45 protein-coding genes, 6 tRNA genes and 1 pseudogene are annotated in these 56,514 nt (G+C 74.1%); 32 read left to right on the top strand and 20 right to left on the bottom strand.

The window, feature by feature from the left end:
* The first annotated feature begins 31 nt into the window (after window positions 1-31).
* Window positions 32-562, top strand: a complete 531-nt coding sequence (locus ACFYNO_RS21115) for a GNAT family N-acetyltransferase (RefSeq protein ID WP_388014678.1) — start codon at window positions 32-34, stop codon at window positions 560-562.
* On the opposite strand, the gene ACFYNO_RS21110 is transcribed toward ACFYNO_RS21115, so the two are convergent.
* The 3 genes from ACFYNO_RS21110 to ACFYNO_RS21100 all read right to left on the bottom strand — a co-directional run bounded on the left by ACFYNO_RS21110 (window position 556) and on the right by ACFYNO_RS21100 (window position 4,386).
* On the bottom strand, window positions 556-2,529 hold the full coding sequence (locus ACFYNO_RS21110) for a BTAD domain-containing putative transcriptional regulator (RefSeq protein WP_388014294.1): 1,974 nt from the start codon (window positions 2,527-2,529) through the stop codon (window positions 556-558). The genes ACFYNO_RS21115 and ACFYNO_RS21110 overlap by 7 nt on opposite strands.
* Before the next feature lie 110 nt (window positions 2,530-2,639).
* A complete protein-coding gene (locus ACFYNO_RS21105; RefSeq protein WP_388014291.1) occupies window positions 2,640-3,587 on the bottom strand; it encodes an AEC family transporter in 948 nt (315 codons plus the stop codon).
* Between the two features lie 142 nt (window positions 3,588-3,729).
* The gene (locus ACFYNO_RS21100; RefSeq protein ID WP_388014288.1) at window positions 3,730-4,386 is read right to left on the bottom strand and encodes an NAD(P)-dependent oxidoreductase; all 657 of its coding nucleotides are present in this window, start codon (window positions 4,384-4,386) and stop codon (window positions 3,730-3,732) included.
* 252 nt (window positions 4,387-4,638) lie between these two features.
* On the opposite strand from ACFYNO_RS21100, the gene ACFYNO_RS21095 reads away from it, so the two are divergent.
* Window positions 4,639-6,396, top strand: a complete 1,758-nt coding sequence (locus tag ACFYNO_RS21095; RefSeq protein WP_388014285.1) for a hypothetical protein — start codon at window positions 4,639-4,641, stop codon at window positions 6,394-6,396.
* A gap of 80 nt (window positions 6,397-6,476) precedes the next feature.
* Here ACFYNO_RS21095 and ACFYNO_RS21090 read toward each other — a convergent pair whose 3' ends face one another.
* Window positions 6,477-7,859: a S8 family serine peptidase gene (locus ACFYNO_RS21090; protein WP_388014282.1), complete on the bottom strand. Its 1,383-nt coding sequence runs from the start codon at window positions 7,857-7,859 to the stop codon at window positions 6,477-6,479.
* 458 nt (window positions 7,860-8,317) lie between these two features.
* Between ACFYNO_RS21090 and ACFYNO_RS21085 the strand changes: the two genes are divergently transcribed.
* A complete protein-coding gene (locus ACFYNO_RS21085) occupies window positions 8,318-10,336 on the top strand; it encodes a hypothetical protein (RefSeq protein ID WP_388014279.1) in 2,019 nt (672 codons plus the stop codon).
* Between the two features lie 56 nt (window positions 10,337-10,392).
* Here ACFYNO_RS21085 and fabG read toward each other — a convergent pair whose 3' ends face one another.
* Genes fabG through ACFYNO_RS21070 form a run of 3 tightly spaced genes read right to left on the bottom strand, consistent with a single transcriptional unit; the run spans window position 10,393 to window position 13,556 of the window.
* The gene (gene fabG, locus ACFYNO_RS21080; RefSeq protein ID WP_388014276.1) at window positions 10,393-11,151 is read right to left on the bottom strand and encodes a 3-oxoacyl-ACP reductase FabG; all 759 of its coding nucleotides are present in this window, start codon (window positions 11,149-11,151) and stop codon (window positions 10,393-10,395) included.
* Window positions 11,152-11,163: 12 nt separating this feature from the next.
* A complete protein-coding gene (locus ACFYNO_RS21075) occupies window positions 11,164-12,351 on the bottom strand; it encodes a thiolase family protein (RefSeq protein ID WP_388014273.1) in 1,188 nt (395 codons plus the stop codon).
* A 41-nt stretch (window positions 12,352-12,392) separates the two neighbouring features.
* Entirely contained in the window at window positions 12,393-13,556 is a 1,164-nt protein-coding gene (locus tag ACFYNO_RS21070) for an acyl-CoA dehydrogenase family protein (RefSeq protein WP_388014270.1), read from the bottom strand.
* Window positions 13,557-13,685: 129 nt separating this feature from the next.
* Between ACFYNO_RS21070 and ACFYNO_RS21065 the strand changes: the two genes are divergently transcribed.
* The 3 genes from ACFYNO_RS21065 (at window position 13,686) to ACFYNO_RS21055 (ending at window position 15,887) form a co-directional block, all read left to right on the top strand.
* The gene (locus ACFYNO_RS21065; protein ID WP_388014267.1) at window positions 13,686-14,315 is read left to right on the top strand and encodes a TetR/AcrR family transcriptional regulator; all 630 of its coding nucleotides are present in this window, start codon (window positions 13,686-13,688) and stop codon (window positions 14,313-14,315) included.
* Window positions 14,316-14,579: 264 nt separating this feature from the next.
* Complete coding sequence (locus ACFYNO_RS21060) at window positions 14,580-15,113, top strand: YrhB domain-containing protein (protein WP_388014264.1); 534 nt, start codon at window positions 14,580-14,582, stop codon at window positions 15,111-15,113.
* Window positions 15,114-15,446: 333 nt separating this feature from the next.
* Entirely contained in the window at window positions 15,447-15,887 is a 441-nt protein-coding gene (locus tag ACFYNO_RS21055; protein ID WP_388014261.1) for a VOC family protein, read from the top strand.
* A gap of 183 nt (window positions 15,888-16,070) precedes the next feature.
* Here ACFYNO_RS21055 and ACFYNO_RS21050 read toward each other — a convergent pair whose 3' ends face one another.
* The 3 genes from ACFYNO_RS21050 to ACFYNO_RS21040 all read right to left on the bottom strand — a co-directional run bounded on the left by ACFYNO_RS21050 (window position 16,071) and on the right by ACFYNO_RS21040 (window position 19,654).
* On the bottom strand, window positions 16,071-17,318 hold the full coding sequence (locus tag ACFYNO_RS21050; protein WP_388014258.1) for a nitric oxide synthase oxygenase: 1,248 nt from the start codon (window positions 17,316-17,318) through the stop codon (window positions 16,071-16,073).
* Window positions 17,319-17,441: 123 nt separating this feature from the next.
* Window positions 17,442-18,239: a TIGR03084 family metal-binding protein gene (locus tag ACFYNO_RS21045; RefSeq protein ID WP_388014255.1), complete on the bottom strand. Its 798-nt coding sequence runs from the start codon at window positions 18,237-18,239 to the stop codon at window positions 17,442-17,444.
* A 215-nt stretch (window positions 18,240-18,454) separates the two neighbouring features.
* Window positions 18,455-19,654, bottom strand: a complete 1,200-nt coding sequence (locus tag ACFYNO_RS21040) for a serine hydrolase domain-containing protein (RefSeq protein ID WP_388014252.1) — start codon at window positions 19,652-19,654, stop codon at window positions 18,455-18,457.
* 122 nt (window positions 19,655-19,776) lie between these two features.
* Between ACFYNO_RS21040 and ACFYNO_RS21035 the strand changes: the two genes are divergently transcribed.
* The 17 genes from ACFYNO_RS21035 to ACFYNO_RS20955 all read left to right on the top strand — a co-directional run bounded on the left by ACFYNO_RS21035 (window position 19,777) and on the right by ACFYNO_RS20955 (window position 41,273).
* Window positions 19,777-21,036, top strand: coding sequence for a methyltransferase (locus tag ACFYNO_RS21035; RefSeq protein ID WP_388014249.1), 1,260 nt, complete (start codon window positions 19,777-19,779; stop codon window positions 21,034-21,036).
* Between the two features lie 176 nt (window positions 21,037-21,212).
* Entirely contained in the window at window positions 21,213-22,241 is a 1,029-nt protein-coding gene (argC, locus tag ACFYNO_RS21030) for an N-acetyl-gamma-glutamyl-phosphate reductase (RefSeq protein WP_388014246.1), read from the top strand.
* A complete protein-coding gene (argJ, locus tag ACFYNO_RS21025) occupies window positions 22,238-23,404 on the top strand; it encodes a bifunctional glutamate N-acetyltransferase/amino-acid acetyltransferase ArgJ (RefSeq protein ID WP_388014243.1) in 1,167 nt (388 codons plus the stop codon). Before argC ends, argJ begins: the two co-directional genes overlap by 4 nt.
* Window positions 23,405-23,480: 76 nt before the next feature.
* Window positions 23,481-24,413: an acetylglutamate kinase gene (gene argB / locus ACFYNO_RS21020; RefSeq protein WP_388014240.1), complete on the top strand. Its 933-nt coding sequence runs from the start codon at window positions 23,481-23,483 to the stop codon at window positions 24,411-24,413.
* Complete coding sequence (locus tag ACFYNO_RS21015; protein ID WP_388014237.1) at window positions 24,410-25,636, top strand: acetylornithine transaminase; 1,227 nt, start codon at window positions 24,410-24,412, stop codon at window positions 25,634-25,636. The genes argB and ACFYNO_RS21015 overlap by 4 nt, the downstream gene beginning before the upstream one ends.
* A gap of 18 nt (window positions 25,637-25,654) precedes the next feature.
* Entirely contained in the window at window positions 25,655-26,206 is a 552-nt protein-coding gene (locus ACFYNO_RS21010) for an arginine repressor (RefSeq protein ID WP_388014234.1), read from the top strand.
* Window positions 26,207-26,339: 133 nt separating this feature from the next.
* Window positions 26,340-27,788: an argininosuccinate synthase gene (gene argG, locus ACFYNO_RS21005; protein WP_388014231.1), complete on the top strand. Its 1,449-nt coding sequence runs from the start codon at window positions 26,340-26,342 to the stop codon at window positions 27,786-27,788.
* Window positions 27,789-27,966: 178 nt separating this feature from the next.
* On the top strand, window positions 27,967-29,397 hold the full coding sequence (gene argH / locus ACFYNO_RS21000) for an argininosuccinate lyase (protein WP_388014228.1): 1,431 nt from the start codon (window positions 27,967-27,969) through the stop codon (window positions 29,395-29,397).
* A 255-nt stretch (window positions 29,398-29,652) separates the two neighbouring features.
* Window positions 29,653-30,153, top strand: coding sequence for a GNAT family N-acetyltransferase (locus ACFYNO_RS20995; RefSeq protein WP_388014225.1), 501 nt, complete (start codon window positions 29,653-29,655; stop codon window positions 30,151-30,153).
* A gap of 446 nt (window positions 30,154-30,599) precedes the next feature.
* The gene (locus ACFYNO_RS20990; protein WP_388014222.1) at window positions 30,600-31,628 is read left to right on the top strand and encodes a methionine ABC transporter ATP-binding protein; all 1,029 of its coding nucleotides are present in this window, start codon (window positions 30,600-30,602) and stop codon (window positions 31,626-31,628) included.
* Window positions 31,625-32,326 carry a methionine ABC transporter permease gene (locus ACFYNO_RS20985; RefSeq protein ID WP_388014219.1) on the top strand — a complete coding sequence of 234 codons (702 nt, stop codon included), beginning with the start codon at window positions 31,625-31,627 and terminating at the stop codon, window positions 32,324-32,326. The genes ACFYNO_RS20990 and ACFYNO_RS20985 overlap by 4 nt, the downstream gene beginning before the upstream one ends.
* Before the next feature lie 72 nt (window positions 32,327-32,398).
* Entirely contained in the window at window positions 32,399-33,223 is an 825-nt protein-coding gene (locus ACFYNO_RS20980; protein WP_388014216.1) for a MetQ/NlpA family ABC transporter substrate-binding protein, read from the top strand.
* Window positions 33,224-33,360: 137 nt separating this feature from the next.
* Complete coding sequence (locus tag ACFYNO_RS20975) at window positions 33,361-33,993, top strand: GNAT family N-acetyltransferase (RefSeq protein ID WP_388014213.1); 633 nt, start codon at window positions 33,361-33,363, stop codon at window positions 33,991-33,993.
* A gap of 157 nt (window positions 33,994-34,150) precedes the next feature.
* Window positions 34,151-35,374: a precorrin-6y C5,15-methyltransferase (decarboxylating) subunit CbiE gene (cbiE, locus tag ACFYNO_RS20970; protein ID WP_388014210.1), complete on the top strand. Its 1,224-nt coding sequence runs from the start codon at window positions 34,151-34,153 to the stop codon at window positions 35,372-35,374.
* Between the two features lie 482 nt (window positions 35,375-35,856).
* Window positions 35,857-39,105, top strand: coding sequence for a nicotinate-nucleotide--dimethylbenzimidazole phosphoribosyltransferase (cobT, locus tag ACFYNO_RS20965; RefSeq protein WP_388014207.1), 3,249 nt, complete (start codon window positions 35,857-35,859; stop codon window positions 39,103-39,105).
* Between the two features lie 98 nt (window positions 39,106-39,203).
* Window positions 39,204-40,445 carry a uroporphyrinogen-III C-methyltransferase gene (gene cobA / locus ACFYNO_RS20960; RefSeq protein WP_388014204.1) on the top strand — a complete coding sequence of 414 codons (1,242 nt, stop codon included), beginning with the start codon at window positions 39,204-39,206 and terminating at the stop codon, window positions 40,443-40,445.
* A 21-nt stretch (window positions 40,446-40,466) separates the two neighbouring features.
* Complete coding sequence (locus ACFYNO_RS20955; RefSeq protein WP_388014201.1) at window positions 40,467-41,273, top strand: TrmH family RNA methyltransferase; 807 nt, start codon at window positions 40,467-40,469, stop codon at window positions 41,271-41,273.
* A 4-nt stretch (window positions 41,274-41,277) separates the two neighbouring features.
* On the opposite strand, the gene ACFYNO_RS20950 is transcribed toward ACFYNO_RS20955, so the two are convergent.
* Window positions 41,278-42,147, bottom strand: a complete 870-nt coding sequence (locus ACFYNO_RS20950) for a sigma-70 family RNA polymerase sigma factor (protein ID WP_388014198.1) — start codon at window positions 42,145-42,147, stop codon at window positions 41,278-41,280.
* A gap of 223 nt (window positions 42,148-42,370) precedes the next feature.
* Between ACFYNO_RS20950 and ACFYNO_RS20945 the strand changes: the two genes are divergently transcribed.
* Entirely contained in the window at window positions 42,371-43,477 is a 1,107-nt protein-coding gene (locus tag ACFYNO_RS20945; protein WP_388014195.1) for an alkene reductase, read from the top strand.
* A gap of 628 nt (window positions 43,478-44,105) precedes the next feature.
* Here ACFYNO_RS20945 and ACFYNO_RS20940 read toward each other — a convergent pair.
* The 5 genes and pseudogenes from ACFYNO_RS20940 to ACFYNO_RS20920 form a co-directional block, all read right to left on the bottom strand.
* Window positions 44,106-45,389, bottom strand: a pseudogene (locus ACFYNO_RS20940) (serine/threonine-protein kinase); the annotation flags it as partial.
* Between the two features lie 572 nt (window positions 45,390-45,961).
* Window positions 45,962-46,036: transfer RNA gene (locus ACFYNO_RS20935), tRNA-Val, on the bottom strand.
* A gap of 51 nt (window positions 46,037-46,087) precedes the next feature.
* A tRNA-Val gene (locus ACFYNO_RS20930) sits at window positions 46,088-46,159 on the bottom strand.
* 30 nt (window positions 46,160-46,189) lie between these two features.
* Window positions 46,190-46,263 (bottom strand) — tRNA-Cys (locus tag ACFYNO_RS20925).
* 68 nt (window positions 46,264-46,331) lie between these two features.
* A tRNA-Gly gene (locus ACFYNO_RS20920) sits at window positions 46,332-46,404 on the bottom strand.
* Window positions 46,405-46,792: 388 nt separating this feature from the next.
* On the opposite strand from ACFYNO_RS20920, the gene ACFYNO_RS20915 reads away from it, so the two are divergent.
* The 3 genes from ACFYNO_RS20915 to ACFYNO_RS20905 are packed head-to-tail and all read left to right on the top strand — an operon-like array spanning window position 46,793 to window position 49,572.
* Window positions 46,793-47,821: a chorismate-binding protein gene (locus tag ACFYNO_RS20915; RefSeq protein ID WP_388014675.1), complete on the top strand. Its 1,029-nt coding sequence runs from the start codon at window positions 46,793-46,795 to the stop codon at window positions 47,819-47,821.
* Window positions 47,822-47,864: 43 nt separating this feature from the next.
* Window positions 47,865-48,689: an aminotransferase class IV gene (locus ACFYNO_RS20910; protein WP_388014192.1), complete on the top strand. Its 825-nt coding sequence runs from the start codon at window positions 47,865-47,867 to the stop codon at window positions 48,687-48,689.
* A 49-nt stretch (window positions 48,690-48,738) separates the two neighbouring features.
* On the top strand, window positions 48,739-49,572 hold the full coding sequence (locus tag ACFYNO_RS20905; protein ID WP_388014189.1) for a GNAT family N-acetyltransferase: 834 nt from the start codon (window positions 48,739-48,741) through the stop codon (window positions 49,570-49,572).
* On the opposite strand, the gene ACFYNO_RS20900 is transcribed toward ACFYNO_RS20905, so the two are convergent.
* Entirely contained in the window at window positions 49,569-50,057 is a 489-nt protein-coding gene (locus tag ACFYNO_RS20900; protein WP_388014186.1) for a DsbA family protein, read from the bottom strand. The two genes, ACFYNO_RS20905 and ACFYNO_RS20900, sit on opposite strands and share 4 nt — an antisense overlap.
* A 105-nt stretch (window positions 50,058-50,162) precedes the next feature.
* On the opposite strand from ACFYNO_RS20900, the gene ACFYNO_RS20895 reads away from it, so the two are divergent.
* The gene (locus tag ACFYNO_RS20895; RefSeq protein ID WP_388014183.1) at window positions 50,163-50,603 is read left to right on the top strand and encodes a hypothetical protein; all 441 of its coding nucleotides are present in this window, start codon (window positions 50,163-50,165) and stop codon (window positions 50,601-50,603) included.
* 12 nt (window positions 50,604-50,615) lie between these two features.
* Here the strand turns inward: ACFYNO_RS20895 and ACFYNO_RS20890 are convergent, their stop codons facing one another.
* Both ACFYNO_RS20890 and ACFYNO_RS20885 read right to left on the bottom strand, forming a co-directional pair.
* A complete protein-coding gene (locus ACFYNO_RS20890) occupies window positions 50,616-51,236 on the bottom strand; it encodes a CGNR zinc finger domain-containing protein (protein ID WP_388014180.1) in 621 nt (206 codons plus the stop codon).
* Window positions 51,237-51,581: 345 nt separating this feature from the next.
* A complete protein-coding gene (locus tag ACFYNO_RS20885) occupies window positions 51,582-51,995 on the bottom strand; it encodes an SsgA family sporulation/cell division regulator (RefSeq protein WP_030056266.1) in 414 nt (137 codons plus the stop codon).
* A 370-nt stretch (window positions 51,996-52,365) separates the two neighbouring features.
* On the opposite strand from ACFYNO_RS20885, the gene ACFYNO_RS20880 reads away from it, so the two are divergent.
* Together ACFYNO_RS20880 and ACFYNO_RS20875 are read left to right on the top strand one after the other, a co-directional pair.
* Window positions 52,366-52,437: transfer RNA gene (locus tag ACFYNO_RS20880), tRNA-Val, on the top strand.
* Window positions 52,438-52,649: 212 nt separating this feature from the next.
* Window positions 52,650-52,721 (top strand) — tRNA-Val (locus ACFYNO_RS20875).
* A gap of 82 nt (window positions 52,722-52,803) precedes the next feature.
* Here the strand turns inward: ACFYNO_RS20875 and ACFYNO_RS20870 are convergent.
* Window positions 52,804-53,523, bottom strand: coding sequence for an exonuclease domain-containing protein (locus tag ACFYNO_RS20870; RefSeq protein WP_388014177.1), 720 nt, complete (start codon window positions 53,521-53,523; stop codon window positions 52,804-52,806).
* Between the two features lie 279 nt (window positions 53,524-53,802).
* On the opposite strand from ACFYNO_RS20870, the gene thrS reads away from it, so the two are divergent.
* Both thrS and ACFYNO_RS20860 read left to right on the top strand, forming a co-directional pair.
* Window positions 53,803-55,782 (top strand): threonine--tRNA ligase, encoded by a 1,980-nt coding sequence (gene thrS, locus ACFYNO_RS20865; protein WP_388014174.1) that lies wholly within the window; start codon window positions 53,803-53,805, stop codon window positions 55,780-55,782.
* Between the two features lie 87 nt (window positions 55,783-55,869).
* Complete coding sequence (locus ACFYNO_RS20860) at window positions 55,870-56,430, top strand: HIT family protein (RefSeq protein ID WP_388014171.1); 561 nt, start codon at window positions 55,870-55,872, stop codon at window positions 56,428-56,430.
* Window positions 56,431-56,514: the final 84 nt, after the last annotated feature.

Genomic DNA, 56,514 nt, shown 5'->3' with positions numbered 1-56,514 from the left:
CAACAGTTGAACACGGAGAGCAAAGATGATGATGCGCCTACGGGATGTCGAACTGCGGGATCTCCCCGCCTACCTGGCGATGCGGTGCGACCCGGTGATGATGGCCGAGCTCGGCGGGCCGCTGCCGGCCGAGGGCATGGCGGCGAAGGTGGCCAGGGATGTGGCGGCCGCCGCGGCGGACCGTGACTGGATCAAGGTGATCGAGGTGGACGGGCAGCCGGCGGGTACGGTGGTGCTCTGGACCCACCCGGAGGCCTCGGCGGAATCGCACCCGAACCAGCCCGCCGTGGCACCGCTCAGCGAGATCGGGTGGATGGTGCTGCCCGATTTCCAGGGGCGCGGCCTCGCCAAGGCGGCGGTGCGCGAGCTGCTGGAGCAGGCCTGCGCCGACGGCCGCTGGGGCCGGGTGCACGCCTATCCGGGCGTCGGGAACGGCGCCTCCAACGGCATCTGCCGCAGTCTCGGATTCACCCTCCGGGCAGAGTGCGAGGTTGATTTCGCGGGCCGGACCCTGCGCTGCAACGACTGGGCGTACGACACGGTCGGCGTCCGGCATCAGTAACGCGGCGTCAGGAAGAAGGCTCCGGCCGGCCCCGCGTCCACGCCGTCCAGCTCCGCCGCCCGCTCCCGGGCGAAGGCGTGCAGCAGAGCTGGGTAGCGGTAGCTCCCCGGGGTGCGGCTGGTCAGCAGGTGGAAGTCGACCAGCCGGGCCAGCAGGTACTCGGCGGCGGCCGGCGAGGTGCCGAGCAGCTCGCCCGCCGCCCGGGCGCCGATGGTGGCCAGGCCGGGCAGCGCCAGCCGGGCGAAGGCGATCGCCACCGTCGGCTCCAGTGCCCGGTGGCTGCCCGCGATGGCCGTCCGCAGGTCCAGCTCGCCGCAGCGCAGCTCGTCCAGCCGGTGCTCCGGGTCGGCCAGCCGCTCGGCCAGCCGGCGGGCCGTCAGCTCCGGCTGGGTGGCCAGCCGCCGCCCGCAGATCCGCAACGCCAGCGGCAGGCCCTCGCAGAGCGCCGCCAGCTCGGCCAGTGCCACCGGGTCGACCCCGGTCCAGGCGGCGCCCGCGGCGCGCTCCAGGAAGGTCGCGGCCTCGGCCAACGGCAGCGGCCCGACCGGCAGCTCGACGGCGCCGACCAGCTCCGGCAGCCGCCGCCGGCTGGTCACCAGCACAGCGCCCAGCGGCTCGGCGGGCAGCAGCGGACGGACCTGCGCGGCGCTACGGACGTCCTCCAGTAGCACCAGCAGCCGCCGCCCGGCGGCCAGCCGGCGGAACATCGCGGCCCGGGCCGGCGGCGCGGCGGGCAGCTGGGCCGCCGGCACGCCGAGCGCGGCCAGGAAGCCGCCCAGTACCTCGTGCGCGGTGGCCGGCCAGGGGCGGGTACCGCCCAGGTCGGCCCGGAGCACGCCGTCCGGGTAGGCCCGGCGCACCGCCCGCGCCGCCTCCGCGGCCAGCACCCGCTTGCCGCTGCCGGGCGGGCCGGAGAGCACCACGGCCCGCGGCGCGGTGCCGGCGGGGCGGCCGAGCAGGCGGGTCAGCACGGCCAGCTCGGCCACCCGCCCGGTGAAGTCGGCCAGCGGAGCGCCCAGCTGGTCGGGCCGCGGCCCGTCGGTCGGCCGGGGCGCCGGCGCCTGCCGGGGCTGCGGGACCTGACCGGGCGCCAGCTCGGGGGCGGAAGGCTCTGGGCCGGACGCCTCCGGGGCAGAAGAATACGGAACGGAAGGCTCCGGCCCGGCCGACTGCGGAACGCCAGCCCCAGGCGCAGAGGCCCGCGGCCCGGAAGCCCCCGGCCGCGGATCCCCCACCGGCCCCGAGCGCAGGATCCGCTGGTGCAGCTCCCGCAGCTCCGCCCCGGGCAGCACCCCGAACTCCTCGTCCAGCAGCCGCCGCACCCGCTGGAACGCGGCCAGCGCCTCGGCCTGCCGCCCCTCCTGGTAGAGCGCGGTCATCAGCTGCGCCCAGAACCGCTCCCGCCCCGGGTGGGCGGCGGTCAGCGCGTGCAGCTCCGCCACCACGGAGTGCCGGCCCAGCCGCAGCTCGGCCGCCACCTTCGCCTCCACCGCCTGCAGCCGGTGGTCGGCCAGCCGGTCACCGTGCTCGTGCCGCAGCCGGTCGGAGTCCACGTCGAGCAGCGCCTCGCCGCGCCAGGTGTCCAGCGCGGCCGCCAGCAGCGCGGCGGCCTCCTCGGGCGCGCCGCCGGCCAGCGCCGCCCGGCCCTGGCCGTGCAGCTCGGCGAACCGGTCCAGGTCGAACTCCTCGGGCGCCGCGTTCAGCAGGTAGCCGCCGGCCCGGGTCTCCAGCCGGGCCCCGGCCGGGCCGAGCGCGGTGCGCAGCCGCATCACGGTGTTCTGCAGCGCGGCCCGGGCCGCGCGCGGCGGCCGGCCGTCCCAGACGCAGTCGGCCAGGAGCTCCACCGAGGCCACCTGGCCGCGTCGCAGCAGCAGCGCGGCGAGCAGCACCCGCTGCTTGGGCGCGGCGACCGGGTGGTCGTCGTGCTCGTCGCGGACCAACAGCGGACCGAGGATTCCGAACTCCATGTGCGCCGTTCTAGCCGGACTCGAGGTTGACCACGAGGGACCGCGGCCACCGGTCAATCAAAACCGGACAACGCCGCTGGTCAGCCCGGGCGCGGGCGGTCAGTGCCCGGTCAGTGCCCGGCCAGCGCCCAGTCGACGCCGGAGAGCGTGACCATCGACAGCAGGGTGGAGAAGAGCACCGAATCGCGCGGCAGCGCGGTGTTCAGCCCGTACTGCCGGGCGTAGACGAAGACGTTCTGCGCGGTCGGCAGCGCCGAGCAGACCACCACGGCGAGCAGCTGGTGCGTCGTCAGGTGCAGCAGCAGGCTGCCGACCGCGAACGCGACCAGCGGCTGCACCAGCCCCTTCACCAGGACCGACACGCCGACCTCGGCCCGCAGCGCCGAGCCGTCGCCGGCCGGGCGGGCGTGCAGCGACATGCCGAGGGTGATCAGCGCGGTCGGCACCCCGGCCGCGCCCAGCACGTCGCAGGAGTGGCCGAGCGCGGACGGCAGCCGCAGGCCGGCGGCCGAGCAGAGCACACCCAGCGCGGAGGCCAGGATGATCGGGTTGCGCAGCGGCAGCCGGAGCAGCCGGGCCGCCCGCCGCCCGGCCGCCGGCCCGGCGCCGGTGCCGCCGTCCAGCACCGCCAGGATCAGCGGGGTCACCAGCAGTACCTGGAAGAGCAGCACCGGTCCGATGAAGCTGGCGTTGCCGAGCACCTGCACGGCCACCGGGATGCCCAGGTTGGCGGAGTTGACGTAGCCGGCCGCCATCCCGGCGATCGCCTGGTCGGCGGGCCGGCGGCCGAACAGCCAGCGGGCCGCCGCCCACCCGAGCAGGGTGGCGGCCAGCGTGCCGGCCGCGAAGGCCAGCATCGACGGGTTGGCGAAGCTGCCCAGCGGGGCCCTGGCCAGCATGGCGAAGAGCGCGGCCGGCATCGCGACGTGGAAGACGAACTTGCTGAGCACCGGTTCGGCCTGCTCGCCGAGGATGCCGGTGCGGCTGACCAGGTAGCCGACGGCGGTCAGCAGCCAGATCGGCGCGAACGCCGAGAGCAGCGGTTGCAGGGAGTGCATGGATCCTTCTGAGGGTGGGCGGATCACGCTGGGGACTGTCTTCCCCGACCCCGGGGTGCCGGGGCCGGAGCCAGTCAACCAGCCCGCCGGAAGCCGCCGTTCCGCGCCCCCACGGTCCGGATCCGGCCCGGTTCCGGCCCGGTCAGGGGTGTCCGACCGCCACCAGGGTGCGGTGGTGGGCCGGCCGCTCCAGCTCGTCCAGCAGGGCGACGGCCAGGTCGGCGTAGCGGAACGGCGGGGCGTCCTCGGCGTCGGGCAGCACGGCGCCGCCGCCGGTGCGGTAGCGGCCGGTGCGCGGGGAGTCGGAGTCCAGGAGGGCGGGCGGCGGGGCCAGCACCACCCAGTCCAGCTCGGCCGGCGCCTCCCGCAGCACCTCCAGCTCCACCAGGTGGCCCATCGAGAAGGCCCGGTGCTCGGGCGGGAAGCCCGCCGAGTCGTGCAGCGGCACGCCCGGCGCCACCTCCAGCACGGTGCCGATCCCGACCGCCAGCAGCCGGTGCACCCCCGCCACCGGCAGACCCGCCGTCAGCGCCCGGGCCGCCGCCGGGAAGAACTCCACCGAGGGGATGGCGGCCGTGAAGGCCGCCTGGACCACCGCGTCATGACCGGCAGCCAGGGCCGCCACCGACGCCGGGTCGGTCACGTCGCCGGCCGCCACCGCCACGCCCGGACCGGCCAGCCCGGGGTGGGCCGCCGGGTCCCGGACCACCGCCGTCACCCGGTGCCCGCGGGCCACCGCCTCGGCCACCACTCGCTGCCCGGCCCGTCCGCCGGCGCCGAAAACCACGATCCCGCTCATCAACGCGTCCTCTCGAAGGGTGCCAACGCGTCGAACGCTAGGAGCGGACCCCCTGGTTACTTCAACGATACCGGCGCGGACCTGCCGGGGGACGCAATCCGCGGGCGCCTGGAACCCGGGTGCGCGGACCCCGTAAGGTGGCGCGCAAGGGGGCGCGGCGGACGCGAGTCGGCCGCGGCCCGGTGGAACCGAGGACGACGCCCTGGGCGGCGGGCGGGGTGGTGACCGGCGTTGGCGGAGAGTGGATCGACCGTGGGGTCTGCGGCGGGACCGGTCGACGGCCAGGACGCGGCGCCACCGCCGCCGGTGATCGAGGATGCCGTGCCCGAGGAGTACCGGGCGCTGGCCGAGGCCAAGGCGGCGGCCCGCGCTGCCGGGCAGTCACTTCCGGACGCCCCGTCGGCTGAGGCCCCGCCACCCGCGACCGCCCTGCTGCGCGCCGTCACCCCGCCGCGCGGGACGACGGTGCTGCGGGCGGTGCCCGAGCCCGGTGCGGAGCCGGCGGCGGAGCCCGCCGCCGAGCCCACCGGCTGGACCGGCGGGGTCGCGCTGGCCGAGGTGGCCGCCTACGGGGCTGCCCAGGCCGCGGTCGGCGGCGGGCTGCGCGGCCGGATCCTGTGCGTCGAGGGCGGTTACGGCAGCCGGCGCGGCTGGGGCCGGGGCGGCTCCGGCCAGGGCCAGGTGCTCTCCGCGATGCTGGCGGCCGTCGCGCCGCAGACCCTGCTGGCCGCCGAGTCGGTGGACGCCGTGCACCTGCCCTCGGCCAGCGACCCGCAGACCGTCTTCGCCCACCTGCGCGCCGCCGCCCGCCACCCGGGCCCGCTGCTGATCCACCTGGGCGGCCACCTGGTGCTCGACAAGCGCGGCGGCGGGCTCTACCTGACGCTGCGCGACTCCAAGACCGGCACGGTCCGGCAGGACGGCCTGGCCTGGTCGGCGATCGCCGGCGAGCTGCGCAGCCGGCCCGCCGACTGGGACACCCTGGTGATCGGCGACCTGAGCGCCGAGCCGGGCGCGCTGGCGCTGGCGCAGAGCCCGCAGTTCACCGAGGGTGTGCCGCTCTGGGCGGTGGTCGCGCCGGATCCGGAGCAGATCGGCACCTTCACCCGGGCACTGGTCGAGTGCCTGCACGGCGGGCGGCCCGGCGCCGGGCCGATACTGACGCCGGAGCAGGTCCGGGCGCAGGTGCACTCGGTGATCCGGCCGGACGCGCTGATCTGCTCGGCCTACCCGGCGGAGCGGGCGGTGTTCAAGAACAACGCCCGGCAGCAGGGCGCCGGGGCGCCGTCCGCGGTCGTGCCGATGCCCGCTCCCCTCCCTGTCCCCGCCCCGGAACCGGAACCGGAACCGGAACCGGTGGCGGTCCCGGCGGCCGCGGAGCGCGGACCGGTCTCGCTGCTCAAGCCCGGCGTTGCGCCGACCGAGCGCCCGGTGAAGCGCTGGTCGCTGATCAAGGGCGGGGCCGATGCGGAGTCCGAGCCCGTACCGGAGTCCGAGTCCGAGCCCGTGCCGCAGGGCACCGTCCCGCAGGACGCCGTGCCCCGGGAGGCGCCGCAGGAGGCGCCGCCGGCGGACTACCGCGAGGCGCTGGCCCGGATCGTCGCCACCGCCGAGGCGGGCGACCACGCGCCGGCGGCCGAGCTGGCCGCGCAGCTGGAGCAGCAGGCGGTGGCGGCGCACGGGATGATCGCCCCGCCGGTGCTGATGATCCGCCAGGTCCGGGCGCACCTGGCCCGGCAGGCGGGCGAGCTGGGCGCGGCGGCGGAGCTGTACCGCGAGGTGGCGCTGGTGCTGCTGATCTCGCTCGGCCCGGCGGAGGCCGAGACCCAGCGGGTGGCCACCAACGCCGAGGCCTGCTGGCGGGCGATCACCGACCCCGAGGCCGCGCTGGCCCTGGCCCCGGCGATCCTGGAGCTGCGCGCCAAGCTCCCCGGCGAGGACGGCCGCAAGCTGCGCTCCACCGAGCGCTACGCCGCCAAGCTGGCCCAGGCGGTCGGCCCCGCCGCGTAACGGGGGCGGACGAACGGAGCGGCGGCCGCCCGGGAGGGTTCCCGGACGGCCGCCGCGGTGCGCGTCGCGTGACTACGGGGTCAGCGGCCCGCGAGGGTGTGCACGAAGGTGTAGCCGTCGATCGTGCCGAGGCCGGACGCCAGGTCGTAGCCCTTGGCGGCCTGGTAGCCCTGGACGCCGTTCCAGGAGTTGTCGCCGGTGGTCACGTCGGTGATGCCGCTCCACTGCGAGGGCAGGTACGACATGCCGTACAGGCGCCAGTTGAGCTGGCCGAGGCGGTGGCCCGCGGCCTGGTCGGCGAGCGCGACCACGCCGGAGAAGAGCGGGGAGGCCTCGCTGGTGCCGCCGGTCAGGTGCCAGCCGGCCGAGGCCGGGGCGTAGGACTCGTAGGTCCAGGCGGCGCCGTCCACGGCGGCGCTCATGCTGATGTCCGGGGTGCCGCGGTGGGTGCCGACGACGTCGGCCACGCCGCCCTGGTACCACGGACGGTCGAAGACCGCCGAGACACCGCCGCCGCCGGCGCCGTACGGGTCGTTCCAGACCTTGTCGGCCGCGGTGCGGGTGCCGTTGTTGTCCAGGGTCAGCTCGGTGCCGCCGATGCTGGTGACCAGCGGGTCGGAGGACGGCCAGGAGTTGACCTTGTACGGGTAGAGGTTGTTGCTGTTGTCCGAGTCGGTCACGCCGTTGTCGCCGGAGGAGGCGAGCACCGTCACGTCGTGCGCGGCGGCGGACTTGAAGGCGTAGCGCAGGCTGGTCAGGGACTTGTAGTCGCCCTTGTCGAAGCCCGGGAAGGTGTTCTCGGTGGCCCCGAAGCTCTGCGTGATGACATCGCCGACGCCCTTGTTGATCAGGGACTTCTCGGCGTCCATCATCTCCGGCAGGCCGGTCACGCCCTCGGTCTCGGCGACCGCGGTCTCGACCAGGACGATGTGGGCGTCCGGGGCGATCGCGTGCGCGTACTCGACGTCGAGGGTGGTCTCGCCCGCCCAGCTGGTCATGTCCGAGTTGGTCGGGTCGAAGGCGGGCACGTTGCCCCACTTCACGACCTCGACGTTGGTGTCCTGGATGCCCCACTGCTTGTCGAAGGTCTCCAGGTCGTGCTGGATCGTCGGGGACCCGAAGGAGTCCACGATGACGATCGTCCGGCCCTTGCCGGTGATGCCCTGCTGGTACAGCCCGTTCAGGTTGTACGCGTCGCGGTACTGCAGCGGCGAGTAGCAGTGGATGCCGATCTGCGCCACGCAGTCGCTGGTGCTGATCGGGGCGGTGCGCGCCGTCGCGTTGATGTGGCCCTCGGAGGCCGGGTGGAGCTTGAAGGCCACCTTGGGGAACGAGGTGGCCGCGGCCGTGCTCTGGACGGTGACCAGACCGGTCGTCAGGGCGGTGGCCCCGACGGCGAGCAGCGCCATCGTCCGGGTGGTCACGGAGCGTCGGGGGCCCGCGGTGGCGGGGGAGGTGCCCATGGAACTCCTTTGTGGATGGAGGGTCGCCGACACGGAGCCGGCCGGGTCATCCCATCGTGTGGAGAGCCTATGAAGCTATAGTCATTTCGGACCCTTGACATGACTCGTGAACACGCCGGGAAGTCTCGGGTAACTGTTCGAAATCGCCCGGACAGCCCTGCGGTGACGCCCCGGAACAGCCCGGGAAAACCGCCCGGCGGCTCTTCCAATGGATCGTCAAGCCATGGCAAAATGAGGCCGGTTCACGCCCTCGGGCCTCCGCGCGCACCTCCGCTCAGCGGACGGCGGGGCGTGGCCAGCGGTGCGCCGGTGCCCTTCCGGGGCGCCGCCGAGGGCGCAGCGGCGAACGACCGGTGAACACTCCCCGGCCCCCCTCCCGACACCTGCGTGAGCGGTGCAGGATCTCGGCTGACCCGCGCGGTTACCCGGCGCGGGCTGACTCCCGGAGGATCCCGCCCATGCCGCACCGCCGCACCGCGACCGCCGCAGCCATCGCGGTCACCAGCGTCGCCGCACTCACCTTCACCGCCAGCCCGGCGTTCGCCGACTCCGACGGCCACGGCTGGGGCTGGGGCCACCACCGCGGCCCGGTCAGCTACACCGTCGGCGCGCCGGTGGTCGACAAGGTCAAGGGCGGTCCGTGGACCCTGGCCCAGGGCGACCCGACCGCCGGCACCGGTGTCACGGTCAACGGCGTGACCTACCCGAACGTCGCCGTCGACCCGGGCGCCGGCGGCGTGCCCGCCGCCAGCGGCGTGACCGGCACCCCCGGCCCGCTGCCCGGCTACTGCTCCAGCGGCGGCCCGACCCCCGAGACCGGCACCGTGGTCCGCCAGCCCAAGGGCAGCACGCTGCCGATGCAGCCCTACTACTTCCCCTTCGTCACCTCCGAGGACGGCGGCGACACGCTGACCGGCCTCTTCGACTACCGCCCGAAGGACGGTGACGAGGCGGTGGTCGCCGCCACCTCCACCGACCACGGCCGCACCTGGCACTACAAGGGCGAGGCGCTGGAGCAGAACGCCGGCCTCTGCCCGGACGGCAACACCAACGACGACGGCCAGGGCCACGCCTTCGTGCTGACCGTGCCGGACGCCAACGGCACCGGCCACCGCGGCCAGGTGCTCTACACCCTGTCCCGCCCCACCGGCGACCACCCGGGCGTCAACCTGATCGTCCACAGCCTGCACCCGCAGGACGGCAACCCGCTGGCCGGCCTGCCCGCCGCCGAGCCGGTCGGCCAGGGCGGCAGCACCACCGCCACCGCCGCGGTCACCGTGCCGGCCGGCCCCGGCGGCAACGGCGTGACCATCAACGCCGCCAGCACCGCGAACTTCGAGCAGCCCGGCCACTTCACCGTGGACGGCGTCACCGTCGACTGCAACGACAATGCCGCGACCGCCACCGCCTTCACCGGCTGCACCACCCGCACCGCGGGCGGCGTCACCATCGCGGCCGGCGACGCGATCACCGCCGACAGCGCGATCCCGGCCGGCGCCCAGCAGACCTCCGGCCTGGTCTCGCCGGACGGCATCATCAGCACCGTCCCGCACTACCCGGGCGCGCCCAAGGGCAGCGTCGCGGTGCTCTACACCGAGAAGATCGTCGACTACTTCACCCCGACCGCCACCACGGCCGCCGTGACGCTGCCCGCCGCCACCATCCCGGTCGGCGACACCAAGGCGCTCAAGCCGGCCGGCGGTTCGGTCACCGTCAGCCTGGGCACCCCGAACGGCATCGTGCAGGTCACCTGCACCGGCGCCGACGCCACCGACCTGACCGGCTGCACCGGCGGCACCGGCGCGGTGGCCAAGGGCAGCAGCGTGGGCGCGCCCGGCGCGGCCACCGTCCCCTACGCCCAGCTGGCCAAGATCGGCGAGGGCAAGAACAAGCCCAAGTCGCTGTACGGCAACAACGAGGACTACACCGTGGTCCGCGCCGCCTACACCACCGACGGCCTGCACTTCACCGACCTGGGCCAGGTCAACGGCCTGGGCGACCCGACCAGCACCAGCGACTCCGTGCTGCGCTGGATCGGCTCGCGCGGCACCGTCATCACCAACCCGGACGGCACCTACGGCCTCTTCCTGTCCGGCGCCTACGCCTCGGACGGCGACAGCGACGCGTTCAACCAGATCTTCTACTCGTCCTCCAAGGACGGGCAGAACTGGTCCGCGCCGCAGAAGCTGATCGGCACCGACTACACCTTCTCGGCGCTGGCCGCCCACGCCACCCAGGGCGGCGCGCTCGCCACCTCGGGCTACTACAGCGGCCGGGTCTACGACCCGACCGTGGTGCAGAACGACAACGGCAGCCTGACCATGCTGTTCGCCGGCTACTCGACCCCGAAGCCGCTGCCGGTCACCGGCTCGGTCTACGGGACCGACCCGGCCTCGCTCTACACCGTGCCGGCCGCCCAGCCGGCCGAGTACCGCACCATCCTGAGCGTCACCCTGCGGCCGCACTACAACGGCTGACGGACGCCGGCGGCCCGGCGGGTGCTCCTGCGCACCCGCCGGGCCGCCGTTCCGTTCTAGCGGGCCCCGCCGTTGACGTAGAGGGTCTGGCCGCTGACGTAGGAGGCCTCGTCGCTGGCCAGGAAGGCCACCACCGCGGCGATCTCCTCCGGCTGCCCCGCCCGGCGCAGCGGAGTGCGGGCGGCCACCTCGGCCTGGTGGTCCTCGGGCGTGGAGCCCACCCGCTCGGCGGTCGCGGCCGTCATGGAGGTGACGATGTAGCCGGGCGCCACCGCGTTGACGTTGACGTTGAACGGGCCCAGCTCGATCGCCAGGGTCGCGGTCAGGCCCTGGATGCCGGCCTTCGCGGCCGCGTAGTTGGCCTGGCCCCGGTTGCCCAGCGCGGAGCGCGAGCTGAGCGAGACGATCTTGCCGTACTTCTGCGCGACCAGGTACTTCTGGGCCACGTGGCTGCAGTTGTAGGCGCTGGTCAGGTTGACCGTCAGCACCGCGTCCCAGTCCGCCTTCGGCATCCGGAAGAACAGGTTGTCCCGGGTGATGCCGGCGTTGTTGACCAGGATGTGCAGCCCGCCCAGCTCCTCGTGCAGCCGGGCGAAGACCGCCTCCACTGCCTCGTAGTCGGAGACGTCGCAGCCGTACGCGCGGGCCGTGCCGCCCTTGGCGGTGATCGCGTCCACGGTGCCCTGGGCCCGCTCGGCGGTCAGGTCGACCACCGCCACCGCGGCGCCCTCCTCGGCCAGCCGCTGGGCGGTGGCCGCGCCGATGCCCTGGGCGGCGCCGGTGACCACGGCGACCCTGCCGGTGAAACGTGCCATCGTGACTCTCCCTCAGTCCTTCTCGATCAGTACCGCGGTGCCCTGGCCGACGCCCACGCACATGGTGGCCAGGCCGCGGCGGGCGCCGGTGCGGCGCATCCGGTGCAGCAGGGTGGTGAGGATGCGGGCGCCCGAGCCGCCCAGCGGGTGGCCCAGCGCGATCGCGCCGCCGCTCGGGTTGACCAGCTCCGGGTCGAGGCCCAGCTGGTCCAGGCAGGCCAGCGCCTGGGCGGCGAAGGCCTCGTTGACCTCGGCCTCGCCCAGGTCCGCCAGGGTCCAGCCGGCCCGGTCCAGCACCTTGCGGGTAGCCGGCACCGGGCCGATCCCCATCACGTCCGGATGCACGCCGGCCGAGGCGCCGGCCACGTAGCGGCCCAGCGGCTCCAGGCCCAGCTCGCCCAGCGCCGCCTCGCTGACCAGCAGCAGGCCGGCCGCGCCGTCGTTCATCGGGGAGGCGTTGCCCGCGGTCACCGTGCCGCCGGGGCGGAAGACCGGCTTCAGCGAGGCCAGCCGCTCCAGGCTGGTGTCCTCGCGGATCGACTCGTCCTGACCGACCGTCACCCCGTCCGGGCGGACCACCGGCAGGAGCTCGGCGTCGAAGTGGCCGTCCTTGCGGGCGGCGGCGGCCCGCTGGTGGCTGCGCAGCGCGAAGGCGTCCTGCCGCTCCCGGCTGACGCCGTAGCGCTCGGCCACCTCCTCGGCGGTCTCGCCCATCGAGAGCACCCCGTGCAGCTCGGCCATCCGGGGGTTGGTCAGCCGCCAGCCGAGCCGGGTGTCGGCGGTCTGCAGGGTGTGCGGCAGCGCCTCGTCGGGGCGGGGGAGGACGAACGGGGCGCGGGTCATCGACTCGCAGCCGCCCGCGACCAGCACGTCCGCCTCGCCGGCGGCGATGGTCCGGGCGGCCATGGTGACCGCCTCCAGGCCGGAGGCGCAGAGCCGGTTGACGGTCGCGCCGGGCACCGTCTCCGGCAGGCCGGCCAGCAGCACGGCCATCCGGGCGGCGTTGCGGTTGTCCTCGCCCGCCTGGTTGGCGGCGCCCCAGTAGACGTCGTCGATCCGGGCCGGGTCGAGGGCGGGTACGTCGGTGAGCAGCTGCCGGATCACGGCGGCTGACAGGTCGTCCGGCCGGACGGTGGCCAGCGCGCCGCGGAGCCTGCCGATGGGTGTCCGGCGGGCGGCGGCGAAGTAGACGGGACGCACTTCCTTGGGCTCCGTTCTAGGGGTGTCGCATCCAGGGGGTCTCAGAACGCGTTGATATCGGTGAGGGAGCGTCCGATCAGCAGCTTGTGCACCTGGCTGGTGCCCTCGTAGAGGGTCATCACCCGGGCGTCGCGGAGCAGCTTCCCGGCCGGGTACTCGTCGATGAAGCCGTAGCCGCCGAAGACCTGGAGCGCGTTGTTGGCCGCGCGGACGGCCGCCTCGCTCGCGTAGAGCTTGGCGACCGAGGACTCGGTGGCGAACGGCAGACCGCGGTCGATGTGGTCGGCCACCCGCCAGGTGAGCATCCGGGCCGCGTCCAGGTCGACCGCGATGTCGGAGAGCAGTTCCTGCACCAGCTGGTAGGAGGCGATCGGCTTGCCGAACTGCTCGCGCTCGGTGGCGTAGCGCACGGCGGCGTCCAGCGCGGCGCGGATGATCCCGACGCAGCCGGCCGCCACCGACATCCGGCCCTTGGCCAGCGCCGCCATGGCGACCGTGAAGCCCTTGCCTTCCGGGCCGAGCCGGGCGGAGTCCGGCACCCGGACGGCGTCCAGCACCAGTTCGGCGGTGGCCTGGCCGCGCAGGCCGAGCTTGCCGTGGATCTCGCGGCGCTGGAAGCCGGGGGTGTCGGTGGGGACCAGGAAGGCGGTGATGCCGCGGTGGCCCTGCTTCTCGGGGTCGCTGCCGCCGGTGCGGGCGAAGACCAGGGCGACGTCCGCCCAGGTGCCGTTGGTGATGAACATCTTGCTGCCGCTGAGCAGCCAGTGGTCGCCGTCCCGGACCGCTCTGGTGGTGAGGTTGGCGGCGTCCGAACCGGTGCCGGGCTCGGTGAGCGCGAAGCAGGCCAGCGCCTCGCCGGAGCAGAGCCGGGGGAGCCAGTGCCGCTTCTGCTCCTCGGAGCCGTAGGCGTTGACCGACTTGGCGACCAGGCCGAGCGAGACGCTGACGATGCCGCGCACCGCGGAGTCGCCGCGGCCCAGCTCCTCCAGCACCAGGCAGTAGGCGAGGTGGTCGCCGCCGCTGCCGCCGTACTGCTCGGGGATGGTCAGGCCGAGGAAGCCCAGCTTGCCGAGCTTGCCGATGACCGCGCGGTCGACGGACTCGGCGCGGTCCCACTCGGCGGCGAAGGGGGCGATCTCGCGGTCGGTGAACTCGGCGGCGAGGGCGCGGACGGCGGTCTGCTCCTCGGAGAGCTCCAGGTCCATCGCGGGGCCTCCCGGGTCTCGTAAACTAGCGGTGCAAGTTTTTTCGGACTCTAGCCCGCCCCGAGCCTGCTGGGAAGAGGGGCCCTGCGAGAATGCCGTCTTCGCCACCCGACCGGAGGAGCACCGTCCATGGCCCGGCCCCGCACCCCGCTGCTCAGCCGCGAGCGGATCGTCACCGCCGCGCTGGCACTGGTGGACGCGGAGGGGCTGGAGGCGCTCTCCACCCGGCGGCTGGCGAACGAGCTCTCGGTCAGCGGCCCCTCGCTCTACAACCACTTCGCCACCAAGGACGAACTGCTGGACGCGGTGGTGGACAGCGTGATGGGCGAGGTCGACCTGGCGATGTTCGTCCCCGGCGCCGACTGGCACGACGCACTGCGCGCCTGGGCCCGCTCCTACCGCGCCGCCCTGGCCGCCCACCCGCAGATCGTCCCGGTCCTGGCCCAGGGCCCCGGCCGCCGGCCCAACGCCCTGCGGCTGGCCGACGCCGTCTACGGCTGCCTGGTCGACGCCGGCTGGCCACGGGGGCAGGCCACCCGGATCGGCGCGTTGATGCGGTACTTCGTCACGGGGTCGGCGCTGGGCTCCTTCGCCTCCGGCTTCCCGGAGGACGCGGCGGCCTACGGCGCGGAGTACCCGCACCTGGGGGAGGCGCACCGGCTGGCGGAGCACCGGGCGCGGGTGGACGAGGGGGCGTTCGAGCTGGGGCTGGACGCGCTGCTGGCGGGGTTGGCGGGGCGGTACCCGGGAGGGGGGTGAGAGGCGGGGAGGGGGACGGGGGCTTGGGGTGCTGCGGTTCCTCGGGGCCTCTGTGCTGCTGCTGCCTCCGCGGCCCCCTGTCCACCCCCGCTCCTCGGCGACTCCCGGCGCTCGCCTTTCGCCTTCTCGCCTTCCCTGGCTCCTCGCCCTCGCTGCGCTCGCCGCCTCTTCGGGGCCCTCTCGACTTTCGGCGCGCCGAGCGTCCTGGGAGCCATGGGAGTTGACGTATCGGAACCCGGTTGACGTGTGGTGAATGATGAGAGCGTGATAGCCAAGGAACGCGCCGTCAAGCTCGTCGAGGCGCTTCTCGCCGAAGAGCGACTGACGTGGCCGGCGCCGGTTCGCGAACTGGCGATCTGCGATGTGGAGGAGCACGCGGTCGGCTGGCTCGTCTTCTGGAACTCGGCGGAGTATGCCCGGACCGGTGCGATGGGCGCCCGCCTCGTCGGCAGCGGTCCCTACCTGGTGGACGGGAGCGACGGAAGCATCTATCACGTCCCGGCCGTCACTTGGCTGACCGAGGACTGGCAGGAGCTCTACCTGCGGCAGATCAAGGGTGTTCGAAGGCTCGACCCGCTGGCCGCCTCCGTCCGTTCACTGGCCAACTCCGCCGGTGCGGTAGCCGCGATGACCCACCTGCGGAAGCAGGCTCCGCGCCTGAGCCCGTCGGCGGCGAAGGACTACGTGATGGCTGTCCGCAACGGAGCCGAACCGCCGGAGGAACTGGCGCGCCTCACGCGGGCAGAGCAGAGTTGCGTACGGCACTTCATAGAGACGCTGACCGGTCCGGTCCTGTAGCAAATCCGCTCGAAGACGGTAGCCCGGGCGCCACCGCAACCGGTGGTTGAGCCGCTCGCGCTCCAGCCGCACCGCAGCTTCGCTCGCTGGCCGGACGCGATACTCGACGGCTTCGCGGGCGCGCGAAGCTCGTCGTACCACTCCAACTCGGCGTTCACGCACTCGAAGCCGCCCGCGACCAACTCGTCTTCGTCCCAGGACGCAGCCACCTGGGCAGGCTGCTGACGCCCAGCCCGCCTCCGTATCCGCAGTCTCCGGCGAAGGTCCCCGGAAGCAGGGGAACACGGCCGTCACCTGCCCGGAAATGTCCGACCCGCCGCCTAGCCTCTCACCATGACGATTCTCCGCATGGACAACGTCGGCATCGTCGTCGACGACCTGGATGCCGCGGTTGCCTTCTTCACCGCGCTCGGCATGGAGTTGGAGGGCCGGGCGCAGATCGAGGGGAGGTGGGCGGGCAGTGTGGTCGGGCTCGACGGGATGCGCAGTGAGATCGCGATGCTGCGGATTCCGGGTGCGCCGGGGCGGCTGGAGCTCACCAAGTACCACAGCCCGGAGGCGATCACCGCCGAGCCGGCGGTGGCGCCGCCGAACACCCTTGGCCTGCACCGGGTGATGTTCGCCGTCGATGACATCGAGGCCACCCTCGCCCGACTCCGCCCACACGGTGCCGAGTTGGTCGGCGAGGTGACGCGGTTCGAGGACAGTTACCTGCTCTGCTACCTCCGCGGACCGGGCGGGATCATCCTGGCGCTGGCCGAGCAGTTGGGGTGAGGCCGCCGGGGAGGTGCTGCTGCGGAGGCGCTGCCGGTGGCCGCCGGGCTCGGGATCGAGCGGGCGCCGGTGATGGGCGACGAGGGAACACCGGGCCGCGGCGGATGATCGAGCGCAACGGCGGTCGGCTGATCGATCGCCAGGACGGGAAACCGCGCCTCTGCATCAGGATCTGACGCTCAGTCACCAAGGCGTACGGGTCACGAACGCCGGCCGGAGCGCAGGGTCGACCGGGTCGTAGTAGCGGTGGAAGACCGGCGTCAGCGAGCCCGAGACCGGGGGGACGATCCAGCTCCAGTCCGCCGGGGTCGGGCGGCCGAGGCGCTTCTCCTGGGCTATGTGGCGCAGGAAGCGGTCGGATTCGGTGTGGTGGTCGGCGATGGTGACGCCCGCCTCCTGGAAGGAGTGCAGAACGGCCAGGTTGAGCTCGACCAGGGCGCGGTCGCGCCAGAGGGTGCGGTCGTCGGAGGTGTCCAGGCCCATGCGGGTGGCGACTTCGTCGAGCAGGGCGTAGCGGTCGGCGTCGGCGAGGTTGCGGGCGCCGATCTCGGTGCCCATGTACCAGCCGTTGAACGGGGCGGCGGGGTAGCGGATGCCGCCGATCTCCAGGGTCAGGTCGCTGATCGCGGGGACGGCGTACCAGCGCAGGCCGAGGTCGGCGAACCAGGAGTGGTCCGGATGGCGCAGCGGCACCTCCAGCGTGGTGTCGTCGGGGAGTTCGTACCAGCGCGGGGCCTCGCCCGGCCGTTCCTGGATCAGCAGCGGCAGCACGTCGAACCGGCCGTCGCCGCGCTTCCAGCCCAGGTCGGCGGCGCGGGCGGCGAGTTGGCCGCCGGCCGGGTCGCCGGTCCAGCCGCCGCCCTCCTTCGGGTGTCCGGCGTAGCGCACCAGTTGGGAGTTGAGGATCCGCGGTGCGGGGCGGCCGGGCCGGTCGGGGGCGAAGACGCTGATCACCGGGCGGATCCGGCCGCCGTTGGTCGCCAGGCGCAGGTGCTCGAAGCAGTGCTCGGCCAACTCGTCGGCGCTGCCGCACTCGCGCAGGTCGCGGACCACCAGGCTGCGCCAGTAGAGCCGGCCGATGCAGCGGGCCGAGTTGCGCCAGGCAAGCCGGGCGCCGAAGGCCAACTCGTCGGTGGTGTGGCGGTAGGAGCCGATGCGCTCGATCTCGTCCAGGACCTGGCGCACCCGCGGTTCCGGGTCGCCGGAGTCCGGCCGCTCGGCGTGGAACTGGCGCAGGAACGCCGCCGCTTCCGCCGGGTCGGTGAAGGGGGCAGGAGTGACGGAGGCGGGGGAGACGGCGGAAGGAGCGACGGAGGAAGGCGCAGCGGCGGGCGAACTGCCGTGGCCGAACGGGCAGCCGGCGGCCCCGGTGGTCCCGGCGGGGGCGTGGGCGGCGGCGGGGCTGCGGTGGCGAAGCCGACTGAAGATCAAGGCGAGGTCCTTTCCGCCCGCCATGCAACCGCCTGTTCCACCACGCGTACCGGGAGTCACCCAATCCCGCCCGCGGCCGCGCCCCGCACGGTACGCTGCGCGGCCGCCCGCGCGCCGAGGGGATCACCGGTTGCCCGGTCTGCGCCCCTCTCCCGCCGGGCCGACGAAGGCCTGGGCGATCGGCACCCAGGCGGTCGCCACCGGTCCGGTGACGGTCAGGGCCAGGTCGTCCGGGTGGCGGCGCCGGGTGACCAGGCGGCAGAAGTCCAGCGCGGGGCCGGTGATCCGGTCCTCCGCCTCCTCCGGGCCCCAGCACCACGACTGGCCGTCCGGGCCGGTCAGTTCGACCCGCACCGGCTCGGTCGGCACCGCCTCGCCGCGGGCCGCGAAGGCGTAGCCCATGGTCCGCACGCCGAGGTGGGCGATGTGCCGCAGCCGGGCCGTGGGCAGCCGTTTGACGCCCAGCGCGTCGGCGACGTCCTCGGCGTGCGCCCAGGTCTCCATCAGCCGGGCGGTGGCCATCGAGGGGGCCTTCATCGGCGGTCCGAACCAGGGCAGTTTGCCGCCGGCCGGCACCTCGGCGAGCGCCGCGAGCACCTCGGCGCGGCCGGCCTGCCACCAGTCGAGCAGGTCGCGCGGGGCGAGTGCCGCGCCCGCGGCGGCGCCCTGGTTGACGAAGCCGTCGAACTCGGTGACACCGGCCAGCATCCGGGTGGCGGCCGCGTGGAACCCCTCCGGGTCGCGGGCGGCACGCAGCGCCCACTCGTCCGACCAGGCCAGGTGGGCCAGTTGGTGGGCGATCGTCCAGCCGGGCGCCGGTGTCGGCGTCCGCCAGCCGGCCGGGTCGAGCCCGGCCACCAACTCCTCCAGGGCGTCGCCCTCGGCGCGCAGGTCAGCGAGGATCGTCGCTCTCTCGGTCATCCGTTCCCACCCCTCGTCGGTTGACGCCGCCGGCAGGCCCCTGTTCCCGTTCCCGGTTTCCGCCCCGGGCCGGTCGGTTCGGCACTCCTGCCTTGCAGCGTTCCCCGGCCGCCAGTGCGGAACCTCCGGTGGACAGGGAATCTGAGCAAGCGCTTACTCAGCCCCGAGGCAACTCCCGGGCCCCAGAGTCCCCGAGCCCCGAGCCCCCACGCCCCTCAGTCCGCCAGCGCCGCGTACATCGCCGTCCAGAAGTCCCCGCTGACCGCCGGCGGCCGCGGCGAGCTCCAGCACCGCTGGGTGAGCAGCACCCCGACCGTGCCCCGCGCCGGATCCACGGCCCAGCTGGTGCCGAGGCCCCCGTCCCAGCCGTACTGGCCCACCGGGTGGCCCAGTTCGGCGGCTCGGGTGACCATCGAGACGCCGAAGCCCCAGCCGCGGCCGTCGAAGAAGCCGGGGAACAGCTCCATACTCGAGGACTTCTGTCGCTCCGTCAGCTGGTCGCTCGACAGCAGCTCCACCGCGCCCCGGGAGAGCAGCCGCTCGCCCCCGCACCGCCCACCGCCCAGCAGCATCCGGCCGAACGCGAGGAAGTCGTCCGCCGTCGAGACCAGCCCGGCCGCGCCGGAGGGGAAGGCCGGGGGAGCGGACCAGTCGCCGCCCACCTCGTCGTAGACCGTGAGCCCGCCGTTGGCCGGGTCGGGCGCGTAGGCGGTGGTGAAGCGGTCCAACTGGTCGGCGGGCACGTGGAACCCGGTGTCCCGCATGCCCAGCGGCTCGAAGATCCGCTCCCGCAGGAACTCCTCGAACGGCCGCCCGCTCGCCCGGGCGATCAGCACGCCCAGCACGTCGGAGCCGGTGTTGTAGAGCCAGCGCTCACCGGGCTGGTGGATCAGCGGCAGGGTGGAGAACCGGCGCAGCCACTCCTCGGGCTCCGGCGGCAGCGCCGGGCGCGGCGCGTGCTGGCCGAGGTCCAGGGCATCCATCGCACGCTGGATCGGGTACGTCGCGGGCGGGGCCATCAGCAGGCCGCTGCCCAGCCGGAAGGTGAGGAGATCGCGCACGGTGATCGGGCGGTGGGCCGGCACGGTGTCCTCCAGCGGCCCGTGCGGATCGCGCAGCACCCGGCGGCCGGCCAGCTCCGGAAGGAGCTCGTCCACCGGGTCGTCCAGCCGCAGCCGGCCCTCCTCCAGCAGGATCAGGGCGGCCACGGCGGTCACCGGCTTGGTCATCGAGGAGACCCGGAAGAGGGTGTCGCGCCCCACCGGGCCGCCGCCGAGCGAGCGCTTGCCCAGCGCCTCCACGTGCACCTGTTCGCCCCGCGCGACCAGGGCGACCAGCCCGGGCACCCCGCCGCGCTCGACATGGCCGGCCAGGACGTCGTGCAGTCCGGTCAGCCGCTTCCGCTCGAACCCCATGCGCCGCGTCCCTTCCCGATGTCAGACGGCCCCTCGGGGCCCGCACCGCGATCCTGCCAGCCGGGGCCGACAAACCGGGGCAATCACGGCCCGGCCGCCCCAGCCGATAGCCTGGACGCACGATGAACCGCTTCACCACGTCCTGGGGCACCCACCAGCTCGCCCGCTTCCCCGCCGACCCGCGCGACCAGCTGCGCGCCTGGGACGCCGCCGACGAGTACCTGCTGAGCCACCTGCACGGCGACGCCGACCCGGAGCTGCTGCCGCCCGGCACCCCGGCGGCCGCGCCCGGCGGCGCCGTGGTCCTGCTCGGCGACCGCTGGGGCGCGCTGACCACCGCGCTGGCGCAGCTGCGGCCGACCCAGATCACCGACTCCCACCTCGGCCGCGAGGCGACCCGGGCCAACCTGGCCGCCAATGCGACGGCCGACGCGACCGCCAGCGCGACCGCCGACCCGGCCGCCAACGCGACCCCCAAAGCAACCGCCGACGCGACCGCCGACCCGGCCGGGATCCGGCTGCTCACCAGCACCGACCCGGTGCCGGAGCGGATCGACCTGCTGGTGGTCCGGGTGCCGAAGAGCCTGGCCTTCCTGGAGGACCAGCTGCACCGGCTGGCCCCGGCCCTGCACCCGGGCAGCACGGTGATCGGCGCGGGCATGGTGACCGAGGTGCACACCTCCACCCTCCAGCTGTTCGAGCGGATCATCGGCCCGACCCGGACCTCCAAGGCGCTCCGCAAGGCGCGCCTGATCTTCAGCACGCCCGCCGCAGCGGCGGAGGACCGCGGCGCCAACCCCTGGCCGCTGCGCTACCACCTGCCCGAGGGCATCGGCGTGCTCTCCGGCCGGCCCGTCACCAACCACGCGGGCGTCTTCTGCGCCGACCGCCTGGACATCGGCACCCGGTTCCTCCTGGACCACCTGCCGCAGCACCGGGGCCCGCAGCGGGTGGTCGACCTGGGCTGCGGCAACGGAGTGGTCGGCACCGCCGCCGCGCTCGCCAACCCGGCCGCCGAGGTCACCTTCATCGACGAGTCCTTCCAGGCCCTGGCCTCCGCCGAGGCCACCTTCCGGGAGAACGCCGGCCCGGACGCCCCGGCCCGCTTCCTGGCCGCCGACGCGCTCGCCGCGGACGTGCCGGCCGGCTCGGTGGACCTGGTGCTCAACAACCCGCCCTTCCACTCCCACCAGGCGACCACCGACGCCACCGCCTGGCGGATGTTCACCGGCGCCCGCCGCGCGCTGCGCACCGGCGGCGAGCTCTGGGTGGTCGGCAACCGCCACCTCGGCTACCACGTGAAGCTGCGCCGGATCTTCGGCAACTGCGAAACGGTCGCGGCCAACCCCAAGTTCGTCGTCCTGCGCGCCACCAAGCGCTGAAACGCCCCCAACCGGTTCCACGGCTGCTTCCCTGGGCAGAGGCGCACTGCACCTGTCCGGTCAGCGGGACCGGACCGCCGACCGCCGACCACCCGGACCCTCTGCAGCTCCTTGCATGAATGTTCCGCAGTGCGTATATTCATGCCAAGTTTGTCGTGGTCAGGGAGGATGCTGTCATGGCCGTGCGGGTCGCCGTAGCCGGGGCGAGCGGGTATGCGGGCGGTGAGGTGCTGCGCCTGCTGCTCGGGCATCCGGAAGTCGAGATCGGGGCCCTGACCGGCGGGTCCAACGCCGGGACGCGGCTCGGGGAGCTGCAGCCCCACCTGCTGCCGCTGGCCGGCCGGGTGCTGGAGCCGACCACCCCCGAGGTGCTGGCCGGGCACGACGTGGTCTTCCTCGGCCTGCCGCACGGGCAGTCCGCGGCGGTCGCCGAGGCGCTGGGCGAGGACGTCCTGGTGGTGGACTGCGGCGCCGACTTCCGGCTCAAGGACGCGGCGGACTGGGAGCGGTTCTACGGCTCCGCGCACGCCGGCACCTGGCCCTACGGGCTGCCCGAGCTGCCCGGCCACCGGGCCGCGCTCAAGGGCAGCAAGCGGATCGCCGTGCCCGGCTGCTACCCGACCGCCGTCTCCCTGGCGCTCTTCCCGGCCTACGCGGCCGGGCTGGCCGAGCCGGAGGCGGTGGTCGTGGCGGCCAGCGGCACCTCGGGCGCGGGCAAGGCGGTCAAGACCCACCTGCTCGGCAGCGAGGTGATGGGCTCGGTCAGCGCCTACGGCGTCGGCGGGGTGCACCGCCACACGCCGGAGATGGCGCAGAACCTGAGCCCGCTGGCCGGCGAGCCGGTGAACGTGTCGTTCACCCCGACCCTGGTCCCGATGTCCCGCGGCATCCTGGCCACCTGCACGGCCAAGGCCAAGCCCGGCGTGACCGCCGGCGACCTGCGCGCCGCCTACGAAACCGCCTACGCCGACGAGGCGTTCGTCCACCTGCTGCCCGAACTCCAGTGGCCGCAGACCAAGTCGGTGTACGGCTCGAACGCCGCGCTGGTGCAGGTCACGCTGGACGAGCACGCCGGCCGGATCATCGCGATCAGCGCGATCGACAACCTGGTCAAGGGCACCGCCGGCGGCGCGGTGCAGAGCATGAACATCGCCCTGGGCCTGCCCGAGGAGCTGGGCCTCACCGTGAACGGAGTAGCACCATGAGCAGCAGCAACCTCGGTGTCACGGCGGCCAAGGGCTTCCGCGCCGCGGGCGTGACGGCCGGCATCAAGGCCTCCGGCACCCCCGACCTGGCCCTGGTGGTCAACGACGGGCCGTCCTTCGCCGCGGCCGGCGTCTTCACCTCCAACCGGGTCAAGGCCGCGCCGGTGCTCTGGTCCCAGCAGGTGCTCAAGGGCGGCCGGGTGGCCGCGGTGATCCTCAACTCCGGTGGCGCCAACGCCTGCACCGGCCCGGCCGGGTTCCAGGACACCCACACCACCGCCGAGCGGGTCGGCGCCGCGCTGGAGGTCAGCTCCGGCGAGGTGGCGGTCTGCTCCACCGGACTGATCGGCGAGCGGCTGCCGATGGACCTGCTGCTGCCCGGAGTCGAGCTGGCCGCCCGGGAGTTGACCGCCACCGGCGGCGAGTCCGCGGCGATCGCGATCAAGACCACCGACACCGTGCACAAGACCGCCCAGGTCAGCACCGGCGGCTGGACGGTCGGCGGGATGGCCAAGGGCGCCGGCATGCTGGCCCCGGGCCTGGCCACCATGCTGGTCGTGATCACCACCGACGCGGCCGTGGAGAGCGCCGAGCTGGACGCCGTGCTGCGCGAAGCCACCCGCACCACCTTCGACCGGGTGGACTCCGACGGCTGCATGTCCACCAACGACACCGTGCTGCTGCTGGCCTCCGGCGCCTCCGGAATCGCCCCCGAGCAGGCCGAGTTCGCGGCCGCCGTGCAGCAGGTCTGCGCCGACCTGGCCCGCCGGCTGATCGGCGACGCCGAGGGCGCCGGCAAGGACATCCGGATCGACGTCACCGACGCCGCCACCGAGGACGAGGCGGTGCTGGTCGGCCGCACCATCGCCCGCAACAACCTGCTGAAGTGCGCGATCCACGGCGAGGACCCGAACTGGGGCCGGGTGCTGGCCGCGATCGGCACCACCGACGCCGCCTTCGACCCGGACCAGCTGGACGTGGCGATCAACGGCGTCTGGGTCTGCCGCGGCGGCGCGGTCGGCGAGGACCGCTCGCTGGTCAGCATGACGGACCGTCAGGTGGTGATCACCGCCCGGCTGAACGCCGGCCAGGCGGCCGCCACGGTGTGGACCAACGACCTCACCGCCGACTACGTGCACGAGAACAGCGCCTACTCCACCTGAGACCCGAGCGCCTGAGACCCGAGCGCCTGAGACCCGAGCACCCGAGCACCCGAGACCTGAGCCGCGAGGGAAACCCGTGCAGATCGCACCCAAGGGCGAACAGGCCCGCAACAACACCGCGTTGCCCAAGGCGCTGACGCTGATCGAGGCGCTGCCCTGGCTGGAGCGGTTCCACGGCAAGACCGTGGTGATCAAGTTCGGCGGCAACGCCATGGTCGACGAGGAGTTGAAGGCGGCCTTCGCCCAGGACGTGGTCTTCCTCCGGTACGCCGGCCTGCACCCGGTGGTGGTGCACGGCGGCGGCCCGCAGATCAGCGCCCAGCTCGCCAAGCTGGGCCTGGAGTCCACCTTCACGGCCGGGCTGCGGGTGACCACCCCGGAGACCATGGACGTGGTCCGGATGGTGCTGGCCGGTCAGGTGCAGCGCGAACTGGTCGGCCTGCTCAACGAGCACGGCCCGTTCGCCGTCGGGATGACCGGCGAGGACGCGCACACCATGACCGCCGTCAAGCGGTACGCGGTGGTGGACGGCGAGCAGGTGGACATCGGCCTGGTCGGCGACATCGTCAACATCGAGGCGGGCGCGGTGAAGGCGCTGATCGCGGACGGCCGGATCCCGGTCATCTCCAGCGTCGCCCGCGGCGCCGACGGCCACGTCTACAACATCAACGCGGACACCGCGGCCTCCGCGCTGGCCGCCGCGCTGGGCGCCGAGATGCTGGTGGTGCTCACCGACGTCGAGGGCCTGTACGCCGACTGGCCGAACTCCGACGACGTGATCAGCCAGCTCGCCGCCTCCGAACTCGAGGCCATACTGCCGACCTTGGCCAGCGGCATGCTGCCCAAGATGGAGGGCTGCCTGCGCGCCGTGCGCTCCGGCGTCGGCACCGCCCGGGTGCTCGACGGCCGGGTGCCGCACAGCCTGCTGCTGGAGATCTTCACCGACGAGGGAATCGGCACCATGGTGGTGCCGGACGACGAAGCGACCGTACTGGGGGGCCTGGCATGACGACCAACAAGGAACTGACGGACCGGTACCAGCAGGCGTTCACCGACAACTACGGCACCCCGCGGCTGCCGCTGGCCAAGGGCGCGGGCGCGGTGCTCTGGGACGCCGACGGCAACGAGTACCTGGACCTGGTCGGCGGCATCGCGGTCAACGCGCTGGGCACCGCCCACCCGGCCATCATCGCCGCGGTGACCGGCCAGATCGGTCAGTTGGGCCACGTCTCCAACCTGTTCACCGCCGAGCCGACCATCACCCTGGCCGAGCGGCTGCAGGCGCTGGACCCGCGCCCGGCCCGGGTGTTCTTCTGCAACTCCGGCACCGAGGCGCTGGAGGCCGCGTTCAAGATCAGCCGGCTGACCGGCCGGACCAAGCTTGTGGCACTGCAGGGCGCGTTCCACGGCCGGACCATGGGCGCGCTGGCGCTCACCGGCCAGCCCGGCAAGCAGGAGCCGTTCCGGCCGCTGCCGCCCGAGGTGCAGCACGTGCCCTTCGGCGACATCGAGGCGCTGCGGGCCGCGGTCACCGAGGAGACCGCCGCCGTGGTCCTGGAGCCGATCCAGGGCGAGAACGGCGCGATCCCGCTGCCGGCCGGCTACCTCAGGCAGGCCCGGGAGATCACCCGGGCGGCGGGCGCCCTGCTGGTGCTGGACGAGGTGCAGACCGGCATCGGCCGCACCGGCCACTGGTTCGCCCACCAGGCCGAGCCGGGCGTCGAGCCCGACGTCATCGCGCTGGCCAAGGGCCTGGGCGGCGGCCTGCCGATCGGCGCCGTGATCACCTACGGCGCCGCCGCCGACCTGCTCAAGCCCGGCCAGCACGGCACCACCTTCGGCGGCAACCCGGTGGTGGCGGCCGCGGCGCTGGCGGTGCTGGACACCATCGAGTCCGAGGGCCTGCTGGCGCAGGTCACCGCGGTCGGCGAGCGGCTGCGCAGCGGCATCGAGGCGATCGGCGACCCGCTGGTCTCGCACGTGCGCGGCGCCGGCCTGCTGCTGGGCATCGTGCTGAACGAGCCGGTCGCGGCCCAGGTGCAGGCGGCGGCCCAGCAGGCCGGGTTCCTGGTGAACGCGGCGGTGCCCGACGCGGTCCGGCTGGTCCCCCCGCTGGTGCTGACGGAGCAGCAGGCGGACGCCTTCCTGGCGGCGCTGCCCGGCGTCCTGGCGCAGGTCAGGGCCGAGCTGGACGCCCAGCAGGACGACCCGGCCGCGCAGGTCGGCGAGTAGTCCGGAAGAATCGGCATCATGACCGTTCCCCGACCCGACCAGCCCGCTCCGGGCCCGTCGCCGCAGGTCCCGCAGACCCGGACCGCCCGCCACCGCCGGATCGTGGACCTGCTGACCCGTCAACCCGTCCGCTCGCAGAGCCAGTTGGCCAAGCTGCTGGCCGACGACGGGTTGGTGGTCACCCAGGCGACGCTCTCCCGGGACCTGGACGAGCTCGGGGCGGTCAAGATCCGCAACCGGGACGGCGCGCTGATCTACGCCGTCCCGGCCGAGGGCGGCGACCGCACGCCGCGCGCCCCGATGGGGGAGTCGGCCAGCGAGGGCCGGATGGCCCGGCTGGCCGGCGAGCTGATGGTCTCCGCGACCGCCTCCGGCAACCTGGTGGTGCTGCGCACCCCGCCGGGTGCCGCCCAGTTCCTGGCCTCGGCGATCGACACGGCCGAGGTGCACGAGATCATCGGCACCATCGCCGGCGACGACACGGTGCTGCTGATCAGCCGCGACCCGGCCGGCGGCCAGGCGCTGGCGGACCACCTGATGCAGCTGGCCCAGTCCCGCACCGAGCGCTGACCGGGCAGGGGGCTGGTGGCCGGGCGCATGCTCGGCCACGGGCTGCCTGCCACCCGCCGGCCGGCGGGTCACGGCTGAGAGGCACTGCCGGAGCAGCGTTGCATGGAAATGCAAAGCCATGCATAATCTTCCTATGTCCAAGGTCCTCACCTCCCTCCCGGCCGGCGAGCGCGTCGGCATCGCCTTCTCCGGTGGTCTCGACACCTCGGTCGCGGTCGCCTGGATGCGCGACAAGGGCGCCGTCCCGTGCACCTACACCGCCAACATCGGCCAGTACGACGAACCGGACATCGACTCCGTCCCCAGCCGTGCGAAGTCCTACGGGGCCGAGGTCGCACGGCTGGTGGACTGCCGTGCGGCGCTGGTCGAGGAGGGCCTGGCGGCGCTCACCTGCGGCGCGTTCCACATCCGCTCGGGCGGGCGGTCCTACTTCAACACCACCCCGCTGGGCCGCGCCGTCACCGGCACCCTGCTGGTCCGCGCGATGCTGGAGGACGACGTCCAGATCTGGGGCGACGGCTCCACGTTCAAGGGCAACGACATCGAGCGGTTCTACCGCTACGGCCTGCTGGCCAACCCGCACCTGCGGATCTACAAGCCGTGGCTGGACGCGGACTTCGTGACCGAGCTCGGCGGCCGCAAGGAGATGTCCGAGTGGCTGGTCGCGCACGGCCTGCCCTACCGGGACAGCACCGAGAAGGCCTACTCCACCGACGCCAACATCTGGGGCGCCACCCACGAGGCGAAGACCCTGGAGCACCTGAACACCGGCGTCGAGACCGTCGAGCCGATCATGGGCGTGCGGTTCTGGGACCCGTCGGTGGAGATCACCGCCGAGGACGTGACCATCGGCTTCGAGCAGGGCCGCCCGGTCACCATCAACGGCAAGTCCTTCGCCACCGCGGTCGACCTGGTGATGGAGGCCAACGCGGTCGGCGGCCGGCACGGCCTGGGCATGTCCGACCAGATCGAGAACCGGATCATCGAGGCCAAGAGCCGCGGCATCTACGAGGCCCCCGGCATGGCCCTGCTGCACGCCGCCTACGAGCGCCTGGTCAACGCGATCCACAACGAGGACACCGTCGCCCAGTACCACAACGAGGGCCGCCGGCTCGGCCGCCTGATGTACGAGGGCCGCTGGCTGGACCCGCAGGCCCTGATGGTCCGTGAGTCGCTGCAGCGCTGGGTCGGCACCGCCGTCACCGGCGAGGTGACGCTGCGGCTGCGCCGGGGTGAGGACTACTCGATCCTGGACACCACCGGCCCGGCCTTCAGCTACCACCCGGACAAGCTCTCCATGGAGCGTACCGAGGACGCCGCCTTCGGCCCGGTGGACCGGATCGGCCAGCTGACCATGCGCAACCTGGACATCGCCGACTCGCGGGCCAAGCTCGAGCAGTACGCCGACCTCGGCCTGCTCGGCAGCGGCTCGGAGGCCGTCGGCGCCGCCCAGGCGGCGGCCACCGGCCTGATCGGCAACCTGCCGCAGGGCGGCGCCCAGGCCATCTCCGCCGCCGGCAGCACCGTCAACGCCGACGAGGCGCTGCTGAACCGTGCCGCGATGGAGTCCGGGACGGACTGACGCCGGTGCGGTCGGGACCGCCGGCCTGCTCGACGCCGGACGGAGCACGGGACGCCCGCCGCGACGCCACCTGATCCACCGTCACCACCGAAGCACCCCTTCCGAGCCCCGGCCCCAGCTCTCCTCCTGCGGCCGGGGCTCACCCCCATCATTCGCAACCCAGCAAGGAGCCATCGCGATGTCTGCCGAAAAGCCCGCCGACGTGCGCCTGTGGGGCGCCCGGTTCGCCGACGGACCCTCGGAGGCGCTGGCCAAGCTCTCCGCCTCGGTCCACTTCGACTGGCGGCTCGCCCCCTACGACATCGCCGGCTCCCGTGCGCACGCCCGGGTGCTGAACCGGGCCGGGCTGCTCACCGATGACGAACTCGCCGCCATGCTCGGCGGGTTGGACCAGCTGCTGGCCGACGTCGAGTCCGGCGCGTTCACCGGCACGGTGGCCGACGAGGACGTGCACACCGCCCTCGAGCGCGGTCTGCTGGAGCGGCTCGGTGCCGACCTCGGCGGCAAGCTGCGGGCCGGCCGGTCCCGCAACGACCAGATCGCCACCCTGTTCCGGATGTACCTGCGCGACCACGCCCGGATCATCGGCGGCCTGCTGCTCGACCTCCAGGAGGCGCTGGTCGGCCTGGCCGAGGCGCACCCGGAGACCGCGATGCCGGGCCGCACCCACCTGCAGCACGCCCAGCCGGTGCTCTTCGCGCACCACGTGCTGGCCCACGTGCAGGCGCTGGGCCGGGACGCCGAGCGGCTGCGGCAGTGGGACGCCCGCACCGCCGTGAGCCCGTACGGCTCCGGCGCGCTGGCCGGCTCCTCGCTCGGCCTGGACCCGCAGGCGGTCGCCGCCGACCTCGGCTTCGAGGGCGGCTCGGCGGGCAACTCGATCGACGGCACCGCCTCGCGGGACTTCGTCGCCGAGTTCGCCTTCGTCACCGCGATGATCGGCATCAACCTCTCCCGGATCGCGGAGGAGGTGATCATCTGGAACACCAAGGAGTTCGGCTTCATCACGCTGCACGACGCCTTCTCCACCGGCTCCTCGATCATGCCGCAGAAGAAGAACCCGGACATCGCCGAGCTGGCCCGGGGCAAGTCCGGCCGGCTGATCGGCAACCTGGCCGGCCTGCTGGCCACCCTCAAGGCGCTGCCGCTGGCCTACAACCGGGACCTCCAGGAGGACAAGGAGCCGGTCTTCGACTCCTGCGACACGCTCGAGGTCCTGCTGCCCGCCTTCACCGGCATGATGGCCACGCTGACGGTGCACCGGGAGCGGCTGGAGGAGCTCGCCCCGGCCGGCTTCTCGCTCGCCACCGACATCGCCGAGTGGCTGGTCAAGCGCGGCGTCCCGTTCCGGGTCGCGCACGAGGTGGCCGGAGCCTGCGTCAAGGTCTGCGAGGGCCAGGGCATCGAGCTGTGGGACCTGACCGACGAGCAGTTCGCCGGCATCTCCCCGCACCTGACGCCTGAGGTCCGCGAGGTGCTGAGCGTGCACGGCGCGATCGGCGCCCGCAACGGCCGCGGCGGCACCGCGCCGAGCGCCGTCGCCGTCCAGCTCGGCGAGGTGAAGGCCGACCTGGCGGTGCAGCGCGAGTGGGCCGCGCCGACCGCCTGAGGGCCCGCCGGCACTCGGGCAATCGGCGGACGGATCGCGCCGTCCGCGTGATTTCCGCCACCTGCGGGATGCGAGTTGGTTGAGAACAGCTGAAGGCTGGGTAGAGCGCTGGCGAACGTATCGGCGAAGTCTGCTGGTACGGTCTTGCGCTACTCCCCGGTCCGGGCGACCCCCGGCCGGGCGACCTCCGGCTGGCCACCCGGTGCAGACCCTCACACTGCGCGCCGGGACTCGACGATTGGGAGGCCCCCGCACATGGGCATGAGCGTGATCATCTCGACCGCGACCGAGCAGGACACCGAGCAGATCCTCAAACTCCAGTACCTGGGCTTCCAGAGCGAGGCCGAGCTGTACGGCGACTGGTCGATCGAACCGCTCACCCAGAGCCTGGAGAGCCTGCGCCGCGAGCTGGCCGACCGGCACGTGCTGGTCGCCCGCCTCGGCGACGAGGTCGTCGGCACGGTGCGCGGCCGGGTGGACGAGGACGGCGTCGGGCGGATAAGCCGCCTGGTGGTCCACCCGCGGATGCAGCGGCACGGCCTCGGCGGCCGGCTGCTGCGCGCGGTGGAGGAGCGGCTGCTGGCCGAGCAGCCGGTCCGCGCCTTCCGGCTCTTCACCGGCCACCGCAGCCTGGGCAACCTGCGGCTCTACGCCCGCCAGGGCTACCAGCAGACCGAGGTCCGCCAGGCCGGGCCCGGCCTGAGCTTCGTCGTGCTGGAGAAGCCGGTGCACCAGGCGCTGGCCACCGCGGTCTGACCCGCCCGGCCCCTGCCGACCGAACGGCCCCACCCTTCCGGGTGGGGCCGTTCGGCGTTCCGTGGCCCGGCAGAGCCCTTGCGGCTCAAGGGTCGTGTCCGGAATGCGGACATGGCGTCCTGTTCATTGGGACGTGGGTGGTTCATCTGTTTTACTGGTTCACATGACTGCGACGACGAAATCCACCGCCACCGGCACCATGCCGGCAGGTGTGCGTGGCATGTGTTGTCGAATGTGTCAGTTCTGATCGGGCGCCAGTAGCCCCGGGCCACCGGCCCGCCGCCCGGCCCCGCCCCACCCCCGCGGTCCACTCCGCCGCCTCCGCGGCCCCGACCGCCGCGTGACCTCCCCTCCCTCCCGGCCCGGCCGGACGCATGCGCACGCCCCTTACGGGCTGGCGGCCGTGCGTCCGCGAACGCCGTGCCCCCCGACAGACGGAAGCAGCTGTGATCACCACCACGGGCCTCGAAAAGGTCTACACCTCTCGCGGACGCGAGGTCAGCGCCCTGCGCGGCGTCGACCTGCACGTGCGCGAAGGCGAGGTGTACGGAGTCGTCGGCACCAGCGGCGCCGGCAAGAGCACCCTGATCCGCTGCGTCAACATGCTGGAGCGCCCGACCGCCGGCACCGTCACGGTGGACGGCGTCGAACTCACCGCGCTGGCCGGCAGCGAGGCCCGGGCCGGCCGCGAACTGCGCGCCGCCCGCCGCCGGATCGGCATGGTCTTCCAGCACTTCAACCTGCTGGCCTCCCGCACCGTGCAGCAGAACGTCGAACTGCCGCTGGAGATCACCGGCCTGGACCGCACCGGCCGCCGCCGCAGGGCCGCCGAGCTGCTGGACCTGGTCGGCCTGGCCGACAAGGCCCGCAGCTACCCGAACCAGCTCTCCGGCGGCCAGAAGCAGCGGGTCGGCATCGCCCGCGCGCTGGCCGGCGACCCCAAGGTGCTGCTCTCCGACGAGGCCACCTCGGCCCTCGACCCGGAGACCACCCGCTCGGTGCTGGAGCTGCTGCGCACGCTCAACCAGGAGCTCGGCCTCACCGTGCTGCTGATCACCCATGAGATGGACGTCATCAAGTCGGTCTGCGACTCGGCCGCGCTGATGCGCGACGGGCGGATCGTCGAGTCCGGCACGCTCACCGACCTGCTCGCCACCGGCGGGTCCCAGCTGGCCCGCGAGCTCTTCCCGCTCCCGGAGTCCGGCACGGCCGGCCCCGCCGGCACCGTGCTGGAGATCACCTTCCAGGGCGACAGCTCCGGACAGCCGTTCATCTCCCAGCTGGCCCGCACCTACCAGATCGACATCAACATCCTCGGCGCCGCCGTGGAGACCGTCGCCGGCCGCCAGGTCGGCCGGATGCGGGTCCAGCTGCCCGGCAGCCACCAGGACAACGTCGTGCCGATCGGCTACCTGCGCGAGCAGGGCCTCCAGGTCGACGTCCTCACCCACGAGACCACGGGAGCCCTCGCATGACCTGGGACGACATGCAGCCGCTGCTGCACGACGCCACCATCGAGACGCTCCAGATGGTCGGCCTCGCCACCCTGGTGACGGTGCTGCTCGGCCTGCCGCTCGGCGTGCTGCTGGTCCTCACCGGCCAGGGCGGGCTGCTGCGCAACCGGCCGGTCAACAAGGTGGTCGGCGCGATCGTCAACATCGGTCGCTCGCTCCCGTTCGTGATCCTGCTGGTCGCGCTGATCCCGTTCACCCGCTGGGTGGTCGGCACCTCGATCGGCTGGCAGGCCGCCACCGTGCCGCTGGCCGTCGGCGCCATCCCGTTCTTCGCCCGGCTGGTGGAGAGCGCGGTGCGCGGGGTCGACGGCGGACTGGTCGAGGCCGTCCAGGCGATGGGCGGCTCCACCTGGACCGTGGTCCGCAAGGCCCTGCTGCCCGAGGCGCTGCCCGCCCTGGTCTCCGCGCTGACCACCACCGTGATCGCGCTGGTCGGCTACTCCGCGATGGCCGGCACGGTCGGCGGCGGCGGCCTCGGCAACCTCGCCATCACCTACGGCTACATGCGGTTCGAGACCGGCTTCATGGTCGTCATCGTGATCGAACTGGTGGTGCTGGTCACCCTGGTCCAGCTGATCGGCGACCTGGTCGGCCGCCGGCTCGGCCACCGCGGCGCCGCCGCCACCGGCCCGCTCGCCCGGTTGCGCCGCGCCGCCTGACACCCCCGCAGACTTCCGCCGCCCGGGACCCCGGGTGCGCGGCCACACCCCCAACGGAGAAAGGCACTTTTCGTGCGTACCGTCCTGAAGACCAGCATCGCCGCCCTCGCCGTCACCGGCCTCACCCTGGGCGCCGCTGCCTGCTCCAGCTCCTCCTCCTCGAACAGCGCTGACAAGCCGCTCGTGGTGATCGCCAGCCCCACCCCGCACGCCCAGATCCTGGACTACATCCGGGACCACCTGGCCGCCAAGGCGGGCCTCAAGCTGACCGTCCGCGAGGTCTCCGACTACACGCTGCAGAACCCCGCCGTGCAGGACGGCTCCGCCGACGCCAACTTCTTCCAGCACGTCCCCTACCTGACCGACTTCAACAAGACCCACGGCACCGCCATCGTGCCGGTCGAGACGGTCCACCTGGAGCCGCTGGGCACCTACTCCAAGAAGGTCAAGTCGATCGCCGACCTGGCCGACGGCGCCCAGGTCGCCGTGCCCAACGACGCCACCAACGAGGGCCGGGCGCTCAAGCTGCTCGCCGACAACAACGTGATCACCCTCAAGGACGGCGTCGGCACCGCCGCCACCCCGCACGACGTCACCGGCAACCCCAAGCACCTCAAGTTCAAGGAGCTGGACGCCGCCCAGCTGCCCCGCGCGCTGGACGACGTGGACGCCGCGGTGATCAACGGCAACTACGCCGAGGGCGCCGGCCTCAAGCCCGCCAAGGACGCGATCCTGCTGGAGAAGGCCGCCGACAACCCGTACGCCAACGTGCTGGCCGTCAAGAAGGGCAAGGAGAACGACCCGCGGGTGCAGAAGCTGGCCCAGCTGCTGCACTCCGACGAGGTGAAGAAGTACATCGAGGACACCTTCCAGGGCTCGGTCATCCCGGCCTTCTGAACCCTCGGCTGAACGCGGGGCCCCGTCGCGCGGCGGGGCCCCGCACCATGCCCCGGAACTGACGCCCCGTCCACCCGCGGCGCCGAGTGCGCCGGGCGGGGCGTACCGTGGGTGCACACCCGGCGAGGAGAGACGGTATGCCAGCGAGCTTCCCCGAGACCGCGATCAGCACCGAACGGCTGCTGCTGCGCCCCTTGGAGGAGGGCGACGCGCCCGAGCTGGTCGCCATGATGGCCGACGACCTGGTGCTCAGCTGGACCGACGTGCCCCAGCCCTACACCGCCGCGCACGCCCTGGACTGGATCCGCCGGCAGGCCCCGGCCGCCCGGGCCCAGGGCCGCGGCATCGCCTTCGCCGTCACCGAGAACCTGACCCAGCGGCTGGTCGGCACCGTCGAGCTGCGGCAGACCGACTGGCGGCTGCTCAGCACCGAGGCCGCCTACGTCACCGCGCCCTGGGCCCGCGGTGAGGGCTACGCGGTGGAGTCGCTGCTCGGCGTCGCCCAGTGGCTCTTCGAGGACCGCGGCTTCCACCGCCTGGAGCTGCGCACCGCCGCCGGCAACACCGCCGCCCAGCAGGTCGCCCAGAAGATCGGCTGCATCAGCGAGGGCGTGCTGCGCAGCGCCTGGATAGTGCGCACCGGCGAGGTCGGCTCGGCGGGGGAGGAGAGCCGCAGCGACCTGATCCTGTGGAGCCTGCTCCCCGAGGACCTGGACGAACCGGACTCGGCCGACGGCTTCCTGAAGGACCGTTACGCCATGCAGGACTGAGCCTGCGGACGCCGCCGCGCGCCACGCAGTCGGCCAGGACCGCCCCGCTGCCGCCGCCCCGGCGCGGCCACCAGGTAACCTCTGCTGCTGGGCGGACGGCCCAGGCAGCGGGGGCGCAGCGCCTCCCGCGCTGAGAACTCGAGGGAGAGCAGCCGCGATGGCTGACCGGATCACGGTCATCGGGTGGGACGGAACGCCGCTGACCGAGGCGGCCGCCTCCGCGCTCGCCGGCGCCACCCTGGTGGCAGGGGCGCCGTACCAGCTGGGCGCACTGCCCGTGCCCGCCGCCGCCGAGCGGATCGCGCTCGGCAGCGTGGAGAGCGCCGCCCGCCGGATCGCCGAGCACCGCGGCGCCGCGGTGGTGGTCGCCGAAGGCGACCCGGGCTTCTTCGGGGTGGTGCGCGCGCTGCGCCGGCCCGAGTACGGCCTGGAGCTGGAGGTGCTGCCCGCCGTCTCCTCGGTCGCGGCCGCCTTCGCCCGGGCCGGCATGCCCTGGGAGGACGCCCAGGTGGTCTCCACCCACGGCGGCCGGCTGCGCCGGGCCGCCAACGTCTGCCGGGCCTACTCCAAGGTCGCCGTGCTGACCAGCGCCGACGCCGGGCCCAGCGAGCTGGCCCTGATGCTGCGCGGGGTGCACCGCACCTTCGTGGTCTGCGAGGCGCTGGGCACCGAGGACGAGGACGTCACCGTGCTCACCTCGGACCGGGTGCCCGACCACGACTGGCGCGACCCCAACGTGGTGCTGGTGATCGGCGGCTCCACCCCGCAGAACCAGGCCGTGGACGCCACCTCCGGCTGGCTGGCCGGCCGCCCGGTCGGCTACCCCGGCACCGAGCGCGGCTGGGCGCTGCCCGGCGACGCCTACGACGGCGACTCGCCGCGCACCCTCTCGCCGCAGACCCGGGCCGTGGTGCTGGCCCGGCTCGGCCCGGGCCCCGGCGACCTGGTCTGGTGCGTGGGCGCGGGCAGCGGGGCGCTCGCGGTGGAGACCGCGCGGTTCGGCGCCGCCGTGGTCGCCGTCGAGGAGGACGCGGCGACCTGCGCCCGGATCGCGGTCAACGCCCGGCGGTTCGGCGTCGAGCTGGAGACCGCCGCGGGGCCGGCCACCGAGGCGCTGGGCGGACTGCCGGAGCCGGACGCGGTGGTGGTGGAGCAGGGCGGCGCCGAGGTGGTGGCCGCGGTGCTGACCCGCCGTCCGGCCCGGCTGGTGGCGCTGGCGGGCACGGTGGCCGCGGCCGCCGAGATCCGCGCCGTGGTGACCGCGGCCGGCTACCGGATGGACGGCACGGTGCTGCAGTCCGCGCCGCTGGACGCGGCGCCCGAGCTGACCATCGGCGCCTTCGAGAGCACCCTGCTGCTCTGGGCCGAGCCCGCGCCCTGACCGGTTCCGGCCGCACCGGACCGGCGGGGTGACGGATCGACAAATGAGGATGATTCGGACAGCTGTGGCCCGAGGAGGGCGTCACGGCCGGTAGTCTGACGATCAGACTGCCGCTCTTCCTGCCGAGGCGGCGGACCGTGCCGACGTGGTGCAACCCACACGTGGATCGGTGCGTGGGCATTCGACTGGGGCAGGCCCGACCGGGAGAATGTCCCGGGGTTCCGGGCCGGTCGTGCCGGATGCCCCGGGCTGTCGTTAGTTCAGATGGCGGTGCCCGGCATCCGTGTGGCGGACCGGGCGCGGTCGGGCCGTGCGGGCCCGCCGCGACCGTCGGACGGCCCACGGCGCCGCGCCCCGCGCGGCGGTCGGCAGGTTGGACGGTGGGGTGGGCCGGTCTCCGGCTTGGACCCGGAGCGGGCGGCGCGCCTCGGTCGGCGACCGGGACGCCAAGGACGCGGAAGCGGCCTGGAAGGAGTGTTGACATGACCGATGGCGGTCACGTCCCCAGCGAGGGACGGCCGGAGCACCTGCTCCCCGGGACCGGGCACGAACCGGCGCAGGGAGGTGGCGGGTGGGGCGGCGACCCCGTCGGCCAGTCCGTACCCGGGGGCCACGTCCCCGTGTACACCTTCATCGACCAGCCGGACGACGACGAGGACGTGCTGCTGATGCCCGGCCCGCAGAGCGGCTGGGTCGACCCGGCCGCCACCCCGGTGGTACCGCTCGGGGACGCGCTGACGGCGCCCGCGGCCGGCGGCTTCGCGGCCCAGCCCGCGCCCGGCTACCCGGTCGCGGAGGCGGCCGCTCCGCTGCAGGCGGTGCCGGTGGCGCAGCCCGTGCAGGCGGTTCCGGTGCAGGCCGTGCCGGTCGAGGCCGCGCCGCAGGCCGTCGCGCCGGTGGCGCCCGTGGCCGCGGCCGAGCAGCCGCCCGGCACGCCGGTGGAGCCGTCCTGGCCGCCGGTGACGCCGCCCGGGTACGCCGACCAGAGTGCCCCCGCTGCGCCGGCGCCGGGCGTCGTGCCCCCGCTGGCGGCCGTCGCCCCGGTGGCCGAGCCGGTCGCCGCGGTCGTGCCGGTCGCCGAGCCGGCCGCCGCTGCCGCCGAACCCGCCGCCCAGCAGCGGCGCCCGCTGCACGCCGGGCCGCCGATCCCGGACCCCTCGCTGATGACCGGTCAGGTGCCGGTCCGTTCGCTCGCCGACCGCGGCCCCGCCGGGGCCGGCGGCACGCCGCCGCACGGGGTGCCGGTCGTGGTGCTGCCGACGGCGGAGCCGGGCAGCGAGGCCACGCTGGTGCTGCCGGTGCAGCAGGCGCCGGTGGCGGCGGAGGCCGTCGTCGCCGCGCCGCCGGCCGTCGAGCCCGTGCCCGCGCCGGCGCCGGTGGTCGAGCAGGCGGTGCCGCTCGCCGAGGCCGCCGAGCCGGTCGCTGTGGCGCCCGTCGTCGCGGAGCCGGTCGCCGTCGAGCCGGTCGCCGTCGAGCCCGTCGCCGTGCAGCCGGAGGCGGTCCGGCCAGCGCCGGTGCAGGAGGCGCCGGCCCAGCCCGCCGCGCCCGCGCAGGCGGCCCCCGGCCAGCCGCGCCGGATCGCCGCGTTCCTCGCCGACCCCGCTCCGCTCGGCCTCGCCGTGGTGGACCAGGTGCCCGCCGCCGCGCCGGCCGCCGAGCCCGAGGCGCCCGCCCAGCCCACCGCCGAGGAGCCGGCCGCCGTCGTCGGCGAGCCGGTCGCGCAGCCCGTCGCCGAGTCGGCGGCCGAGGCGGCCGTCGAGCCGGTCGAGCCGGTGGCCGCCGCCGAGGCTGCCGCCGAGGCCCAGCCCGACCCGGCCGTCCCGATAGCGCCCGCCGCCACCGAGGCCGCGGAGCAGCCGGCCGCCCCCGTCGCGGTCCCCGGCGACGCCGCCGAGCCCGCCGCCGCTGCCGAGCAGCCGGTGGAGCCCGAGGGCGCCGCGGCAGCCGCCGAACCCGCCGAGCCCGAGGTCCCGCGCGGCCCGGCCGCCCCCGGCTACGACGAGGCCGCCCGCGACGCCGTCCACCAGGTGATGCGCGAGCGCCGCGACATCCGCAACGGCTTCCGCCCCGACCCCGTGCCGCACGAGGTGCTGCTCCGGGTCCTGGAGGCCGCCCACACCGCCCCCAGCGTCGGCTACTCGCAGCCCTGGGACTTCGTGGTGATCCGCTCCACCGAGACCCGGCGCAAGATGCACGCCCTGGCCGAGCGCCAGCGCGAGGCCTACGCCGACTCGCTGCCCAAGGGCCGGGCCAAGCAGTTCCGGGAGATCAAGATCGAGGCGATCCTCGACACCCCCGTGAACATCGTGGTCACCGCCGACCGCACCCGCGGCGGCCGGCACACCCTCGGCCGGCACACCCAGCCGCAGATGGCCCCCTACTCGGCCGCGCTGGCCGTGGAGAACCTCTGGCTGGCAGCCCGCGCCGAGGGCCTGGGCGTCGGCTGGGTCAGCTTCTTCGACGAGGAGGAGATGGTCCGCGAGCTCGGCCTCCCCGAGCACCTGGACGTCGTCGCCTACCTCTGCATCGGCTTCGTCGACGCCTTCCCGGACGAGCCCGAGCTCCAGCAGCAGGGCTGGGCCAAGAAGCGCCCGCTCTCCTGGGTGGTGCACGAGGAGCAGTACGGCAACCGCGCGCTGCCCGGCGAGGAGCCGCACAGCCTGCTCTCCGAGACCCTGCGCACCATCCGCCCGCTGGACGCCAAGGCGCTCGGCGAGGCCTGGGACCGGCAGAAGCGGATGACCAAGCCGGCCGGCTCGCTCGGCATGCTGGAGATCATCTCCGCCCAGCTCAGCGGCCTGTCCCGGAAGTGCCCGCCGCCGATCCCGGAGCCCGCCTGCGTGGCGATCTTCGCCGGCGACCACGGCGTGCACGCCCAGGGCGTCACCCCCTGGCCGCAGGAGGTCACCGCCCAGATGGTGGCCAACTTCCTGGCCGGCGGAGCCGTCGTCAACTCCTTCGCCGCCCAGGTCGGCGCCGAGGTCTGCGTGGTCGACGTCGGCGTCAAGGCCGACCTGCCGGACGCGATCCAGCAGGGCCGCACCACCGGCCTGCTGCCGCGCAAGGTCAAGCCCGGCACCGACGACATGACCCAGGGCCCGGCGATGAGCCGGGAGGAGGCGCTGAAGGCGCTGGAGACCGGCATCGAGACCGCCCGCGACCTGGTCGCGGCCGGCAACAAGATCCTGATCACCGGCGACATGGGCATCGCCAACACCACCGCCTCGGCCGCGCTGATCTCGGTCTTCACCGGCACCGACCCCGCCGAGGTCACCGGCCGCGGCACCGGCATCGACGACGAGACCCACGCCCGCAAGGTCGCCGTCATCCGCACCGCCCTGGAGCTGCACCAGCCCGACCCGACCGACCCGATCGGCGTACTCGCCGCGGTCGGCGGCCTGGAGCACGCGGCGATCGCCGGCTTCCTGCTCGGCGCCGCCTCGCTGCGCACCCCGGTGATCCTGGACGGCGTGATCGCCGGCTCGGCGGCCCTGGTCGCCAAGGCGATCGCCCCCGAGGTGCTGGCCGCCTGCATCGCCGGGCACCGCTCGGCCGAGCCCGGCCACCAGGCCGCGCTGGCCAAGATCGGCCTGCGGCCGCTGATCGACCTGGACCTGCGGCTCGGCGAGGGGACCGGCGCCCTGCTGGCACTCCCGCTGGTGCAGAGTGCGGCCCGGGCGATGCACGATGTAGCCACCTTCGACTCCGCCGGGGTCACCGAGAAGGGCTGACCCGGCCCTCCGTCGTCGGAACCCCGTACCGGCCCGAGGGCGCGCCGGTACGGGGCACTTCGCTACCCACATCCCCAGCCCCACAGGAGCCACCCGCGATGAACGCGCCCAACGTCCACCCGAGCACGTCAGGCCAGACCCCCTACCCCGTCGGACTGCTGCTGGCCGGCCGCCGGGTGCTGGTGGTCGGCGGCGGCCAGGTGGCCCAGCGCCGGCTGCCCGCCCTGATAGCCGCCGGCGCCGACGTCCAGCTGGTCTCGCCGGAAACCACCCCCGCGGTGCAGGCCATGGCCGACGCGGGCGAGATCACCTGGCACCGGCGCGGCTACGCCGCCGGGGACCTCGACGGCGCCTGGTACGCGCTGGTCGCCAGCTCCGACCCGGCCGTCAACGAGGCGGTCAGCGCCGCCGCCGAGCAGGCCCGGATCTTCTGCTCCCGCAGTGACGACGCCGCCGCGGCCACCGCCTGGACCCCCGCCAGCGGCCACGACGACGCCGGCACCACCGTCGCCGTGCTCACCGGCGACCCCCGGCACTCGGCCGCGCTGCGCAACGCCATCGTCGAGGGCCTGCGGGACGGCAGCCTGAGCGCCCGCCAGTACCGCACCCGGGCCGCCGGGGTGGCGCTGGTCGGCGGCGGCCCCGGCGACCCCGACCTGATCACCGTCCGCGGCCGCCGGCTGCTCGCCGACGCCGACGTGGTGGTCGCCGACCGGCTCGCCCCGCGCGAACTGCTCGCCGAACTGCCGCCGCACGTCGAGGTGATCGACGCCTCGAAGATCCCCTACGGGCGGCAGATGGCCCAGCAGGCGATCAACGAGGCGCTGCTGGAGCACGCCAAGGCCGGCAAGTTCGTGGTCCGGCTCAAGGGCGGCGACCCCTACGTCTTCGGCCGCGGCGGCGAGGAGCTGCTGGCCTGCGCCGAGGCGGGCATCCCGGTCACCGTGGTGCCCGGCATCTCCAGCTCGATCAGCGTGCCCGCCGCCGTCGGCATCCCGGTCACCCACCGCGGGCTCACCCAGGAGTTCACCGTGATCTCCGGGCACGTCGCCCCCGAGGACCCGCGCTCGCTGGTCAACTGGGAGGCCGCCGCCCAGCTCGGCGGCACCCTGGTGCTGCTGATGGCGGTCGAGCGGATCGGCGCCATCGCCGCCCGGCTGGTCGCCGCCGGACGCGCCGGCGACACGCCCGTCGCCGTGGTCCAGGAGGGCACCACCGCCGGCCAGCGCCGGATCGACGCCACCCTGGCCACCGTCGCCGACACCGTCGCCGCCGAGGGCGTCCGCCCGCCCGCCGTGATCGTCATCGGCGAGGTCGTGCACGTCCTCGACCACAGCTGACCCCTGCCAGGAAGCCCCGCCATGTCCCAGCCCAGCACCGTCACCGACCCCGCCGACCCCCGGCTCGCCGACTACACCGGCCTGACCGACGTCGAACTGCGCCGCCGCCGCGAACCCGCCGAAGGACTCTTCATCGCCGAGGGCGAGAAGGTCATCCGGCGGGCCCTGGCGGCCGGCTACGGGATGCGGTCGATGCTGCTCACCCCCAAGTGGCTGGACGTGATGGCCGACGTGATCGACGAGGCCGACGCCCCGGTGCACGTGGTCGAACCCGGACTGGCCGAACAGGTCACCGGCTACCACGTGCACCGCGGCGCGCTCGCCTCGATGGCCCGCAAGCCGCTGCCCGCCGCCGCCGGCCTGCTGGCCGGCGCCCGCCGGGTCGCGGTGCTCGAAGGGCTGGTCGACCACACCAACCTCGGCGCCATCTTCCGCAGCGCGGCCGCCCTCGGCATGGACGCCGTGCTGCTCTCCCCGGACTGCGCCGACCCGCTCTACCGGCGGGCCGTCAAGACCTCGATGGGCGCGGTCTTCTCGGTGCCGTACGCCCGGCTCGACCCGTGGCCCGGCGGGCTCGCCGTGCTGCGCGAGGCCGGCTTCCGGCTGCTCGCGCTCACCCCCGCCGAAGGCTCCGTCACCCTCGCCGAGGCCACCCCGCAGCTGCTCCCCAAGGCCGCGCTGATGCTCGGCGCCGAGGGCGACGGCCTGACCCGCGGCGCCCTGGCCGCCGCCGACACGCTGGTGCGGATCCCGATGGCGCACGGCATCGACTCGCTCAACGTGGGCGCGGCGGCGGCCGTCGCCTTCTACACCGTCAACGCGGGCTGAGCGTTCAGCAGAGTGCGGCCAGCTCGAGGGCGGCGATCCGGGCCGGGTCGGCGACCACCTCGTAGCCGGTCACCCGCCCGCCGGCCACCGAGACCAGCAGCACCAGCAGCAGCCGCCCGTGCGGCGCGACCACCACGCCCACCCGGCCGTCCACCAGCGCCGCCGCCGCGAACCCGCCCCTCCGCCCCAGCACCGCCGTCGCCCGGGCGACCGCCTCGGCACCGCGCAGCACCACCGGCGCACCGGCCGGCAGCACCGCCGGCTCCGCCCGGCGCACCACGTCCGGCGCCAGCAGCTCCAGCAGCGCGTCCAGCCGACCGCCGCGCGCCGCCGCCAGGAACGCCTCCACCACCCGCCGCTGCTCCGCGACCTCGGCCGGCGGCACCACCGGATTGCCCCGCACCCGCTGCCGGGCCCGGCTGGCCAGCTTCTTCGCGGCCACGGGGGAGCGGTCCACGATCGGCGCGATCTGCTCGAAGGGCAGCGCGAACAGGTCGTGCAGCACGAACGCCACCCTCTCGGCGGGCCCCAGCCGGTCCAGCACCACCAGCAGCGCCCGGCCCACCGAGTCCAGCAGCTCCACCTCCTGCTCCGGCCCCGGCTCGCCGTCCAGCGCCGCCACCGCCAGCCCCACCGGCTCCTCGGCGTGCGCCTTCCGCGCCCGCAGGCGGTCCAGGCAGAGCCGCGACACCACGGTGTGCAGCCAGGCCGTCAGATTCCGCACCTGCGCCGCCTCGGCGCGCTCCAACCGCAGCCAGGCATCCTGCACGGCGTCCTCCGCCTCGGCCACCGACCCGAGCATCCCGTACGCCAACCGCCGCAACCGGCCCCGCTCCGCCTCGAACTCCGCCACCCACACATCGGCACCAGCCACCGCGGCCACCTCTCCCGATCGACGCCGTCACCAGGTAGACGACCACCCGGCGAAAAAGGTGACCGCCGACGGGTGCCGTGCTGGGGGCCCGAGCGGTGGCCCGCCGGCCCCGGAAGTCATCGGCCCTCTCGCCGCCCCCGGTCACCTCCGCCCCCGCCCTCCCGTCTCCAGAGCAGCGCGCCGCGAACCCGCCCGCGCCGCCCGTCGAGCCAGGAGCAGCACCATGACCACCACCGCCACCGACCTCGCCCAGCTCCCGCTGCTGCGGCCCGCCGTCTTCGGCGACCTCGCCCTGAGCAACCGCATCATGCTCGCCCCCACCACCAGGTGCCGCGCCGACAACCCCGAGCTCGCACCCACCGAGCGCCATGCCGCCTACTACGCGCAGCGGGCCGGGGCCGGGCTGGTCGTCACCGAGGGGACCTGGATCAGCGAGGAGGCGATCGGCTACGTCCACGTCCCCGGCTGCTGGAGCGCAGCCCAGCTCGACGGCTGGCGCCGGGTCACCACCCTGGTGCACGCCCACGGCGGCCGGATCCTGCTGCAGCTCTGGCACGCCGGCGCCGTCTCGCACCCCGACCACCACGGCGGCGAGCTGCCGCTCGGCGCCTCGGCGGTCGCGCCCGACCAGCAGGTGTTCACCCCCACCGGCCCCAAGCCCGCCCCCGTGCCGCGGCCGATGACCCCCGCCGACCTCGGCCGTACCATCGACGCCTACCGCACCGCCGCGCTGAACGCCCGCGCCGCCGGCTTCGACGGCGTCGAGCTGCCCGCGCTCGGCTTCTCGCTGCTCGGCCAGTTCCTCGACCCCTGGCTCAACCGCCGCACCGACGGCTACGGCGGCGACCGCGCCAGCCGCCGCCGACTCCTGCTGGAGGTCATCGCGGCGGTCGCCGGCGCCTGGCCCGGCGAGCGCCGGACCGGCGTGCGGATCGGCCCCTGGCTGGCCGCGGGCACCGACCCGGACGCCGCCGAGCGGCTCGCCGAGGACTGCGCGGAACTCGCCACGGTGCTCAACGGCCACCCGCTGGCCTACCTCCACGTCCGCGGACCGGAAGTCGACGCACCCGACTTCTCGGCCTTCGCACGCTACCGGGAGCGCTTCGAGGGCCCGCTGATCGCCAACCTCGGCTTCGACGGCGAGACGGGCAACGCCGTCATCGAGTCCGGCCTCGCCGACGCGGTCTCCTACGCCACCCACTTCATCGCCAACCCGGACCTGGTCACCCGCCTCGCCCTGGGCCTCGCCCTGACGCCCAGCGACCCGGCGACGCACTACCAGGGCGGCGCGCGGGGCTACCTGGACCAGGGCTTCGCCGACTACGCGTGAGCGCCGGGGGCGCCGCCTACGGCGTCCCCGCCCCCGTGCCGCCCGCGACCCCCGCGCCCGGCCAGGACTCCTCCAACGACCCGTCAGACCGCACCGCGTACCGCGTGGTCGAGACCGCCCCCGTCTGGGGCACCCGCTCCTCGCGGATCAGCGCGCCCTCGTCGAGCCGCCAGGTCGCCGTCGCCGACGGGTCGGCCGCCGAGGTCCGGGCCGTCGCCAGCGCGGGTGCGTCGCCGGTGAAGGTGAACAGCTCCACCAGGTCCACCGGCACCGAACCCTCGGTCCGCCGCAGCACCACCACCTGCGCCTGGGCACCCCGGTAGCGGGCCGGCATGACCGCCGTCAGGCCCACCGGCGGCTGGCCCGAGGAGTGCCCGTTCTGCAACTGGATCGCCGGGCCGCCCGCCGGATCCGGGTAGCTGCGGTCCGGCCAGTCCACCTGCGGCACCGGCCCGCCCGCCGGGCCGAAGCCGGCCGGCAGCGGCGCGCCGCCGGTGTGCGCCGCCGGGGCCGCCTGGGCCTGGGCGCCGTCCGCGGAGAGCCCGATCGCCGGACCGGAGGCCACGGCGGAGGCGATCGTCGAGGGGCTCTGCGGCGCCGGCGGCGGCATCCCCTGCGAGTGCCGGTTCTCACACCCCTGCGCCGCCGCGATCGCCAGCGCCACGCCCACGGTCACCGTGATGAAGACCACCAGCCGCTGCCGCAGCAGCCGCCGGCGCGCCGCCGGACCCCGGCCGCCGCCGTTCCAGACCGGCGGCGGGGTCTGCTGCCGATCCCGGGCCGCGGCCGGCCGTGCCATCGGCGCCGTCGCCTCGCCGCCCGCCGGCCGCGGCGGCCGCGCGGCCCCCGCCGACCGCACCGCGGCCGCCGTCTGCCCGCCGCCCTGCGAGTGCGGCTGCGGCTGCGAGCGGGCGAACCGCGGCCGCCCCAGCGCCCGCGCCTCCTCCGACTCGCGCGCCACCTGCTCCGCCCGCGCCGCCTCCCGGGCCGCCCGCTCGGCGGGCGACACCGGTGCCGCCGCCTCCCGCGCCCGCGGCGGCGCCGGCGCGACCGTGGCAGCCGGCGCGGCGGCGGCACGGCGCCCGCCGCCGGCCGCCCGCGCGGCCAGCTCGCTCAGCCGCTCGTGCAGGTGCGCCGCGCCGGGCCGGTCCAGCGGCTCCTTGGCCAGGCAGGCCCCGATCAGCGGCGCCAGCGCCGGCGGCACCTCGGAGAGGTCCGGCTCCTCGTGCACCACCCGGTAGAGCATCACCTCGGAGGAGGCCCCCGAACCGAACGGGGTGTCACCGGTCAGCGCGTACGCCAGCGTCGCGCCGAAGGCGAAGACGTCGGTGGCCGGCGTCACGGCCGCCCCGCGCACCTGCTCGGGGGCCAGGAAGCCGGGGGAGCCGACGGCCGTGCCCACGTGGGTCAGCGTGCTCGCCCCGCGCGACCAGGCGATCCCGAAGTCGATGATCCGCGGGCCCTTGGGGGAGAGCAGGATGTTGGACGGCTTCAGGTCCCGGTGCACCACCCCGGCCTCGTGCACCTTCACCAGCCCGTCGGCCAGCGCCGCGCCGATCCGGGCCACCTCCGGCCAGGCCAGCGGGCCCTCGTCGCCGACCCGCTTGTAGAGCGAGGGGCCCGGCACGTAGGCGGTGGCCAGCCAGGGCCGGTCGGCCTCGATGTCGGAGCCGACCACCCGGGCCGTCGCGCCCGCCCGGATCCGGGAGGCGGCGGCCACCTCGCGGGCGAACCGGGTGCGGAACTCCGAGTCCTCGGCCAGCTCGGCCCGGATCAGCTTCAGCGCCACGCGCTGGCCCTTGCGGTCCGACCCGAGGTAGACCACACCCATCCCGCCGGCTCCCAGTCGCCGGTGCAGGCGGTACGGGCCGACGATGCGGGGGTCCTCACGCCTCAGCCGCATCATCCCCATGGTCTCTGTCCCGTCGGCCCGTCAGGTGGGCAACCCGTGAGAAAGGCCCCGGGTGCTGGGGCATCGTCAGTTCCTGTCGGGCACAGCTTACGGAACGTCGGCTGCGGTGTGCTGATACGCAACACGCGAACCGCCAATGGGATTGTCCGACCCGTTCCCGGGGCTACCCTGCCGCTCGCCCCGCCCGACCCCGAGACCGCCCCTCAGGGTTCCTCCGGGCTCCCGCCACCCGGCCATCCGCCCTGAGACGTAGGCGACCGGTCCCTCCCTCATCCTCGCGGACGCCCCGAAGACGGCACCCGGGCATGACGACCCGCCCCACCCCCGCCGCCTACCGTTGACGGTGAAGCAGGCGCCCACAACCCAGGGGACAGGGACGGGCGCCGGGCCGGTGCAGGGCCCCGCGCGGGGACACGCGGACGGGCGGCAAGCGCGTACCCGGGCACCGGCGAACGGCGAGTGCCGTGGACGGGCGTCGGTGAGGGCGCCCGTCCACGGCACTCGTGCGTCCGCCGCCGCGGCCGGGCCGGGAACGCCGGAAGCCGGACCCGCTGGGCGGATCCGGCTTCCTCTGGTGCGCGATACTGGGATTGAACCAGTGACCCCTACCGTGTCAAGGTAGTGCTCTCCCGCTGAGCTAATCGCGCGGGTATGTCCTGCGTCCTGCTCGCCGCGCCGATCGAGGGACCGGACGGCCGTGCGCGATACTGGGATTGAACCAGTGACCCCTACCGTGTCAAGGTAGTGCTCTCCCGCTGAGCTAATCGCGCGGGCAGATCCCCGGCCGAGCCGGGGATCCATGGAGGTGGAGACGGGATTTGAACCCGTGTACACGGCTTTGCAGGCCGTTGCCTCGCCTCTCGGCCACTCCACCAGGCAACTCGGTCCAGCCGGACCGCAGCTGAACCCTATCAGTAAGAACGATCTTGCTGTTCTCCACCGAGCGGACGACGAGATTCGAACTCGCGACCCTCACCTTGGCAAGGTGATGCTCTACCAACTGAGCCACGTCCGCCTGTCTTCCAGGAGCCTCACCGCTTTCCAGCGACTCCGTTTCCCGGCGACGTGTTGAACTTTAGCGGAAACCTCGGCCAGCTCAAATTCCGTTCCCGCAGCGTGCCGCCCGCCCACCCCGCCCGCCCCAGGTCAGCGGCCGCGGGCGGGTCTTCCAGGTCACGCCGGGCGGTCGCCGCCGGGGCACGCACCTCGACGGCTTCTCGTCGGTCGCCGATGCTCCGCATCAGGCTCCCTCCTCGGCGCCGCCGATGCACGCACCCCAACAACGCCCACCATCCGGCGTGACCTGGAAGACCCGCCCTAGACTCGAACCACCCCCACCCTCACGAACCGCCCCCAGGAGCACCGTGCGCACCGCCAGCCTCCCGGTACCCCCCGACCAGCCGATGGCCCGCTTCGGCGGGCGGATCGCCACCGGGCTGCTGGAGGTCAGCCACGACCCGGCGGCGCTGGACGGCGAGGGCTGGTGGGCCGTGGCGTACGACTTCGAGGGCCGCCTCACCTGCGCCCGGTTCGCCGAGGTCCGCCCCGACCCCGCGCCGGCGCCCGCCGCCGACCGCTGGCACGGACCCCGCCCCGACCACTGGCACACCTCCCTCGACCGCGCCGCCTACACCGCCGCCGTCAGCCGGATCCGCACCCACATCGCGGCCGGCGAGGTCTACCAGGCCAACCTCTGCCGGGTCCTCACCGCGCCGCTGCCCGACCCCGACCCCGCCCGCAGCGACATCGACGCCCTCACCGCCCTGCTCGCCCTCGGCAACCCCGCCCCCTACGCGGGAACGATCCGCCTGCCCGAGCACGGCATCGAGATCGCCACCGCCTCCCCCGAGCTCTACCTGCACCGCGACGGCCGCACCGTCTCCTCCGGCCCGATCAAGGGCACCGGCCGCACCGAGCACGACCTGCTGGAGAAGGACCACGCCGAGAACGTGATGATCGTCGACCTGGTCCGCAACGACCTCGGCCGCGCCTGCGCCACCGGCAGCATCACCGTGCCCGACCTCTGCGTGGTCGAGAAGCACCCCGGCCTGGTCCACCTGGTCTCCACCGTCGAGGGCCGGCTGCGCGACGGCGCCGGCTGGCCCGAGCTGCTCGCCGCCAGCTTCCCGCCCGGCTCGGTCACCGGCGCCCCCAAGTCCAGCGCCCTGCGGATCATCGACGCCCTGGAGACCGCCCCCCGCGAGCCCTACTGCGGCGCCATCGGCTGGGTCGACGCCGACCGCGACCGCGCCGAACTCGCCGTCGGCATCCGCACCTTCTGGATCGACCGGGCCGACCCCGGCGCCCCCCTGCTGCGCTTCGGCACCGGCGCCGGCATCACCTGGGACTCCGACCCCGAGCGCGAGTGGGCCGAAACCGAACTCAAGGCCGCCCGGCTGGTCGCGATAGCGTCTGGCCAGCACGTGGAGTAGGCCCGCCCGGCCGCTCCGGTACCGCCCGCCCGAGGAGTGACCCGTGATGATCTGGCTCAATGGCGAACTGGTCGAGCAGCACCGCGCGGAGGTCTCCGCGCTCGACCACGGGCTCACCGTCGGCGACGGCGTCTTCGAGACCGTGAAGACCGTCCAGGGCGAACCCTTCGCCCTCACCCGCCACCTCGACCGGCTGACCCGCTCCGCCACCGGCCTCGGCCTGCCCGCCCCCGACCTCGAACAGGTCCGCAAGGGCTGCGAAGCCGTCACCGCCGCCAACCCGATGCCGCTCGGCCGGCTCCGGATCACCTACACCGGCGGCATCGGCCCGCTCGGCTCCGACCGCCTGGACAGCCCGCCCACCCTGGTGATCGCCCTCGGCGCCGCCACCCCGCGCCCCGAGACCACCGCCGTCGCCACCGTCGAGTGGACCCGCAACGAGCGTGCCGCCACCGCCGGCCTGAAGACCACCTCCTACGCCGAGAACGTCATCGCCCTCGCCCACGCCCACCGCCAGGGCGCCTCCGAGGCCCTCTTCCCGAACACCCTCGGCCGGCTCTGCGAGGGCACCGGTTCCAACGTCTTCGTGGTGCTCGACGGCAAGCTGCTCACCCCGCCGCTCAGCGCCGGCTGCCTGGCCGGCGTCACCCGCGCCCTGGTCCTCGACTGGTGCGACGGCGAGGAGGCCGACCTCCCGATGGACGTGCTGCAGCGGGCCGAGGAGGTCTTCCTCACCTCCACCCTGCGCGACGTGCAGGCCGTCAGCCGGGTCGACCAGCGGGTGCTCGACGACGCCCCCGGCCCCGTCACCGCCCGCGCCATGGCCGCCTTCACCGCCCGCTCCGCGGCCGACCCGGATCCCCGGTAGCCGGGACCGGTCCCCGTTAACCGCGCGGTCGGACGGGTAGGGACGACCCATGACCACCACCCTGCGCCCCACCGGACCCGAAGAGCCGCTGCCCGACGCCGGCCGGCTTCGCCGCTGGCGGGTGCTGGCGAACGGGCGCGAGGTGGGCCGGGTGGTGACCTCCGCCCGGCTCGGGATCGGCCGGATCGAGGCCCTGGAGATCACCGAGGGGCTGCGCCGCGGCCGCGGCACCGTCGCCGCACTCGCCGCCGAGGAGGTGCTGCGCGGCTGGGACTGCCGCCGGGCCGAGGTCGGCGTGCCCGCCGACGCCCCGGCGGCGCACGCCCTCGCGCTCGCCCTCGGCTACACCGAGGCCAGCCACCACCTGGTCAAGCGGCTCGCCGAACCGCCCGCCGTCCGCACCGACCTGACGACGCGTCCGGTCGAAGCGGCCGACTTCCGCGACTGGCTGGACTCGATCAACGTGGCCTACCGCGGCCAACTGCTCCGGATCGGCCTGACCGAGCAGCAGGCCGACGCCAAGGTCGCCGCCGACGACGCCCGACTGCTGCCCCAGGCGCACGCCACACCCGGCATGGCGATGCGCCTGCTGCTCGCCCCCGGCGCGGCCGAGCCGGTCGGCAGCGTCTGGGTCAGCTACGAGAACGGCAGGCTGCCGCCCGACGACCGCCCGCTCGGCTGGGTGATGAACGTCGAGGTCGAACCCGGCCGGCGCGGACAGGGCTACGGACGCGAGCTGATGCTCATCGCCGAACGCCTCTGCCTGGCCGCCGGGACGCACGACCTCGGACTCAACGTCTACACCGGCAACGAGTCCGCCCGTCGGCTCTACGACTCGCTCGGCTACCGCCTCACCCGCCGGCAGTTCGGCAAGGCCCTCTAGCCCTCCAGCAGACCCGTGATCCGCTCCAGCAGCCCGTCCTGGCTCTTGCCGCCGTCCAGCCGCTGATTGCCCACCACGTAGGTCGGCGTGCCGGTCACGCCGATCGCCGTGCCCTCGGCCTGGTCGGCGTCGATCACCAGCATGTGCCGGCCGTCGATCAGCGCCAGCTCGACCTCGTCGGTGTCCAGGCCGAGTTCGCCGGCCACCTGCAGCAGCAGTTCGGGGCCGCGCTTCTCCAGCTCCTCGACCCGGGCCAGCACCGCCTCCACGAACGGCCAGCCCTTGCCCTGGGCGAACGCCTCCTCGGCGGCCTCGGCGGCCGGGTAGGCGTACTTGTGCTTCTCCAGGGGAAAATGCCGCAGCGTGACGACCAGGCCGTCACCGAAGCGGGCCCGCAGGGCGCGGAGGTCGTCGAGCGCGGTGCGGCAGTCCGAACACTGCAGCTCGCACCAGAACTCGACCAGGGGGAGGGAACCTTCGATCATGCGCCCAGTGTTCCACTACCAGCGGCCCCGCACCGACGCCAGCACCAGCACCAGCACCGGAGGAACCATGGCCCGCAGCACCCGAGGCACCCGGCAGGACCGGCCGTGCTGACCGGAGCCCTCTGCTACCTGCTCTCCGCCGCCGGCCTGGCCATCGCCGGCCTGCACGGCTGGCGCCGCCGCTGGCGCACCGCCACCCGCTGGGCCGGCATCGCCCTGGTCCCGGCCGGCCTCTACCTCACCGGCCTGATCCCGGTCGGCAGCACCATCGGCCGCGCCCTGGGCGACTGGGCCACCCGCCTGGTGCTCGACCCCGGCGTCTGGACCGGCATCGGCCTCCTCGGCCTGGCGGCCCTGCTGCTCGCCGTCACGGGCGTGGGCCGCACGTCCCAGTCCGCCGCCCAGGAGAAGGCGGCGCCGCCGCCCGGCACCCCGAGCGCCCCCACCCGCCCGGCCGTCGCCCCGAACCGCCCCGCCCGTGGCGCGGCGGAGGAGCTGGGCGACTTCTCCGACATCGAGGAGATCCTCCGCAAGCGCGGCATCTGAGCCCGGGGGCGGCTACGCCCCCACCGCCAGGTCCGCCGTCTCCTCCGCCGCCGGCCAGTCCGAGGGCGCCGGCACCGTGCCCCCCGCCGAGCGCTGGCGGGCGCGGTAGGCGGCGACGTGCATGCGGTTCCCGCAGGTGCGGCTGTCGCAGTAGCGGCGGGAGCGGTTGCGCGAGAGGTCGACGAAGACCCGGGCGCAGTCGGGGGCCTCGCAGCGGCGCAGCCGGTCGCGCTCGCCCGCCATCAGGATCAGGCCCAGCGCCATGCCCAGCTCGGCCGCCAGGTGGTCCGCCAGCGCCGCGTGCGGGGCGAAGTAGTGCATGTGCCAGCCGTGCCCGTCGTGGTCGGTCAGCCGCGGCGTCGCGTTGACCGCCGCGACCAGCGCGTTCACCAGCCCGGCCGCCGCCTCCGTGGACGGCGCCGTGAAGATCTCCCGCAGCTCGCCGCGCAGCCGCTGCACCGCCGGCACGTCCGCGGCGCCGATGGAGTCCACGTCGCTGACGTCGCAGCGCACCACGAAGGCCTCGAGCGCGGCGGTGTCGGTCAGCTGCTCGGCGCCGGCCACCTCCGGAGCCGTGTTCAACAGCTCGACCAGGACGCCCAGGGCGCACTCGGTGTCATGGGTGATCAGCACGTGGGAGCTCCTCGCGTGCGCCGGGGGCGTCGGGCCCGTCGGCTTCGGGTGCGCCCCGGCCGAAGGCCGGGGGCCGGTCACATCACCGCCGAAGAATACCGGCCCGGACCCGCACGACGACGAAGGCGCCCGGCACCGCCGCCCTCCGAACCGCCGTGGCGGGCGGGGGAGAACGGGGCGCCGGGCGCCGCCCGGGCCGCTGGGGTCCGGGGTTGATCGATTGACTCGGTGCGCACCGGGTCGGTACGTACGGCTGGCGTCGGCGTGCGCGGTCGAGTCGGTGGCCGTGCCCCCGAGTAGGACAGCCACCGGTGGAGCGGATCGGGCGCGGGGTCTCCCCGGCCGTCAGCTCTCGGCGAGGATGTGCGACAGCTCCCGGTCCAGGTCGAAGTGACGATGTTCGGTGCCGGGCGGCACGGCGGCGTCGGTGCGCTTGAGGAAGGACTCAAGCGCCCGGGCCGGGGCCTCCAGCAGGGCCTCGCCCTCGGGAGAGCTGAGTGCGATGCAGACGACTCCCTGTCCGTGGCTGCGTGACGGCCACACCCGGACGTCGCCCGTCCCGGTGGGTCGGTGCAGCCCCTCCGCGAGGAGGTCGCGGGCGAACACCCACTCCACGGTCTCGTCGGCACCGGTGTGGAAGGTGGCGTGCACGGCATAGGGGTCGGCGGTGTCGTAGCGCAGGCCCGCGGGGACGGGCAGTGACGACTCACTCGACACGATGAGGCGCAGGTGCAGCTCGCAGCTGACCGTGGTGTTCATAAGCGCCATGGCCTTTCGCTCAGTGTGCGCTCGGGGAATCGCACGTCGGCGAACGGACCATCCCACCTCCAGCGGCGATGTAAACCCGTCTGTCCCGATTCGGGGCATCCGTATAGCTCGTCCGGCGCATTGTCCAAAGCCCCGGAACGCTTCCGCGCACTGGGCGCGGAGTGGATAGCCGCGGATATCGGGCGGGCCCCCGGGAGGCCGCTGCGACGCTCCGTGACGAGCGTCGTACGGACACGCACCGTGACGGCGGCCGCCGCGGGGCTGGTCGGGCCGGTGCGGAGGGTGGCGGGGGTCGGTCGGGAGGGCGGGCGGAGGCGGTTCGGAGCACCCCCGCGGATGGGGTAATGTTTTCCCTGCAGCCGGGCGATTAGCTCAGCGGGAGAGCACTTCGTTCACACCGAAGGGGTCACTGGTTCGATCCCAGTATCGCCCACCGGATTGCATTGCAAGGCGTAGGACCCCGGTTTTATCGACCGGGGTCCTACGCCTTTTCCGGCGCTTTCGAACGGGTGTCGGCCGGGTTCCGGAACTGAGCCGCCGTCATCTCCGGCAACCGGCCCCGGTGCTGTCGCCGCGTCGGGCGGGCGGCGGTCAACCGCGTTGTACGGCACCCCGGAACAGGTGCTATTGTTCTTCTCGTTGCCCGGGCGATTAGCTCAGCGGGAGAGCACTTCGTTCACACCGAAGGGGTCACTGGTTCGATCCCAGTATCGCCCACCGGACACCATCGAGCCCCAACTGCCACGGCAGTTGGGGCTCGATGCGTTGGGCCGGGCGACCGCGCCGAGGCGCCGTCAGGTCAGGCCGCCGGGCGCAGCGGCCAGGAGCGGTCCACCTGCTCCTGGGCGCCGGACCGGTCGAACCAGGCCTGCAGGCCGCGGGCCTGGGCCGCGTGCCAGGCGGTCTGGCGCAGGTGCAGCTCGGCGGGCGGGAGCCCGAGCGCCGCGCTGTGCCGCTCGCCGAGCACCCGGACCAACTGCAGTGCCGCCAGGGCGTCCGCGCCCGCGTCGTGCGCGCCCTCCAGCGGGATCCCGTAGTGCGCGCACAGGTCGGTCAGGGTGCGGCGGCCCTTGCGGTACCGGTCGACGTGCTTGTCCAGCACCCGCGGATCGACCACCAGCAGCTGCGTGCCGGCCAGGTGGGCGGCCAGCGTGGTCCGGCCGTGCCGGCGCAACTCCCGGTCCAGCAGCGTCAGGTCGTACGGCGCGTTCATCACCACCAGCGGCACCCCGGCCCGGGCCTGGGCCGCGAGCGCGGTGGCTATCCGGTCGGTCACCTCGGCGGGCGGGCGGCCGTGCGCCCGCACCTGCTCGTCGGTGATGCCGTGCACGGCGCGGGCGCCGTCCGGGATCGGCACGCCCGGATCGGCCAGCCAACTCTCCCGCAGCACCGGGGCACCGGGCGCGGACTGCACGAGCAGGGCTGCGGAGACGATCCGGTCCTGTTCCACGTCCACACCGGTGGTCTCGGTGTCGAAGGAGGCGAGCGGACCCTCGTACCAACGGGAGAACTCTGTCATGACCACCCCTCACTTCCCCTGGGAACCCCCGGTCCCCGGACCGCCGCGCGCCGCCGCGAACTGACGGTGCGTCGGCGGACGGAACGGTTCCGACCAGGTGATACCCCTGGCTGGTACCGGCTCAACCCCGCCGGAGCAGGCGCGTCCGCGCCGCGGGCCGGCGGGGGAACGGCGGCGGAACAGCGGTGGGACAGGGTGCACGGTGGGACGGGTCGGATCGGTACCATCGGGGCAGCAGCACCAGCTGCGCCATCAGATCCACCACGTCAGGAGAGACCGGTGACGGACGTCCGGGTAATCATCAACCGCGAACCCGATCGGGAAGAGCGCGTGGTGACCACGGGCACCACGGCCGCCGAGCTCTTCGCCGACAACCGCGCCGTGATCGCGGCCCGGGTCGCCGGTGCGCTCAAGGACCTCAGCTACCCGCTGCAGGACGGCGACGAGGTCGAGCCGGTGGTGATCAGCGAGCCGGACGGCCTGAACATCCTGCGGCACTCCACCGCGCACGTGATGGCCCAGGCCGTGCAGGAGATCTTCCCCGAGGCCAAGCTCGGCATCGGCCCGCCGATCAAGGACGGCTTCTACTACGACTTCGACGTCGAGAAGCCGTTCCACCCCGATGACCTCAAGGCCGTCGAGAAGCGGATGCAGGAGATCATCAAGAAGGGCCAGAAGTTCGCCCGCCGGGTGGTCACCGACGAGTCCGCCCGCGAGGAGCTGGCCGGCGAGCCGTACAAGCTGGAGCTGATCGGCCTCAAGGGCTCCGCCGCGACCGCGGGCGAGGGTGCGGACGTCGAGGTGGGCGGCGGCGAGCTGACCATCTACGACAACCTGGACGCCAAGACCGGCGAGACCTGCTGGGGCGACCTCTGCCGCGGCCCGCACCTGCCGAGCACCCGGATGATTCCGGCGTTCAAGATCATGCGCTCGGCCGGCGCCTACTGGCGCGGCAGCGAGAAGAATCCGATGCTGCAGCGCATCTACGGCACCGCCTGGCCGACCAAGGACGAGCTGAAGGCGCACCTGGAGTTCCTGGAGGAGGCCGCCAAGCGCGACCACCGGAAGCTGGGCACCGAGCTGGACCTCTTCTCCATCCCCGAGGAGATCGGCTCCGGTCTGGCGGTCTTCCACCCCAAGGGCGGCGTGATGCGCCGGGCCATGGAGGACTACTCGCGCAAGCGGCACGAGGAGGCGGGCTACGAGTTCGTCTACACCCCGCACGCGACCAAGGGCACGCTGTTCGAGGTCTCGGGCCACCTGGACTGGTACGCCGACGGCATGTACCCGCCCATGAAGCTCGACGGCGAGAACGACTACTACCTCAAGCCGATGAACTGCCCGATGCACAACCTGATCTACCGCTCGCGCGGTCGGTCGTACCGCGAACTGCCGCTGCGGCTCTTCGAGTTCGGCACGGTCTACCGGTACGAGAAGTCGGGTGTGGTGCACGGTCTGACCCGGGCCCGCGGCTTCACCCAGGACGACGCGCACATCTACTGCACCAAGGAGCAGATGGCCGGCGAGCTGGACTCGCTGCTCACCTTCGTGCTGGACCTGCTGCGCGACTACGGCCTGACCGACTTCTACCTGGAGCTCTCGACCCGGGACCCGGAGAAATCGATCGGCTCGGACGAGGACTGGGAGGAGGCCACCGAGACGCTGCGCAAGGCGGCCGAGAAGCAGAACCTCGAGCTGGTCCTGGACCCGGAGGGTGCGGCCTTCTACGGCCCGAAGATCTCGGTGCAGGCGCGGGACGCGATCGGCCGCACCTGGCAGATGTCGACGATCCAGGTGGACTTCCAGCTGCCCAACCGGTTCGACCTGGAGTTCCAGGGCGCGGACGGCAACCGGCAGCGGCCGGTGATGATCCACCGCGCGCTGTTCGGCTCGATCGAGCGCTTCTTCGCGGTGCTGCTGGAGCACTACGCGGGTGCGATGCCGCCGTGGCTGGCGCCGGTGACGGTGGTCGGCATCCCGATCACCGACGAGCACGTGCCGTACCTCCAGGAGGTCGCGGCGGAGCTGAAGAAGCACGGTGTGCGGGTCGAGGTGGACGCCTCGGACGACCGGATGCAGAAGAAGATCCGGAACGCGCAGAAGAACAAGATCCCGTTCATGCTGATCGCCGGGAACGACGACGTCGAGGCCGGTGCGGTGAGCTTCCGCTACCGCAACGGTGAGCAGAAGAACGGCGTGGCCCGCGACGAAGCGGTCCGCGAGATCGTTGACGCCGTGCAGCGCCGCATTCAGGTGTGACATCGGCCCCGCGTTCGCGGGGTCACGGGGTGGACTCCTCCAAGAGGAGTCCACCCCGTTCCTGTCGGCCCGGGCGTTGGGCCGAATATGCTGATCAGCATGACGAGTGAGCCGGAACTGCAGCAGGGCGTCGGGGAGCCGGACGGCTTCCGGCGCCTGTGGACCCCCCACCGGATGGCGTACATCCAGGGTGAGAACAAGCCCACCGGGCCCGCCCCCGACGACGGGTGTCCGTTCTGCACGATCCCCTCGCTGAGCGACGAGGACGGGCTGATCGTCACCCGCGGCGCGCACGTGTTCGCGGTGCTCAACCTCTACCCGTACAACGGCGGCCACCTGATGGTGGTCCCGTACCGGCACGTGGCCGACTACACCGGGCTGACCGACGAGGAGACGGTGGAGCTGGCCAAGCTGACCAAGCAGGCGATGACCGCGCTGCGGGCGGCCTCCGGGGCGCACGGGTTCAACATCGGGATGAACCAGGGCGGGGCGGCCGGCGCCGGGATCGCCGCGCACCTGCACCAGCACGTGGTGCCGCGGTGGGGCGGGGACACCAACTTCATGCCGGTGGTGGGCCACACCAAGGTGCTGCCGCAGCTGCTGGCGGACACCCGCAAGATGCTGGCCGAGGCCTGGCCGCAGGACTGAGCGGCCGACGGGCGCGGGGGGGGGGGGGGGGGGGGCGGCGGCGCGCGGCCGGGGGGGGGGGGGGCGGGGCCCCCCCGGGCGCGG

The sequence above is a fragment of the Kitasatospora sp. NPDC006697 genome (genome assembly GCF_042869935.1).
In the GTDB taxonomy this organism is placed as follows: Bacteria; Actinomycetota; Actinomycetes; order Streptomycetales; family Streptomycetaceae; genus Kitasatospora.
The sequence above is the reverse complement of the archived record's forward strand: the minus strand, read 5'-3'. Positions and strand labels throughout refer to the sequence as shown.

Bases quoted from the DNA above. Each gene is read 5' to 3' on its own strand.
- ACFYNO_RS21115 (WP_388014678.1), top strand. From the start codon at position 32: ATGCGCCTACGGGATGTCGAACTGCGGGATCTCCCCGCCTACCTGGCG.
- ACFYNO_RS21110 (WP_388014294.1), bottom strand. From the start codon at position 2,529: ATGGAGTTCGGAATCCTCGGTCCGCTGTTGGTCCGCGACGAGCACGAC.
- ACFYNO_RS21105 (WP_388014291.1), bottom strand. From the start codon at position 3,587: ATGCACTCCCTGCAACCGCTGCTCTCGGCGTTCGCGCCGATCTGGCTG.
- ACFYNO_RS21100 (WP_388014288.1), bottom strand. From the start codon at position 4,386: ATGAGCGGGATCGTGGTTTTCGGCGCCGGCGGACGGGCCGGGCAGCGA.
- ACFYNO_RS21090 (WP_388014282.1), bottom strand. From the start codon at position 7,859: ATGGGCACCTCCCCCGCCACCGCGGGCCCCCGACGCTCCGTGACCACC.
- ACFYNO_RS21085 (WP_388014279.1), top strand. From the start codon at position 8,318: ATGCCGCACCGCCGCACCGCGACCGCCGCAGCCATCGCGGTCACCAGC.
- fabG (WP_388014276.1), bottom strand. From the start codon at position 11,151: ATGGCACGTTTCACCGGCAGGGTCGCCGTGGTCACCGGCGCCGCCCAG.
- ACFYNO_RS21070 (WP_388014270.1), bottom strand. From the start codon at position 13,556: ATGGACCTGGAGCTCTCCGAGGAGCAGACCGCCGTCCGCGCCCTCGCC.
- ACFYNO_RS21065 (WP_388014267.1), top strand. From the start codon at position 13,686: ATGGCCCGGCCCCGCACCCCGCTGCTCAGCCGCGAGCGGATCGTCACC.
- ACFYNO_RS21055 (WP_388014261.1), top strand. From the start codon at position 15,447: ATGACGATTCTCCGCATGGACAACGTCGGCATCGTCGTCGACGACCTG.
- ACFYNO_RS21045 (WP_388014255.1), bottom strand. From the start codon at position 18,239: ATGACCGAGAGAGCGACGATCCTCGCTGACCTGCGCGCCGAGGGCGAC.
- ACFYNO_RS21040 (WP_388014252.1), bottom strand. From the start codon at position 19,654: ATGGGGTTCGAGCGGAAGCGGCTGACCGGACTGCACGACGTCCTGGCC.
- ACFYNO_RS21035 (WP_388014249.1), top strand. From the start codon at position 19,777: ATGAACCGCTTCACCACGTCCTGGGGCACCCACCAGCTCGCCCGCTTC.
- argC (WP_388014246.1), top strand. From the start codon at position 21,213: ATGGCCGTGCGGGTCGCCGTAGCCGGGGCGAGCGGGTATGCGGGCGGT.
- argJ (WP_388014243.1), top strand. From the start codon at position 22,238: ATGAGCAGCAGCAACCTCGGTGTCACGGCGGCCAAGGGCTTCCGCGCC.
- ACFYNO_RS21015 (WP_388014237.1), top strand. From the start codon at position 24,410: ATGACGACCAACAAGGAACTGACGGACCGGTACCAGCAGGCGTTCACC.
- ACFYNO_RS21010 (WP_388014234.1), top strand. From the start codon at position 25,655: ATGACCGTTCCCCGACCCGACCAGCCCGCTCCGGGCCCGTCGCCGCAG.
- argG (WP_388014231.1), top strand. From the start codon at position 26,340: ATGTCCAAGGTCCTCACCTCCCTCCCGGCCGGCGAGCGCGTCGGCATC.
- argH (WP_388014228.1), top strand. From the start codon at position 27,967: ATGTCTGCCGAAAAGCCCGCCGACGTGCGCCTGTGGGGCGCCCGGTTC.
- ACFYNO_RS20995 (WP_388014225.1), top strand. From the start codon at position 29,653: ATGGGCATGAGCGTGATCATCTCGACCGCGACCGAGCAGGACACCGAG.
- ACFYNO_RS20985 (WP_388014219.1), top strand. From the start codon at position 31,625: ATGACCTGGGACGACATGCAGCCGCTGCTGCACGACGCCACCATCGAG.
- ACFYNO_RS20975 (WP_388014213.1), top strand. From the start codon at position 33,361: ATGCCAGCGAGCTTCCCCGAGACCGCGATCAGCACCGAACGGCTGCTG.
- cbiE (WP_388014210.1), top strand. From the start codon at position 34,151: ATGGCTGACCGGATCACGGTCATCGGGTGGGACGGAACGCCGCTGACC.
- cobT (WP_388014207.1), top strand. From the start codon at position 35,857: ATGACCGATGGCGGTCACGTCCCCAGCGAGGGACGGCCGGAGCACCTG.
- cobA (WP_388014204.1), top strand. From the start codon at position 39,204: ATGAACGCGCCCAACGTCCACCCGAGCACGTCAGGCCAGACCCCCTAC.
- ACFYNO_RS20955 (WP_388014201.1), top strand. From the start codon at position 40,467: ATGTCCCAGCCCAGCACCGTCACCGACCCCGCCGACCCCCGGCTCGCC.
- ACFYNO_RS20945 (WP_388014195.1), top strand. From the start codon at position 42,371: ATGACCACCACCGCCACCGACCTCGCCCAGCTCCCGCTGCTGCGGCCC.
- ACFYNO_RS20915 (WP_388014675.1), top strand. From the start codon at position 46,793: ATGGCCCGCTTCGGCGGGCGGATCGCCACCGGGCTGCTGGAGGTCAGC.
- ACFYNO_RS20905 (WP_388014189.1), top strand. From the start codon at position 48,739: ATGACCACCACCCTGCGCCCCACCGGACCCGAAGAGCCGCTGCCCGAC.
- ACFYNO_RS20900 (WP_388014186.1), bottom strand. From the start codon at position 50,057: ATGATCGAAGGTTCCCTCCCCCTGGTCGAGTTCTGGTGCGAGCTGCAG.
- ACFYNO_RS20885 (WP_030056266.1), bottom strand. From the start codon at position 51,995: ATGAACACCACGGTCAGCTGCGAGCTGCACCTGCGCCTCATCGTGTCG.
- ACFYNO_RS20870 (WP_388014177.1), bottom strand. From the start codon at position 53,523: ATGACAGAGTTCTCCCGTTGGTACGAGGGTCCGCTCGCCTCCTTCGAC.
- ACFYNO_RS20860 (WP_388014171.1), top strand. From the start codon at position 55,870: ATGCTGATCAGCATGACGAGTGAGCCGGAACTGCAGCAGGGCGTCGGG.